The sequence below is a fragment of the Pseudomonas sp. MOIL14HWK12:I2 genome (assembly GCF_000510745.1).
In the GTDB taxonomy this organism is placed as follows: Bacteria; Pseudomonadota; Gammaproteobacteria; order Pseudomonadales; family Pseudomonadaceae; genus Chryseomonas; species Chryseomonas oryzihabitans.
Map to the genome: position 1 here is coordinate 53407 of NZ_AZOA01000007.1, position 55688 is coordinate 109094.

Here is a 55688-nt window from a genome sequence, read left to right on the forward strand (position 1 = left end):
CCGCTACTGCCTGTTGCGCTAGACCACCGTCGCCCAGGCCGAGGCGAGCAGCAGCGCCGCCATCCCCAGGTTGAAGCCGCGCCAGGCGCGGGTCGATTTCAGACCATGTGCCGCGACCCGGCCGAGCAGGGCCCAGAGGCCCAGGCAGGGTACGGACACCAGCAGGAACACCAGGGCCAGCACCAGCACCTGGTGCCAGAGATCGGCACCGGGTTCGGCATAGACGGTCACCACCGCCAGCGCCATGCTCCAGCTCTTGGGGTTGAGCACCTGCAATCCGGCGGTGCCGCCGAAACCGAGGCGGGCGCTATCGTCCGCCACCGCGGGCGCCCCGGCGCGGGCCAGTTGCCAGGCCAGCCAACTCAGCCAGAGCACCCCGGCCCAGGCCAGGGCGCGCTGCCAGTCGGGGTGTTGCGCCAGGGTCTGGCCGAGTCCGAAACCCACCACCAGCACCAGGGCCACCGCGCCCAGGCTGCCGCCCAGCACCAGCGGCAGGCTGGCTCGGGCGCCATGGCGCGCGCTGTGGCCGAGGATGAGCACATTGGTCGGCCCCGGGGTGATGGAGGCGACCAGGGCGAACAGCAGAAAGGGCAGCAGGGACATGGGAGACTCCCGAGTGGACTGAGCCACCAGGGTCGCAAGCCTTGCCGCTAGCGGTCTGGAAGATTCGAGCAGCGCGCGCGATAGGCCGCCGGGGTCAGGCCATAGGCGCGGCGGAACCAGCGCCCCAGGTGACTCTGGTCGGCGAAGCCCAGGGCGGCCGCGGTCTCCGCCGGCGACAGGCCGTCGGCCAACAGGCGGCGTGCTCGCGACAGCCGCAGCTGTACCAGATAGGCATGGGGCGCCAGGCCGAAGGCAGCCTTGAAGGCGCGAGTCAGGCGGAATCTGTCCACCCCGGCGGCCCGGGCCAGCTCCTCAAGGCCGATGTCTTCATGGTGATGGGCATGCAGGAAGTCGCGAGCGCGCAGGGCCACCTGGGGCAGCCGCGGATCGCCGGCCTGGGGCGCGCGCCATTGCAGTTGCGGCAGGAGGCGCAGCAGCAGGGCATCCAGCGCGCTCTGGCGGACGATGCGCAATTCCGGACGACTCAGGACCTCATGGGCCCAGGCTACGGCGCGATGCAGCTCGGCCTGCTCCACCAGGGTTCGGGCGAAGCCGGGTTCGCCCAGGGGCCGGCCGTCGCCATGCAAGCCCTGCAGCTCGCGCGCCAGCCACTGCGGATCGAGATAGAGCATGGAATAGGTGAAGCCCTCGGCCTCCGGCGCCTGGCCGTCGTGCAGTTCGCCGGGCTCCAGCAGAAAGACCTGGCCGGGGGTGCTCAGGTGGCGCTGGCCGCGACAGTGGAATTGCTGCAGGCCCTGCTCGGTGTAGCCCACCAGATAGGCGTCGTGCCAGTGCGGGTCATAGGCATGGCCCTCGAAATGGGCGCGCAGGGTCTCGATGCCGGTCTCGGCGTCCTGCTGCAGCTGGATCCAGTGATCGTCGGCCATGGCGAGAGAAGGGGGCTTTCGGGCCTTTCAGTCTAGTTACTGACCTGATGTCGGTCTGGAAGATTCGTGCAGCCCTAGCGTCCCAACCGCGCGGGCAGCTCCCGTGCCAGGTGGCGGATCAGTTCCGACAGTCGGCGCGGCACGTGGCGCTGCTGGCGGTGCACCGCATAGATGGCCGCCGCCGATGCCTCGTGATCGGTCAGCAGCGGCACCAGGGCGCCGCTGGCGATCAGCTCGGCCACGTCCCATTCCGATCTCAGGATCAGCCCGTGGCCCTCCAGCGCCAGGCGCACCACCACCTCGCCATCGTTGCTGCTCAGGCTGCCGCGGACCTTCTGGGCGAAATGCTGGCCGCCCTTGGTGAAGCGCCAGACGGCGTAGTCGCCGGCGTCCTGGCGCAGCACCAGGCAGTTGTGGTGCGCCAGGTCGGCCACGCTTTCCGGCACGCCGGCCCGGGCCAGGTAGCTGGGGGCGGCGCAGAGCAGGCGGCGGTTGTCCAGCAGGCGATGGGCGATGACCCGGGCGTCCGGCGGCTCGCCGACGCGGATGTCCAGGTCGAAGGGGCCGTCCAGCAGATTCACCGGATGACTGGAAAGGTGCAGGTTGAGCTCCAGCTCGGGATGACGGCGGGCGAAGTCCGACAGCAACGGCGCCAGGTGGCGGCGGCCAAAGCCAAAGGTGGCGTTGAGATTGAGCGCGCCACCCAGGGGCGCATCGGGTCGGCCAACCGCGGCCTCGAGATCCTCCAGCTGAGTCAGCAGCGGACGGGCGCCTTCCAGATAGCGCAGGCCTTCCGGGGTCAGGTCCAGGCGTCGCGTGGTGCGGCGGATCAGCTGCACGCCCAGCCGGCGCTCCAGGGCGGTGAGTCTCTTGCTGACGGCCGCCAGCGACAGGCCCAGTTCCCGGGCGGCGGCGGTCAGGCTGGGGTGGCCAGCCAGGCGGACAAAGAAGGCGAGGTCATCGGCGGACAAGATTCTTGATCCCAGGTTAAGAATGGCTTTCCCTGTGGCGGGATTGTACGCCCCTGGCGCAGGACTACACTGGGTCCCTCTCACCAAGACTGCCGGAGAACGTCCATGCAAGCGTCCAAGCCCCACAAGATCGCGGTCATCGCCGGAGACGGCATCGGCAAGGAAGTCATGCCCGAAGGCATCCGCGTGCTGGACGCCGCCGCCCGCCGCTTCGGACTCTCGCTGCAGTGGGACCACTTCGACTTCGCCAGCGCCGAGTACTACCAGGCCCATGGCAAGATGCTGCCGGACGACTGGTTCGAGACCCTCAAGGACTACGACGCCCTCTATTTCGGCGCCGTCGGTTGGCCGGACGTGGTACCCGACCACATTTCCCTCTGGGGCTCGCTGCTGCAATTTCGCCGCCGCTTCGACCAGTACGTCAACCTGCGGCCCTGCCGGCTGATGCCCGGGGTCAAGGCGCCCCTGGCCAACCGCCAGCCGGGCGACATCGACTTCTATGTGGTGCGCGAGAACACCGAAGGTGAGTATTCCAGCGTCGGCGGCATCATGTTCGAGGGCACCGAACGCGAGGTGGTGATCCAGGAAACGGTGATGACCCGTCACGGCACCGACCGCATCCTCAAGTTCGCCTTCGACCTGGCCCAGCAGCGGCCGCGCAAGAAGCTGACCTCGGCCACCAAATCCAACGGCATCGCCATCACCATGCCCTGGTGGGACAAGCGCGTGGAAGAGATGGGCAAGGCCTATCCGGAGGTGGCGGTGGACAAGTTCCACATCGACATCCTCACCGCCAACTTCGTCCTGCACCCGGACTGGTTCGACGTGGTGGTGGCCAGCAATCTGTTCGGCGACATCCTCTCCGACCTGGGTCCGGCCTGCACCGGCACCATCGGCATCGCGCCCTCGGCCAACATCAATCCGGAACGCACCTTCCCCAGCCTGTTCGAGCCGGTGCACGGCTCGGCGCCGGATATCGCCGGGCGGGGTATCGCCAATCCCATCGGCCAGATCTGGTGCGGCGCCATGATGCTGGAGCACCTCGGCCATGCCGAGGCCGGCGCTGCCGTGGTGGCGGCCATCGAGGCGGTGTTGCGCCAGGGTCCCGAGCAGGCGCCCCTGACCCGCGACCTGGGCGGCCAGGGCACCACCGAAAGCCTGGGGCAGGCCATCGCCGCGGCCCTGGCCTGAGATGGACGGTCTCTTCGCGGGATTCGAACAGCGGCGGCTGAGCGTCAACGGCGTCGAGCTCAATTGCCGCGTCGGCGGTCAGGGCCCGGCGCTGCTGCTGCTCCACGGTCATCCCCAGACACTGGTCATGTGGCACAAGGTAGCGCCGCGGCTGGCCGAGCGCTTCACCCTGGTGGCCGCCGATCTGCGCGGCTATGGCGATAGCGCCAAGCCGGAGGCGGGTGCCGAGGCGTACAGCAAGCGTACCCTGGCGCGGGACAACGTCGAGCTGATGCGCCGGCTGGGCCATGAGCGCTTCGCCGTGCTGGCCCACGACCGCGGCGCCCGGGTCGCCCATCGCCTGGCGCTGGATCATCCCGCGGCGGTGGAGCGGCTGCTGCTGCTGGATATCGCGCCGACCCTGGCCATGTATCGGCAGACCGACGAGGCCTTCGCCCGCGCCTACTGGCACTGGTTCTTTCTGATCCGCCCGGCGCCGCTGCCGGAGCGGTTGATCGAAGCCGATCCGGAAGGCTATCTCAAGGGCGTGATGGGTACCCGCAGCGCTGGCCTGGCGCCCTTTCCGCCGGAGGTGCTGGCCGAATACCTGCGCTGCCTGAGCCTGCCCGGCACTGCCCGTGGTATCTGCGAGGACTATCGCGCCAGCGCCGGGATCGACCTGGCGCATGACCAGGCCGATCTGGATGCCGGGCGCCGGCTGGAATTGCCGCTGCGCATACTCTGGGGCGCGGAAGGCACCGTGGGGCGCTGCTTCGATCCCCTCGCCGAATGGCGCCAGGTGGCCACCCAGGTCAGCGGCCGCGCCTTGCCGGGCGGGCATTACCTGGCCGAAGAGCTACCGGATCTGGTGGTAGAGGAGGCCCTGGCTTTCTTTGGTTGACGCGGTGACTGCAAAGGAGTGTTGCGTCATCTGGCTGTAACAAAGTGTGACGTTATCGAGGTCAAGCGGGTCTATTCGTGAAATTTTCGTGAAAAGAGACCTCGATGAACGCTCCACTCTTCGCTTCCACCTGGCAGTGGCGCCGCCTGGCGCTGTGCCAGGGACTGGCTCTGGGCCTGTTGCTGCTCTGGCTGATTCCGGGTGTGCGCAGCCAACTGCTGGCTTTCGATGCCGGGTTGTTCCATGCCCTCAACGCGCCCCTGGCCCAGTCCACCGCCTGGCTCTATCTCTGGACCTTCTTCAGCCTGAGACCGGTGGATGCCCTCGTTGGCCTGGTGCTGCTGGCGCTCCTGGTCCGTGGCGGCTGGGCCTATCCGGCCCGGCAGGTACGGCCGGCGCTGGCGGCCTTCATCGGCCTGCTGGTGATCCTGCTGATCGTGCGAACGCTGTTGACCAAGGGCATCGAAGCCTGGGGCCTGCAGCATTCCAGTCCGTCCGACGTGCTCTCGGGCGCCTATCTGCTCAGCGATCGCTTTCCCGGACTGGAGCACGGCTGGGAGTTGAAGGACAGATCCGGCGCCAGCTTTCCCGGCGACCATGCCTCGGTGCTGCTGCTCTGGGCGCTGTTCATGGCGCATTTCACCCGCGGCGGACGCCGGTTGATGGTGGCCGCGCTGGCCGTGCTGTTCATGCTGCCGCGCCTGGTGGCCGGCGCCCACTGGGGCTCGGATGACTATATCGGCGGCCTGGCGCTGGCCCTGGCCGTCATCAGCCTGGGCCTGCATACGCCGCTGGCGGCCATCTTCGCCCGCCAGGGTGAGCGCCTGCTGACGCCGCCGTTGCGGAGTCTGGGCCGGTTGCCGCTGCTGGGTCGGCTGAGTCTGCTGCGGCCCTAGCGCCTGCTAGCCGCGCGGCTGGGCCAGGGCTGGCAGCAATTGCTGGTCGATGGCCTGGCGCACCGCCGGCAGCAGCGCCGCGCTGCCGGACAGCAATTCCTGGATCAGTTGCCGCAAGGCCTGGGCGCGCTCCTGGTTGAGTCCCGTCACCGCCTGGCGGCAGGCCTCGTCCGCAGTGGCCGCGGGCGTTACGTTGAAACCCAGCGCACGCAGGCGGTCGCGGAAGTCGTCCTGGTCGATCAAATCGGCGATCATCATGGTGCTGCCCTCTCCGGTGGAATGCCTGGATTCTCCCATCGGCGTCGCAGACGGCAAGCCGGGCTGGCGTCGCCGCATAGCCGGATGTCGTTTTTGGAAAGCGCCGCGCCCGCCAGCCAGGCAATGTAGGTTTATTACGACGTCATGCCCGGACAATCTGCCGCAGGGTCAATAGCGACGTTCGCGGTTAGAATGGCGCCTATCAACGACATTTTCCGGTTGTTCGCCACCAGAGCCGAGCAACCCCCGGTTACACACTGAGGCCCATCAGGGCGTTTGAACCTCTTCCGTCTCCAGCGGTTGAGGTTTTTTTTTGTCTTTTGCCAGGTCAGCAGGGGGCAGGGCGCCCAGTTCGCCCGCGAGAAAGCGCTCCAGGGCCTCGCGCAGCGCCTCGGCCCGCCGACCCCGGGCGCGCAGGGCGCCGTGCAGCAGACCGGCGCCTTGCCACAGGCGACCGGGCGTCCCGCCGGCACGCAGGGCGGCGATATAGGCGCGGCCATGGTCGGCCAGGGGATCGCGCCGGGCCACGGCGACAAAGGCCGGCGCCAGTCCACTGCAATCGCTAGCCTCCAGGGGCAGGGCGAGAGACTCCCGGCGCTGCGCCTGGCGAGGCAGATAGACCTCCATACACGCCCGCCAGTCGGCCGCGCTCAGCAACGGCGCCGCGGCCTGCCGGCGTTCGCTGGGCAGCACCCGCGCGGTCAGCGCCGGATAGATCAGCGCCTGGGCCCGGGGCTGGGCACGCCCTTGCTGCCGCAACGCCAGGCACAGGGCGGCGGCGAGATTGCCGCCGGCACTGTCGCCGGCCACCGCCAGCCGGGTCGGGTCCAGCCCCTGGGTCGGGGCGTGCTGCTGCAGCCAGTCCCAGGCCTGGCGGGCATCGTTCAGAGCGGCGGGATAGGGATGCTCCGGCGCCAGGCGATAGTCCACCAGCAGCACCGCCAGCCCCAGTCGCCGCGCCAGCCGCGCCGCGAGAAAGCCGTGGGAATCCAGATCGCCGAGCATCCAGCCGCCGCCATGCAGATAGAGCAGGGCGGGGCGGTCAGCGGTGGGCTCCCGCGGCGCCACCAACCGCAATGGCACGTCGCCGGCGCGGTGATCGCTGACCGCCAGGCCCTGATAGTCCGCCGGTGCCAGGGCGGCGCAGAGGCGCGTATAGGCCTGGCGTTGGGCCTGGATATCCGGGTCGGCCGTGGCGAAGGCCTGGCTGGCCGCGACGAAGGCGGCCATGTCCGCCGACAGCGGTGGCTGGCTCATCGTTGCAGCACGCGAATCCGGGAATGCAATTCGTCTCTGTCGACATAGCAGCCCTGGAAGTGACGCGCGCCGCTGGCAGGGTCGAATTCATCCCTGGCATGCAGGGCGCGTCTGTTGTCGAAACACCACAGCTGACCCGCTTCGAGTCGGTGTCGATAGCGGAAGCGAACGTCGCGCGTCAGGGTGATGAAGCGACGGTAGGCGCGGTAGAGCAGCGGCATGGTGGCGGGCAGGGTGCTGAAGGGGCCACGCAGGAAATTCGCCATGCGGATTTCCGTCACCTCCTGGTTTTCGCCCAGGGCAATGATGGGCGCCTGGTAGCGATAGTCAGAAGACCTGCCCCGATTGCGGAATTCGATGGGCAGGGTGGTGAGGATCTCGAAGGACTGCGGGTCTTCTTCCCTGAGCACTTCCGCCAGTTTGAATCCATCAACGAAGGTGCTGCTGCCGCCGCGTGCGTCGTTGACCAGGCAGTGCAGGAATTGCAGACCGGGTTGCAACTCGCGGGTCGGCAGATCGGTATGCAGCGGGAGGTTGAAGGCGGTATAGGCGTTGCTGTCCGCATCGACCTTGGACTGGACATCGAAGAGCGTGCCGAAATTGCTTTCCCGGATGAAGGAGATGCGTTTCGCCACGGGGACGAGCGCGCCGCTTTCGGTAGGCACGCCGTGGATCAGGGACAGGCCGGTATCTCTCACTGCCAGCAGCCAGGCCAGCAGCGCGGCGTCGTCGGCCATTACGTCGGTGTAATGGAAGGCTGGAACAGCCAGGCTGCTGCCCCAGAGCCTTTTCTTCGGCTTCAGCCGTTCCCGTTCAGCGAGGGATTCCTCGTCATAGGCGTGGGCGCGCAACCAACCCGCGTCGTAGGTACTGGCATGCCCGTCTTGCCAGAGGATGTCCAGATTGCCGTCATCCGTGAGGGTCACCCGGGCGGCCTGAATGTCTTCGGGAATATCCAGGATCTCGACGACCTGCTCGCGGGTAACGGAATAGACACAGCGCGAGCAGGGACAGTTGTCCCTGAGCCAGAGCAGATGGTAAGGACTGGTTCGGCCATCCAGCCAGTGAACGGTGACATGAGTATCGTCGCCTCGGGCACTGCCTATCGGGCTGATGACTTTATAGGTACTGAAGTCGGCGATGGCGCTCATGTCAGGGTGACTCCGCTGGATCCTTGGGGTCGTTGGTCATTTTCTCGCGGGCGGCAGGCCGATGACCCGCCCAACGTGCTCTGGCCAGGGCGCGTCCCGCTGCGCCGCCAGCTGGGTCGCCAGCCAGTCGTGTACCCGCGGCGCGAAGGGCGCGGAGCGGGGGCCGTCCAGATGGACGTGCAGGAGCAGTTGTTCGGAGGCGGCCAGCAGCTCGGTCTGCCCCTGGTGATGGAGCCCGAAGTGCAGGTGCAGCCGCTTGGCGTCCAGCGCCAGGAATCTCACCCGCACCTCCAGCTGGGCGTCCGCCTTCACCTCATGGAGGAAGTTGAGATGGCACTCCAGGGTGAACAGCGAGTGCCCATTGGCGGCGCGGCCGGCGGCGTCCAGGCCCATGGCGTCCATCAGGGCGTCGGTGGCGTGGCTGAAGATCAGCAGGTAGTAGGCGTCGCGCAGATGGCCGTTGTAGTCGACCCACTCGGGGGCGACGGTGGTGCTGTGGATCAGCATGACCCTTCTCCTAGTCCCGAATCCCGTGGCGTGTCTTGCAGTCGGCGATGGCCGCCTGCACCGCCAGCAGGCAGTCGTCGCGATAGCGCTCCAGCGCCGCCAGTTCCAGGTCGCCCTGCTGGGCCTGGGTGCCCTCGACCACGGCGTCGATCAGGCCGTCGGTCAGCTCCGGGGCTTCCAGGTAGGTCCAGGGCAGTTTCAGTGCCGGGCCGAATTGCTGCATGAAGTGGCGCATGCCCGCCGGGCCGCCAGCCAGGGTGTAGGTGAGGAAGGTGCCCATGAACGACCAGCGCAGGCCGGCGCCATAGCGGATGGCGTCGTCGATCTCGCCGGTGGTGGCGACGCCGTCGTTGACCAGGTGCAGCGCCTCGCGCCACAGGGCTTCGAGCAGGCGGTCGGCAATGAAGCCGGGCACCTCCTTGCGCACCCGCAGCGGCCGCATGCCCAGCTCGCGATAGAAGGCCTCGGCGCGCTCCAGGTTGGCCGTCGAGGTCTGGCTGCCACCCACCACCTCCACCAGCGGCAGCAGGTAGACGGGGTTGAAGGGATGGCCCACCAGGCAGCGCTCGGGGTGCTGGGCGTCGGCATAGAAGTCACTGGGCAGCAGACCCGAGGTGCTGGAGCAGATCAGGGCGTCGGGCCTCGCTGCCCGGCTGACCCGGGCATGGAGGTCGCGCTTGAGCTCCAGACGCTCGGGCGCGCTTTCCTGGATGACGTCGGCAGTGGCCACCGCGGCTTCCAGGTCGGTATGGAAGCTCAGGCGCTCCAGGCTGGCGCCGGGCGCCAGGCCCTGGGCTTCCAGGGCCGGCCAGGCATTGGCCAGGCGCGTGCGCAGGGCGGCCTCGGCGCCGGGCGCCGGGTCCCAGGCGCGGACGTCCAGGCCGCGGGCCAGGGCCCGGGCGATCCAGCCGGCGCCGATCACGCCGGTGCCCAGGGCGGCGAAGACGGCGCTCATCGGGCACCTCCCAGCTGTATCCGGTCCCGCCCTTCGGCCGGGCTCAGGGCGCGTCCGCCCAGCCGCTCGATGATCTGGATGACCCGCTCCACCAGGCTGCCGTTGGTGGCGTGGACGCCCCGGTCCAGCCAGAGATTGTCCTCCAGACCGACGCGGACGTTGCCGCCCAGCAGCATGGCCTGGGCGGCCATGGGCATCTGCATCCGGCCGATGCCGAAGCCGGCCCAGCAGGCACCCGCCGGCAGGTTGTCGACCATGGCCTTCATGGTGGTGGTGTCGGCCGGGGCGCCCCAGGGAATGCCCAGGCACAGCTGGAACAGCGGATCCTTCAGCAGGCCCTCCTTGAGCAACTGCTTGGCGAACCAGAGGTGACCGGTGTCGAAGATCTCCAGCTCGGCCTTCACCCCCAGTTCGGTGATGCGCCTGGCCCCGGCGCGCAGTTGCGCGGGGGTGGAGACATAGATGAAGTCGCCGTCGCCGAAGTTGAGGGTGCCGCAATCCAGGGTGCAGATGTCCGGACGCAATTCCTCGACATGCAGCAGGCGGGTGAGGGGGCCGACCAGGTCCGAGCCGGGGCCGAAGTCGGTGGGCGTCTCGCCCGGGCCGATCTCCAGGTCGCCGCCCATGCCGGCGGTGAGGTTGATGACGATCTCGGTGTCCGCCTCGCGGATGCGCTCGACCACCTCGCGATAGAGCGCCACGTCGCGACTCGGCTTGCCGGTGGCGGGATCGCGCACATGGGCGTGCACCACGGTGGCGCCGGCGCGGGCCGCCTCCAGGGCTGCGGCGGCGATCTGCGCCGGGGTAACGGGGACATGGGGATTGCGGCCTACGGTATCACCGGCGCCGGTCAGGGCGCAGGTGACGATGACATCGGTGTTCATGGGGTCTGTCCTTGGGCGATCAGAGCTTGAGAGCGGCGGGCTGGCCGGTACGGGTGGTCACGCCCTGGAGAAAGGCGTCGAGGCGTTGCGGGTTGTCCTTGAGCCAGGCGCGGGCGGCGTCCTTGGGCGCGGTGCGCTCCAGGATGGGCGCCATCACGGCACTGACCTCGGCACTGTCCATGTGCAGATTGCTGAGCAGGCGCTGGACGTTGGCGCAGCGCTGCGGATAGTCGGCGGTGGTCACCACCGAGACCGTGGCCTGGCCTTCGTTGGGGCCGAAGACGTCTTCGCTGCCGGTCAGGTAGCGCATCTTGATCTGCAGGTTCATCGGATGCGGCTTCCAGCCAAAGAAGACGATCCACTCCTTGCGCTTCTCGGCGCGGCGCACGGCGGTGAGCATGCCCGCCTCGCTGGACTCCACCAGCTGGAAGTCCTTAAGGCCGAAACGGTCGGTCTTGATCATCTCGGCGGTGCCGCGGTTGGCGCCGCTGCCCGGCTCGATGCCGTAGATCTTGCCGCCGAGCTTGTCCTTGAAACGGGCGATGTCGGCAAAGGTCTTCAGGCCCCCCTCGTAGACGTACTCGGGCACCGCATAGGTGGACTGGGCATCGGCCAGCAGCGGCGGAGTGATTACCTTGACCTGCCCCTTGTCGACGAAGGGCTGCACCACCGGCTGCATGGTCGGCTGCCAGTAGCCGAGGAATACATCCAGATTCTTGTCCCCCATGGCCGCCATGATGATCTGCTGGGAGGCGGTGGTCGGCTTCACGCCATAGCCGAGGCCTTCGAGCATGACCTCGGCCAGGGCGCTGGTGGCGACCACGTCGGTCCAGCCGACAATGCCCATCCGTACCGTCTGGCAGCTGTCGGGATCGGCGGCGCGGGCGCTGCCAAGGGTGGCGGCCAGCAGGCCGCAGGCGAGGAGAGTGGCACTGAGGGTCTTGTTGGGCATGACGAACTCCCTGGGGCGGCGGGCGGGGATGACTGCCGGTTGCCTTCTACCCTAGGCGCCTCGCCCCGCCGCCATGTGCAGCCCGACGACCGGAATTTGCACCCTGGCGACCTTCTTGCTTGCCCAAGCCAACCGTTACCGAGGACGCCCCACCCATGCCGCAGTCCTTTGCCTTTCTCCTGCTGCCCGGCTTTTCCGCCCTGGGCTTCATCGCCACCCTGGAACCCCTGCGGGTGGCCAACCGCTTTCGCCCGGGCAGCTACCGCTGGCGCATCCTCGGTCGCGAGGGCGCGGCGGTGACCGCCAGCAACGGCATGTCGGTCAATGTCGACGGCGGCCTCGATGCCCTGGAAGCGGGCACCACCCTGTTCGTGGTGGCCGGTTTCGAGCCCCTGGCCCATTACGACGACGGCCTCGCCAGCTGGCTGCGCCAGGTCGCCCGCCACGGCCATCCCCTGGGCGGGATCGACACCGGTGCCCTGGTGCTGGCGCGTGCCGGACTGCTGGACGGCCATAGGATCACCCTGCACTGGGAGGCGGTGGCGGCCTTTCGCGAAGCCTGGCCGCAGCTCGAGGTGACCGGCGAGCTGTTCGAGATCGACCGCGGCCGCATCACCTGCGCCGGCGGCACGGCCAGCCTCGACCTGCTGCTGGAACTGATCGGCCGCAGCCACGGCAGCGAACTGGCGGTGCAGGTCTCCGAGCAATTCGTGCTCGGGCGCATTCGCCCGCCGCGCGAGCACCAGCGGCTGCAGGTGGCGCAGCGCTACGGTATCGCCAATCGCAAGCTGATCCGCGTGGTGGAGCGCATGGAGCGCCACACCGAGACGCCCCTGGGCACCCTGGAACTGGCCGCCGGCATCCAGGTGACCCGCCGCCAGCTGGAGCGGCTGTTCCGCCTCCACCTGCAGACGACCCCCTCCACCTTCTATCTGCAGTTGCGCCTGGACCGGGCCCGCCAGCTGCTGCAGCAGGGGGAGGCCAGCGTGCTGGACGTCGCCCTGGCCTGCGGCTTCGAGTCCGCGTCCTATTTCTCCCGCTGCTACCGCCAGCGCTTCGGCCTGAGTCCGCGGGAAGACCGACCGCACCGGTCGTCGGCGCCGGAGCTTGCGGCGGCGGCTGCCGGCCTGCCGCCGGGGTAGGCCGACCCGCTCACTGACGCTTCTGGTGATACCCCTGTCGTTTTTGCATCCGGTCGGCCAGGACCCCGGGGCTATGCTGGCCTCGAATCGCCGGCACCCGTTCCGGCGCGAGACCAACGCCGGAGCCCGTCATGAATGCCACCGAACTCCACGCCGACAGCATCGTCATCGACGGGCTGATCATCGCCAAGTGGAACCGCGAACTCTTCGAAGACATGCGCAAGGGTGGCCTGACCGCCGCCAACTGCACCGTCTCGGTATGGGAGGGCTTCCAGGCCACGGTCAACAACATCGCCGCGAGCCAGAAGCTGATCCGCGAGTGCAGCGACCTGGTGGTCCAGGTGCGCACCACCGCCGAGATCCGCCAGGCCAAGGCCCAGGGCAAGACCGGCATCCTGTTCGGCTTCCAGAACGCCCATGCCTTCGAAGACCAGATCGGCTACGTCGAGATCTTCAAGCAGCTCGGCGTGGGCATCGTGCAGATGTGCTACAACACCCAGAACCTGGTGGGCACCGGCTGCTACGAGCGTGACGGCGGCCTGTCCGGCTTCGGTCGCGAGATCGTCGCCGAGATGAACCGCGTCGGCATCATGTGCGACCTCTCCCACGTCGGCTCCAAGACCAGCGAGGAAGTCATCCTCGAATCCAAGAAGCCGGTCTGCTACTCCCACTGCCTGCCGTCCGGCCTGAAGGAGCATCCGCGCAACAAGTCGGACGCGGAACTCAAGTTCATCGCCGACCACGGCGGCTTCGTCGGCGTGACCATGTTCGCCCCCTTCCTGGCCAAGGGCATCGACTCAACCATCGACGACTACGCCGAGGCCATCGAGTACGTGATGAACCTGGTGGGTGAAGACTCCATCGGCATCGGTACCGACTTCACCCAGGGCCACGGCCATGACTTCTTCGAGTGGCTGACCCATGACAAGGGCTACGCCCGTCGCCTGACCAACTTCGGCAAGATCGTCAACCCGCTGGGCATCCGCACCGTGGGCGAATTCCCCAACCTGACCGAGACCCTGCTCAAGCGCGGCATGCCCGAGCGCACCGTGCGCAAGGTCATGGGCGAGAACTGGATGCGCATCCTCGGCGAAGTCTGGGGCGAGTAGTGAATACCTCTGGAGCCTACTGCGCACACCGCTAGCGGCGTCGCGTCCTCGCGCCAGGTTCGCCGTACCTCGGTACCGCTCTCACCTGGCGCTGCGGGGCTCCTTGCCAGCGGCGCGCTCGCTACGGCTCCAAAGGCATTCACCCACACCTTTTTTAGATACGTATTAGCGAATCGGAGCTCCACACATGGCCAGCCACGCCCCCGAAATGCCCATCCAGGTCGACGACGAAACCGGCGTCTGGACCACCGACGCCCTGCCGATGCTGTACGTACCCCGGCACTTCTTCGTCAACAACCACATGGGCATCGAAGAAGTCCTGGGCGCCGACAAGTACGCCGAGATCCTCTACAAGGCCGGCTACAAGTCCGCCTGGCACTGGTGCGAGAAGGAAGCCGAGTGCCATGGCATCCACGGCGCCGCGGTGTTCGAGCACTACATGAAGCGCCTGTCGCAGCGCGGCTGGGGCCTGTTCGAGACCCAGAAGCTCGACCTGGACACCGGCCATGCCGAGGTCAAGCTCAAGCATTCCGCCTTCGTCTACGTCTACGGCAAGGTCAATCGCAAGGTCGACTACATGTTCACCGGCTGGTTCTCCGGCGCCATCGACCAGATCCTGGCCGCCAAGGGCAGTGCCATCCGCACCGTCACCGTCCAGGAATACAGCGGTTCCGAAGAAGGCCATGACGACGGCCTGTTCGTCACCCGGCCGAAGTAACGTCCCGCCCCCGGGTGGCCGCCGACCCGCTCGCCGCCACCCAGCGACACCCCAGAGCAAGAGCGCGGCTCAAGACCGCGCACCAGCCGATCGAGGAGAAGGTCATGGCCTTCGAAGCAATGTTCCAGCCGATCCAGATCGGCAAGCTCACCATCCGCAACCGCGTACTCTCCACGGCCCACGCCGAGGTCTATGCCACCGACGGCGGCATGACCACCGAGCGTTACGTCAAGTATTACGAAGAGAAGGCCAAGGGCGGCATCGGCCTGGCCATCTGCGGGGGTTCCTCGGTGGTCGCCATCGACAGCCCGCAGCACTGGTGGAGTTCGGTCAACCTGTCCACCGACCGCATCATTCCGCACTTCCAGAATCTGGCCGACGCCATGCACAAGCACGGCGCCAAGATCATGATCCAGATCACCCACATGGGGCGCCGTTCGCGCTGGGACGGCGGCCACTGGCCGACCCTGATGTCGCCGTCGGGCATCCGCGAGCCCGTGCACCGCGCCACCTGCAAGACCATCGAGCCGGAAGAGATCTGGCGGGTGATCGGCAACTTCGCCCAGGCCGCCCGCCGGGCCAAGGCCGGCGGCCTGGACGGCGTCGAGCTGTCCGCCGTGCACCAGCACATGATCGACCAGTTCTGGTCGCCGCGGGTCAACAAGCGTACCGACGAATGGGGCGGCAGCTTCGAGAACCGCATGAGATTCGGCATGGAGGTGCTCAAGGCCGTGCGTGCCGAGGTCGGTGACGACTTCTGCGTCGGCATGCGCATCACCGGCGACGAATTCCACCCGGACGGTCTGTCCCACGACGACATGAAGCAGATCGCCAAGTACTACAGCGACACCGGCATGCTCGACTTCATCGGCGTGGTCGGCTCGGGGTGCGACACCCACAACACCCTGGCCAACGTCATCCCCAACATGACCTATCCGCCGGAGCCCTTCCTGCACCTGGCCGCGGGCATCAAGGAAGTGGTCAACGTACCGGTGCTGCACGCCCAGAACATCAAGGACCCGAACCAGGCCACCCGTATCCTGGAAGGCGGCTACGTCGACATGGTCGGCATGACCCGCGCCCATATTGCCGATCCGCACCTGATCACCAAGATCAAGATGGGGCAGATCGACCAGATCCGTCAGTGCGTCGGCGCCAACTACTGCATCGACCGCCAGTACAACGGCCTCGACGTGCTGTGCATCCAGAACGCCGCCACCAGCCGCGAATACATGGGCCTGCCGCACATCATCGAGAAGTCCACCGGGCCCAAGCGCAAGGTGGTCATCGTCGGCGGCGGCCCGGCCGGCATGGAGGCCGCGCGCGTCTCGGCCGAGCGCGGCCATGACGTCACCCTGTTCGAGAAGCAGGAGCAACTCGGCGGCCAGATCACCCTGGCCTCCCGTGCCCCGCAGCGCGACCAGATCGCCGGCATCACCCGCTGGTACCAGCTGGAACTGGCGCGCCTGGGCATCGACCTGCGCCTGGGCACCGCCGCCGATCCGGCGACCATCCTCGACCTGCGCCCGGACATCGTCATCCTGGCCAACGGCGGCCATCCCTTCCTGGAACAGGTCGATCACTGGCACGCCGCCGACGGCCTGGTCGTCAGCAGCTGGGACATCCTCTCGGGCAAGGTCGAGCCGGGCAAGAACGTGCTGGTGTACGACACCATCTGTGAATTCACCGGCATGTCGGTGGCCGACTACCTGGCCGACAAGGGCGCCCAGGTCGAGATCGTCACCGACGACATCAAGCCGGGCGTGGCCATCGGCGGAACCACCTTCCCGACCTACTACCGCAGCCTCTATCCCAAGGAAGTGATCATGACCGGCGACCTGATGCTGGAAAAGGTCTACGCCGAGGGCGACAAGAAGGTCGCGGTGCTGGAGAACGAATACACCGGCGCCCGCGAAGAGCGCGTGGTCGACCAGATCGTCATCGAGAACGGCGTGCGCCCGGACGAGGGACTCTACTACGCCCTCAAGGAAGACTCGCGCAACAAGGGCCAGATGGACATCGAGGCGCTGTTCGCCATCGAGCCGCAGCCGGCGCTGGGCGAGACCGGCAACGGTTACCTGCTCTACCGGATCGGCGACTGCGTGGCCCAGCGCAACACCCACGCCGCCATCTACGACGCCCTGCGCCTGTGCAAGGACTTCTAAGACACGCCCCGTGAGGGTTCGCAACGTCCGGTCGGCACGGACAGCCCCCTCTCCCTGAGGGAGAGGGCGGGGGTGAGGGGCCCAGCTGACGCCTTGGCGTCAAAGCGGGCTCTCCATCTCGGCTTTCTCCCCAGGGAGAGGAGGTGATCCGCCGCCACCCGAGGTCCCGTAGGGAGACCCGCAATGCTCAGTACCATCCTCCCCATCCTGCTCTTCGCCGCCCTGGCCCTCACCGTGATCGGTGCCGTGCGCCGCTTCAGCCTCTGGCGACAGGGGCGTCCGGCCGAGGTCGACTGGCTGGGCGGGCTGCTGAAGATGCCGCGGCGCTACCTGGTGGATCTGCACCACGTGGTCGACCGCGACAAGTACATCTCCAAGACCCACGTGGCCACCGCCGGTGGCTTCGTCCTGGCGGCGCTCTTGGCCATCCTGGTGCATGGCTTCGGCCTGCACAGCCGCATCCTCGGCTGGGCGCTGCTGGCGGCCACCGCCTGCATGTTCACCGGCGCCCTGTTCGTCGCCAGGCGCCGCCGCAATCCGCCGGCGCGGCTGTCCAAGGGCCCCTGGATGCGCCTGCCGAAGAGTCTGCTGGCCTTTGCCGCGAGCTTCTTCATCGCCACCCTGCCGGTCGCCGGCATCCTGCCGCCGGACTTCGGGGGCTGGCTGTTGGCCGCGGTGCTGGCGGTGGGCGTGGCCTGGGGCGTGTCCGAACTGTTCCTCGGCATGACCTGGGGCGGTCCCATCAAGCACGCCTTCGCCGGTGCCCTGCACCTGGCCTGGCACCGTCGCGCCGAGCGCTTCAGCACCCCGCACAACGCCAGCGCCGCCCGCTCCAGCGGTCTCAAGGCGCTGGACCTGCACGATCCCAAGGCGCCGCTGGGCGTGGAAAAACCCGCCGACTTCACCTGGAACCAGCTGCTCGGCTTCGACGCCTGCGTCCAGTGCGGTCGCTGCGAAGCCATGTGCCCGGCCTTCGCCGCCGGCCAGCCGCTCAACCCCAAGAAGCTGATCCAGGACATGGTGGTCGGCCTCAAGGGCGGCAGCGATGCCCGCTACTTCGGCTCGCCCTATCCCGGCAAGCCGGTCGGCGAGCACGCCGGCGGTCCGCACCTGCCGATCGTGGCGCGCCAGGGCAAGGCCCTGGTGGATGCCGAGACCCTCTGGTCCTGCACCACCTGCCGCGCCTGCGTCGAGGAATGCCCGATGATGATCGAGCACGTCGATGCCATCGTCGACATGCGCCGGCACCTGACCCTGGAACGCGGCGAGACGCCGAACAAGGGCGCCGAGGTGCTGGAAAATCTCATCGCCACCGACAACCCCGGCGGCTTCGCCCCCGGTGGCCGCCTGAACTGGGCCGCCGACCTGGACCTGCCGCTGATGAAGGACAAGGGCCAGGCCGAGGTGCTGTTCTGGGTCGGCGACGGCGCCTTCGACATGCGCAACCAGCGCACCCTGCGCGCCTTCGTCAAGGTGCTCAAGGCAGCCAAGGTGGACTTCGCCGTGCTCGGCCTGGAAGAGCGCGACAGCGGTGACGTGGCCCGTCGCCTGGGCGACGAGGCGACCTTCCAGCAGCTGGCCAGACGCAACATCGAAACCCTGGGCAAGTATCGCTTCCAGACCATCGTCTCCTGCGATCCGCACAGCTTCCACGTGCTCAAGAACGAATACGGCGCCCTGGGCGGCAACTACCAGGTGCAGCACCACAGCACCTTCATCGAGACCCTGCTCAGCCGCGGCACCCTGCACCTCGGGCAGCACGCCCTGGCCGAGCAGGGCGCCACCATCACCTATCACGATCCCTGCTATCTGGGCCGCTACAACGGCGAGTACGAGGCGCCGCGCGCGGTGCTCAAGGCGCTGGGCATCGCTGTCAAGGAGATGGAGCGTTCCGGCTTCCGTTCGCGCTGCTGCGGCGGTGGCGGCGGAGCCCCCATCACCGACATCCCCGGCAAGCAGCGGATCCCCGACATGCGCATGGCCGACATCAAGGAAACCGGCGCCGAGCTGGTGGCCGTGGGCTGCCCCCAGTGCACCCTGATGCTGGAAGGCGTGGTCGCCCCGCGTCCGGAGATCAAGGACATCGCCGAACTGGTGGCCGAGGCCATCGTCGAGGCGCCGGTGGACAGCAAGCCTGCGGCTGCGCGGCGGCCGGTCGCGGAGGCGCTGTCGTGAGTGGGTTTGGTAGCCCCCTCACCCTAGCCCTCTCCCCGAGGGGAGAGGGGATGGCTACCGGTGTCCGGCCAGTTCTGGCGTTCGCCTGTAGCACCGGGAAAAGCCATCTGGCAGGCCTGCCGCTTTTTTCTTTTACCCCCGGTCCCCTCAGGGGAGAGGGATGGGGTGAGGGGCCCACCGCGCACCTCACCGGCCATTTCCAAACGGAGCGCCCAGCATGAGCATCATCCGTCGCGATCCGCGCCGCGAGTGGATCGCGCGCAACCGTCTGCATCCGCTGCACGCCAGTATCGCCAGCAGCGCCGAGGCCGAAGTCCGCTGGATGGGCCCCAATGGCCTGGTCCGCAAGAATCCCCATGCCGCGGCGGCCGGTTTCGTCGGCCCCCAGGGCGTCAAGCGGATCGATCGCAGCGGCGCCCAGCAGGGCGGCGGCCGCCGTGGCGCCGCCCAGGCGGTGGAAGAACAGCTGCCGCTGCACCGCATCGCCGAGCCGGCCTTCCACATCGCCGTGGTTCCGGACCTGGTCAGCGGTCGCCTGACCGCCCACGACCGTGACCTGCTGGGCCTGGCCCGGCAACTGGCCGGCGCCGAGGGTGCCGTGCTGGCGGTGGTCTTCGGCGAGGTCAAGGAAACCGCCTTCGATACCGCCGGCGTGGATCGCCTGCTGCATCTGGACGGCGAGCAATTCCAGGGCTATGCCCCCGAACAGCGGGTGCTGGCGCTGCGTGCGGTAGACAACGAACTGCAGCCGCGTCACTGGCTGCTGCCCGACAGCCGCAGCGGTGGCGGCGAACTGGGTCGGCGCCTGGGCGCGGCCCTGCACGAGCGTCCCGCCACCCGCGTCTGGCAGGTCAAGGACGGTCTGGCCACCGGCCGCGCCGGTGCCGGTCGCCAGGATCTGCAGCAGCCGCTGCCGCGCCTGGTGCTGGCCCTGCCGGAGTGCGCGGAGCCGGTCGGCGAGACCCGTCACGAGGTCCTGCCGGTCACCCTCGGCGGCAACATCGCCCGCCACCTGCCGCGCATCGAGGACCTCGGCCCGGTCGCCGTGGATCCCATGCAGATTCCACTCGGCGAGGCCGAATTCATCCTTTCCGGTGGCAACGGCATCAGCGACTGGAGCCTGTTCCACAGCACTGCCGCCATCCTCGGTGCTACCGAAGGTGCCTCGCGGGTGGCAGTGGACGACGGCCATATGCCGCGCAATCGTCAGGTCGGTGCGACCGGTACCTGGGTCACCGCGCGGGTCTATCTGGCCGTGGGCATCTCCGGCGCCGTGCAGCATCTGCAGGGCATCGCCAGTTGCGACAAGGTCATCGCCATCAACACCAATCCGGGCTGCGACATGGTCAAGCGCGCCGATCTTTCGGTGATCGGCAATGGTGACGCCATCCTGGCCGCCCTGGCGCGGCTGGTCGAACAACAGCGGGCAGGGGAGTTGCAGGATGTCGCCTGAGCAGAAGCTGCCGTCGCTGGACGGCGTCAAGGTCGTGGCCCTGGTCTCCGTCGGCGCCCACCCCACCTCCGGGCGGGCCCGGCGGGCGGAGCAGGATGCCCGCGCCGTCGAACTGGGCCTGCGCCTGGTGGGCGACAAGCTGCGCGTGCTGCACGCCGGTGATCCCGCCGAAGAGGCCCTGCGCGGCTATCTGGGCATGGGCGTGCCGGCCCTGCACGTACTGGAACAACCGCCAGGCGCCGATGCCCTGCCAGCCCTCGGCGATACCCTGCGCGACGTTGGCGCCGGCTTGGTGCTGACCGGCAGCCAGGCGGAAACCGGCGAGGGTTCGGGCCTGCTGCCCTATCTGCTGGCCGAGACCCTTGGCTGGCCGCTGGTGGTCGGCCTCGCCGCGGTGGAAGCCGTGGAAGGTGGCCAGGCGACCGTACTCCAGGCCCTGCCGCGTGGTCAGCGCCGTCGGCTGCGGGTACGGCTGCCCTTCGTCGCCAGCGTCGACAGCGCCGCCCCGGCGCCACGACAAAGCGCCTTCGGCCCGGCCCGGCGGGGCGAGCTGCAGGTGGAGACCACCGAGATCGTGCAGGACAGCCTGTTCGACAGCGGCGAATTGCAGCCCGCCAAGGCCCGCCCCAAGCGCCTCAAGGTGATCAAGGCCAAGACCGCCGCCGACCGCTTCAAGGCCGCCACGGCCAAGGCCTCCGGCGACGGCGGCCAGGTCCTCAAAGACCTGACCCCGGAAGCGGCCGCGGCCGCCATCTTCAAGGTATTGCGCGAGGAAGGCGTGGTGCGCTGAGGCTTTACCCCCTCTCCCCCTGGGAGAGGGCCGGGGTGAGGGCCCCCTTGGCACCCGAGTTTCAAGTGGAAAAGGCTGCGCCGTTTTCCACGCTACGGTGCCACGGTGTCGAAGCCACGCTCCAAACCGCCCCCTCTCCCCCTGGGAGAGGGCTGGGGTGAGGGCACCCTTGGCACCTGAGTTTCAGGTGGAAAAGGCTGCGCCGTTTTCCACGCTACAGAGCCACGGTGTCGAAGCCACGCTCCAAACCATCCCCTCTCCCTCCGGGAGAGGGCTGGGGTGAGGGAAGCCCCGGCACCCAAGCCTCAAGTGGAAAAGGCTACGCCGTTTTCCACGCTACGGTGCCACGGTGTCGAAGCCACGCTCCAAACCGCCCCCTCTCCCTCAGGGAGAGGGCCGGGGTGAGGGCACCCTTGGCACCTGAGTCTCAGGTGGAAAAGGCTGCGCCGCTTTCCACGCTACGGTGCCACGGTGTCGAAGCCATACTCCAAACCGCCCCCTCTCCCTCTGGGAGAGGGCTGGGGTGAGGGGAGGCGCGGCACCCAAGCCTCAGATGGAAATGGCTGTTCCGTTTCCAAGCTACGGTGTCTGAATCGCGGCCATGGGCCGCTCCTACAGTGAGATCTAAACCTGTAGGAGCGGCCGCATCGGCGGACCGCCATGGCCGCGATCAAACCCAGGCAGGCGCATCTATCAGTGCGCCTCGTCCCAGTTGCCACCCACCCCCGACTCCACCAGCAGCGGCACGTCCAGCTCGCCGGCACCGCTCATCAGCGGCAGCAGGCCTTCGCGCAGCAGCTCCACCTGGTCCTCGCGGACCTCCAGCACCAGTTCGTCGTGTACCTGCAGGATCACCCGGGCATCCAGCTCGGGGGTCGATTGCAGCCAGCCGTCCACGGCGATCATGGCGCGCTTGATGATGTCAGCCGCGGTGCCCTGCATGGGCGCGTTGATCGCCGCCCGTTCGGCCGCGCGACGCAGGCCCTGGTTCTTGGAGTGGATGTCCGGCAGGTACAGCCGGCGGCCATAGAGGGTCTCCACGTAGCCCTGGTCCACCACCTGGGCGCGGGTGCGCTCCATGTAGGCCAGCACGCCCGGATAGCGCTGGAAATAGCGATCGATATAGGCCTGGGCCTCGGCGCGGCCGACGCCGATCTGCTTGGCCAGGCCGAAGGCGCTCATGCCGTAGATCAGGCCGAAGTTGATGGCCTTGGCGCGGCGACGGTCCTCGTTGCTGACCTCTTCCAGGGGCACGCCCATCACCTCGGCGGCGGTGGCGCGGTGCACGTCCAGATCGTTCTGGAAGGCGTGCAGCAGGCCTTCGTCCTGGGCCAGGTGGGCCATGATGCGCAATTCGATCTGCGAATAGTCCGCCGCCAGCAGGCGATAGCCCTGGGGCGCGATGAAGGCCTGGCGGATGCGCCGGCCCTCGGCGGTGCGGATCGGAATGTTCTGCAGATTCGGGTCGCTGGACGACAGCCGCCCGGTCGCCGTCACCGCCTGGTGGTAGCTGGTGTGGATGCGCCCGGTGCGCGGATTGATCTGCTGTGGCAGCTTGTCGGTGTAGGTGCTCTTGAGCTTGCTCATCTGCCGGTACTGCATCAGCACCTTGGGCAGCGGGAAGTCCTGGTCGGCCAGTTCCTGCAGCACCGCCTCGGCGGTGGAGGGCTGGCCGGAAGCGGTCTTGCTGACCACCGGCAGACCCAGCTTGACGAAGAGGATCTCGCCCAGCTGCTTGGGCGAACCCAGGTTGAATTCCTGGCCGGCCAGCTCATAGGCCTCCTTTTCCAGGGCGATCATCTTCTCGCCCAGCTCGCGGCTCTGCACCCCGAGCAGCGCCGAATCCACCAGGGCGCCGTTGCGCTCGATGCGCGCCAGCGCCGGCACCAGCGGCATCTCGATGTCGCGCAGCACCGCGGCCAGGCCCGGCACGGCCTCCAGCCTGGGCCAGAGGGTCTCGTGCAGGCGCAGGGTGACGTCGGCATCCTCGGCGGCATAGGGCCCGGCCTGCTCGATGGCGATCCGGTCGAAAGTCAGCTGCTTGGCGCCCTTGCCGGCGATGTCCTCGAAACGGATGGTACTGTGGCCCAGGTACTTGAGCGCCAGGCTGTCCATGTCGTGACGGGTGCCGGTGGCGTCCAGCACATAGGATTCGAGCATGGTGTCGAAGGCGATGCCCTGGATCGTGATGCCGTAGCGGGTCAGCACATTGAGGTCGTACTTGCCGTGCTGCATGACCTTGAGCTTGGCCGGGTCTTCCAGCAGCGGCTTGAGCGCCGCCAGCACCGGCTCCAGACCGAGCTGGGTGGGCGCGCCCATGTAGCTGTGGGCCAGGGGCACATAGGCGGCCTGGCCCGGCGCCACGGCGAAGGACAGGCCCACCAGCTCGGCGCGCTGGGCATCGATGCTGGTGGTCTCGGTGTCGAAGGCGAAGCAGTCGGCGGCCTGCAGCCGCGCCAGCCAGGCGTCGAAGTCGGCCTGCTCCAGCACGGTGTCGTAATGGGTTTCCACCTGGGTGGTGGCGGCATCCTCGGCCAGCGGCAGGGGCGCGCCCTGGCGCTTGGTGTCGCGGATCAGGTCATCCAGCCAGGACTTGAATTCCAGCTCCTGGTAGAGCGCCATCAGGGCTTCCACATGGGGCTCGCCGACCTTGAGCTCCTCGAAGGTGAGGTCCAGCGGCACGTCCAGCTTGATGGTCGCCAGCTGGTAGGACAGATAGGCCTGCTCGCGATGCTGGTCCAGCTTGGCGGCCAGCGACTTGGCGCCGCGCAGGGGCAGGGCGGCCACGGCGTCGAGGTTGGCGTAGAGGGTATCCAGGCCACCGCCGATGCCATTGAGCAGGCCGGCGGCGGTCTTCTCGCCCACCCCGGGCACCCCGGGGATGTTGTCGATCTTGTCGCCCATCAGCGCCAGGTAGTCGATGATCAGCTCCGGACCCACGCCGAACTTGGTCCTGACCCCTTCCACGTCCAGCACGCTGCCGCTCATGGTGTTGACCAGGGTGACATAGGGGCAGACCAGCTGGGCCATGTCCTTGTCCCCGGTGGAGATCACCACCGGGCGCTCGGCGCTGGCGCAGTGGCGGGCGAGGGTGCCGATGACGTCGTCGGCTTCCACCCCTTCGACGGCCAGCAGCGGCAGGCCCAGTGCGCGGATGCAGGCGTGCAGCGGCTCGACCTGGCCGCGCAGGTCGTCGGGCATGGCCGGTCGCTGGGCCTTGTAGTCGGCGAAGAGTTCGTCGCGGAAGGTCGGGCCCTTGGCGTCGAAGACCACCGCGAAGAGGCTGTCCGGATACTGGCGGCGCAGCGAGAGCAGCATGTTGAGCACGCCCTTCACCGCGCCGGTCGGCTTGCCGGTGGAGGTCATCAGCGGCGGCAGGGCGTGGAAGGCGCGATAGAGATAGGAGGAACCGTCCACCAGGACGAGAGGGGCGTGGCTCATGGTCTAAACCTTTGTCGTGGCGTGTGCGGCGTCTGTCCGGCCAGTCTCGACGACGACTGGGCCGGGTTCTAGAATCGACCACTCGCTCCGTTCAAAAGGTCAAAGGTTACCATGGGTGCTCGTCGCTTCCTCTTCGCCGCGTTGCTGCTGGCGCCGCTGGTCCAGGCCGCGGAACCGCTGCCACCGGGCGAAAAGCCCCTGCCTGACGAGATCAAGGTGATCCGCTATCAGGCCGGCGACCAGACCATCGAGGAGACGCGCATCCGCGGCGTGCTGCAGTCCACCCGGGTCATCCCCAAGCATGGCGCGCCCTACGAACTGGTGCCCGCCGATGGCAGCAGCACCGCCGCCAACGACAAGCCGACCCTGCACGTCCCCAGCTGGCGCCTGTTCAGCTGGTAGGCGCAAGGCGCCTGGACCGGTAAACTGCGCGCCGCTCGCACATTCCTCCGCCAGGCCCCGTCATGTCCGTTTTCACGCCCCTCGATCGTCCCACCCTCGAAGCCTTTCTCGCGCCCTATGGCCTGGGCCGGCTGCGGGATTTCCGGGGCATCGCCGAGGGCTCGGAAAACACCAACTACTTCATCAGCCTGGAAGGCGGCGAATTCGTCCTGACCCTGGTGGAGCGCGGCCCGGTGGCGGAGATGCCGTTCTTCATCGAACTGCTCGACGTCCTCCACGACGCCGACCTGCCGGTGCCCTATGCGGTGCGCACCCAGGATGGCCAGGCCCTGCGCGAACTGGCCGGCAAGCCGGCGCTGCTGCAACCGCGCCTGGCCGGTCGCCACGAGCGTGCACCCAATCCCCATCACTGCAGCGAAGTCGGCCACCTGCTGGGCCATCTGCACCGGGCTACTGCGGGTGAAAAACGCATCGAACGCGCCAGTGATCGCGGCCTGGCCTGGATGCTGGCCGAAGGCGAGCGCCTGGCGCCGACCCTGGACGCGACCGCCCGGCCATTGCTGGAGCGCACCCTGGCGGAGATCCGCGAGTTGCTGAGCGAGCAGCCGCCGCTGCCCGAGGCCAATCTGCACGGCGACCTGTTCCGCGACAACGTGATGTTCGACGGCCCCCGGCTGTCGGGCGTCATCGACTTCTACAACGCCAGTTCCGGCTGGATGCTCTATGACCTCGCCATCACGGTGAACGACTGGTGCTCCACCGAGAGCGGCGCGCTGGACCTGCCACGCGCCCGGGCGCTGCTGGCGGCTTATGCCGCCGACCGCCACTTCACGCCGCGCGAAGCCGAATTGTGGCCGGTGCTGCTGCGGGTCGCCTGCGTACGCTTCTGGCTGTCACGCCTGATCGCCGCTCAGGCCTTTGCCGGTCAGGACGTGCTGATCCATGATCCGGCCGAATTCCAGCAGCGCCTGGCGGCGCGGCAGCAGACCCCGCTGGAATTGCCGCTGACCCTGTAGCCCGGGGTTCCACGTGAAACCTCTGTGCCGAGCTACAGCTGCAGGCGTCGCTCGATGGCGGGCTGCGCCTGGCCCTGCCGCTGCCAACTCAGCCTGGCCTTGATCAGGCTGCCTGGCGCCGCGCCCAGGCGCGTGATCACCGGGCAGCCGTCACACCTGGCCTCGCCGGCCTGGCGGGTGCGGGCGACGCCCCCCGGGCCGTGCAATTCGACGATGAGTTCGTAGCGCAGGGGCGTGTCTTCGCCGGTAAAGCACAGCTCCACCTGAGCGCCCGCCGGTTGCGGCTGCAGCTCCAGGCGGGCGCTGGCCGCGGCGCCGCCCGCCAGGGGCAGGAGGGCCGCGATTAGCCAGGCGACGGGTTTCACCGCTGGTTGATGGTGGCGCTGTTGCCGAAGCCGCTCTGCGAGATCTGCGCGCTGTCGTTGAAGCCGTTGAAGTTGGCCGAGGTCTGCAGGATGCTCGCGCGGTTGCTGTCGCCGACCTGGCTGACGCTGGCCGTGCTGATGGCACTGGTGACGTCGAGACGCGCTTCGTTGGCGTTGCCGGTCTGGACGATGCTGGTCTGGTTGCTGTCGCCCTGGACGGTGACGCTGGCCAGGTTGTCGTCGCCGGTGGAGCTGCCGCTGAAGCGATTGCCGCGACCGGCCTGGTTGACGTTCAGGGTGTTGCGATTGCCGTCCTGGGTAAAGCTCAGTTCGTTGAACTTGCCGGAGGAGAGCACCGTGGCGGCATTGGCCTGGCCGCGCTGGGTCAGCTCCACGGTGTCGACCGAGTAGCCCTGCTGGGTCAGGTCGATGCGATTGTCGGTACCGGTCTGACTGAGGGTGGCCGTCACGGCATCGCCGCTCTGGTCGACGCGGACCTGGTTGTTGTCGCCATTCTGCTCCAGGGTCAGCTGGGCGCTGGAGGCCGACTGGACCAGGGCGCCGCTGTTGCTGCCTACGGAGGTGATGCTGGCCTGGTTGCCGAAGCCGTCCTGGGCCAGGGTATGGACGTTGCTGCCGCCTTCCTGGCGCAGGTTCGCCACGTTGCCCTGGGCGTAGCCGTAGACATCGCCGCCCTGGGTGATGGTGGCGCTGCTGGCGCCGGTCTGGACCACGCTGATCGCATTGCCTTCGCCCTGCAGCTGATAGAGCGACGCGCTGTTGCCGGGGCCGCTCTGGTCCAGGGTGATGGTGCCGCTGTTGCCATCCTGCTGGACGGTGGCGGTGCTGTTCTGGGCGAAGGCGTTGGCCGCCACGAGGGCCAGCGTCAGGGCGGCCAGGGGCCTGAGTAGAAACATCTGTCTGATCTCCATGAGTGCCATCAGCGGTACTGACGTACCACCGTGTTCTGGTTGCTTCCGTACTGGACGATGCGGCTGGACAGGCCCGAGCCGTGCTGTTCGATGCGGGCGTTGCCCTGGACGCCGAGTTGCAGGATGTCGGCCTGGTTGCCGCTGCCGACCTGCTCGATGCGCGCCACGTTGCCGTAGCCGCCCTGGAGGATGACCGCGCTCAGTTCCGTGCCATCCTGCAGGATGCGGGCTTCCTGGGCAGCGCCGCTCTGGGCGACCTGAGCGCGCAGCGCGGTGCCACGCTGGTCGATGAGCGCCTGGTTGCCTACGCCGAGCTGGCGGATGGCGGCTTCGCGCCTTGCTGCGGGCGCCTGCCCCAGGTCGCCGGTCTCCATGAGATCGGCGGCCGACGCCAGGGCGTCCAGGCCGAGTACCAGGGCAAGGACCACGATCAGGCCGCGGGTTGGGCTGCGCATCTCTGTCACCATCATTCCCTTGGATTCTCCGCCTGGCATTGTCCGGAGCCGCCTGGCCCATCGCTATCGCTCCAGGGAGCGAATCCCGCGAGGCTGGCGGCTTAATCCCTAGCGCCGGGTCGGCTCCAGGTATTTGGTCAGCGCCGGATCCCGCGGATCGCGACCGTCGGCCACCAGCCACAGCCGCCGCTCCACGCCCTGGGCGACCAGATGGGCGACCGCCGCCTCGATGGCCGAGAGCACGCACAGCTGCGCCGGCTCGTTGGTGGTGTAGCCGGACTCGGCTTCGAGCAGCTTCTTGAATTCGATGAACTTGAAGACCCCGGCCTGGCGGCCGATGGAATAGATGGTCTTGGAGGTCATGACATTGGCCAGCACCCGACCGCTGCGGGTGTCGATGGCGCGCAGATTGACCGTCACCTGATCCACCCGGTACTCCTCGGACAGGCCGATGCCCAGATAGCGCGCCCCTTCGCCGCCGCTGCGCACGTTGGTGTCGTAGGCCACCACGCCGCCTTCGAGCAGCAGGTTGGCCGCCTGCAGCGAGGGCAGCGCCTGCTGCAGATTTTCCGGCAGGTCCGGCTTGTTCTGGGTGGCGCGGATGATCTTGCGCTCGGTCAGCAGGTTCTGCAGGCCCTCGCGTTCGAGCACCACGAACCAGCCGCTGGCCTGCAGGGCGTCCACCAGCATGCTGCCGGCGCCCTGGGTGACGGCGGTGGAAAAGGAACTGGCCGGATTGGGCTTGTATTGCCCGGTCTGGTCGCGGAAGCCATAGACGGCGGCCACCAGCGGGCCCTTGGGCGGCGGCAGCGCCAGCAGGTCGTAGTAGGTGGAGGCACGCGGCGTCAGGGTCGGCGCGGCGTTCTGTTCGGCGGGCATGGGATCGCGCACGCAGCCGGTCAGGACGAGGGCGGCGGTCAGGGCCGCCGCCAGGGAAAAGGCGTTCATGGCAGGCATCCGTGCTCAGGGTTGGTTGAAGCCGTTGACGGAGATTTCCGAAATCTCCCCGGTACCGCGATCGGTGATCTGCACGGTCAGGTTGCCGGAGTCGTCGACGATGTTGACGATGAACTGGTCGGTGGAGAGGGTGCCCGAGTTGCCGTCCTTGATGTCGGTCAGCACCTGGGACAGCAGCCGCGATTCCAGCTGGCTGGTGAAACGCTCGAGGGGCGACTGGCTGCTGGCGCTGCTGCGCAGGTCGGGATCCTTGTGGCGATCCTGGGCGGTGGCGTTGTTCAGCAGGTAGGTGCCGTTGAGCGGATTGCCGCCAAAGGACGGATTCACCGGCGTATAGACCAGTTCGGTCGCCATGGCCGGGGCGACGCCCAGGGTGCAGAGCAGGGGCAGGGCCTTCCAGGCGTGCGCGTTCATAACTCGTCCTTTTCCATGTCGAAAGTGTCCTGCAGCAGATTTTCCAGGCGGCGTCGGGTGATGCCCTCGTGGACCTGGTCCGCCGCGGCGTAGGCGGCATCCTTGAGTTCGCTGTTGTTGGGCGGAATGAACTGGCGATAGAGCAGCCGCTGCTCGTACTCGACCCAGACCAGGCTGCCCCAGCGCGCCGACGGCCGTTCGCGCACCACCAGGTTGAAATCCAGGTCGGTGGTGTCGGTGAGGCGGTCGGCGAAATGGCGATAGAAGTCGTGGCCGAAGCGGGAGATGGTGTTGTCCACCAGCAGTCCCTGGATCAGCTCGCCCTCGGCCCGCAGCGGTCCGGCCAGCAGCAGGCCGAACAGCAGCCAGACCGCCTTCATCCCGGCAGGTCCTGCCCGGCATGGAAGCGCAGCGCCGCCTCGGCGCGATTGGCCGCGCCGGTCTTGCGCAGCAGGTTGTGCATGTGGCTCTTGACCGTGTGGGTGCTCAGGCACAGCGTCTCGCCGATGGCGGCATTGGAGAGCCCGCGACCGACCAGCCGGAGGATCTCCCGCTCGCGGCGGGTGAGGCCGTCGGCGGCGATGCTGGGGCGCTCGCGGGAGCGGCGCAGCAGGTGGGCCAGGATGGCGCGGGGCAGCCAGTCCTCGCCGGCCAGCAGGGCGCCCAGTCCCTGCAGCAGCTGGTCGCGACTGGCCTGGGGGGCGAACACGCCCTGGATGGCGGGAAAGCGTTCGACCCAGGGCAGCGCCTGTTCGACGCTGGCATTGAGAAAGGCCACCGTGACCGCCGGCGTCAGGCCTTCCAGCCAGCGCTCCAGCGCCGGCTCGGGCACGCTGCCGAGATCGACCAGCACCAGGCCGGCGTCGCCGGCTGCGTCCAGCTCGCGGGCGCAACTCAGCTCGATGCCGTGGCGTTCTTCCAGAAAGGGTTTGAGCAGTTCTGCCAGGAGGACGTTTCCTGTCGTCAGGCAGACCTTGCTCGCAGGTATCGCGCGCATGTCCATATGGGCTGTCTCATCATCCGTTGCGCGAACGCTGAGACAAATCGCCGGGAGCGACAAGAAAAAATTGACCGATTTCCAGCGACTTAACGGCTCTGTGGACCGCTTGGCAGATTACCCGTCGACCAGCCGGGCTCAGCTAGCTCCAAAGACTTAGCTCTCCGGATTGAGGCGCGAAAACAGGCGCGCCGGATGCCGGAGCGCCTGGGCCGAGGATCGTCGCCTCAGCGGGTAAGGGTGACCTTGCGCAGGTGGCGCGGCTGGTCCGGGTCCTGGCCCCGGGCCTCGGCCAGCAGGGCGGCCATGCGATAGAAGCTCTGGATCGCCAGCAGGCCGTCCAGGTCCGGATGGCCGGCGACGGTGAGGGGCAGGTCACGCTCGGCCACCTCGTCCGGCGCGGCCAGCAGCACCCGGGCGCCGCGTCCGCGCAGGTCCCGCGCCAGGTGCAGCAGACCGGCCTGCTCGGGCCCGCGCAGGGCGAAGATCAGCAGCGGATAGCCGCGCTCCACCAGCGCCAGGGGGCCGTGCTGCAATTCGGCGCCGCTGAAGGCCTCGCCCTGCAGCGCCGAGGTCTCCTTGAGCTTGAGCGCGGCCTCCTGGGCGATGGCGAATCCCGGCCCGCGGCCGACCACCATGCAGCGCTCGGCGTCGCGCAATACCGGCAGCGCCGGCGCCCAGCTCAGCTCAGCTGCGCGATCCAGCGCTTCGGGCAAGGCCGCGCCGGCGGCCAGCAGGGTCTCGTCCTGCTGCCAGTGGGCGATCAGACGAGCCGCGGCGGCCAGGGTGGCGATAAAACTCTTGGTGGCGGCGACGCTCTGTTCGGGTCCGGCCTGCACGCCGATGGCGTGGCGGCAGGCCAGGGCCAAGGGCGAATCGATCTCGTTGACCAGGGCGGCGGTGCGGGCGCCGTAGCGATCCAGGGCGGACAGCGTCTCGATCAGATCGGGACTGCGCCCGGACTGGGAAAAGCCCAGGGCGAGCTGGCCTTCGACGCGCAGCGGCGCCTGGCGCAGGGTCACCAGCGAAGGCGGCAGCGACAGCACCGGCAGTCCCAGGTGGGCCATGGCCAGGTAGGCGAAATAGCTGGCCGCATGGTCCGAACTGCCGCGCGCCACGGTCAGCGCCAACTGCGGCGGGTGGGCTCTGAGGTCGTCGGCCAGCGCCGCCAGGGCCTGGTCGATGGTCGCCAGTTGGCGAGCGACCGCCGCGCCGCTGGCGGCGGCTTCTGCGAGCATGAGCGAGGTCAAGAGGGTCTCCTTGCGCGAACGCCTAGGGTCGCACTCTGCCACTCCTGGCCGGGCGCGACCAGCCGACCTTGGTCAGTCCCCGTCGTCCGCCGCGCCACCGGTGAACTGCAGGTCGTGCTTGCGCAGCTTGTCGGACAGCGTCTTGCGCGGCAGGCCCAGGGCTTCGGCCAGGCTGCGCAGGGAGGCGTGGGGGCGGGCCAGTTCGCGCTGGATGAGTTCGCGCTCGAAGGCCTCGACCTGCTCGCCCAGCCCGGCGGCGAGGGCGGCCGCCGCGGGTGCTGCCGCCGTGGAGGCGGCCACGGGCGTCGCCGTCATGGGCGCCAGGGGCGCATAGGCGCTGTTGTCCAGCGCCAGCTCCAGCCCCAGGGCGAAGCGCTCGGCGGCGTTCTGCAATTCGCGCACGTTGCCTGGCCAGCTGTGGGCGATCAGGGCGGCGCGCTGCTCGGCATCGGGCTCGCGCAGCGGGGTACCGTGGCGCTGGGCGGCGGCCAGGACGAAGTGACGGAACAGCGGCAGGATGTCTTCGCTGCGTTCGCGCAGGGCGGGGATGCGCAGGGTGGCGACATTGAGCCGGTAGTAGAGGTCGGCGCGGAAGCGGCCCTGGTCGGCGGCCTGGCGCAGGTCTTCCTTGGTGGCGGCGACCACCCGGATATCCAGCGGGATCTGCTGGTTGGAGCCGAGGCGCTCGACCTTGCGCTCCTGCAGCAGGCGCAGCAGTTTGACCTGGACATCCAGGCTCATGCTCTCGATCTCGTCGAGAAAGAGGGTGCCGCCGCTGGCGTATTCGAATTTGCCGATACGGCGCTTCTGGGCCCCGGTGAAGGCGCCCTGTTCGTGGCCGAAGAGTTCGCTCTCCACCACGGATTCGGCGAGGGCGCCGGCGTTGATGGCGACGAAGGGGCCGTCGCGGCGATTCGATAGGTCGTGCAGGGCACGGGCCACCACCTCCTTGCCGGCGCCGGTTTCGCCATGGATGAGCACATCGGCCTGGGTCGCGGCGAGGGCGCCGATCTGGTCGCGCAGCCGGGCCATGCCCGGGGTCTGGCCGATCAGCCGGGTCTGGAGTTCATGGCGTTCGGCCAGGGCCAGGCGCAGGCTGCGGTTCTCCAGCACCAGGTGGCGGGCGCCCAGGGCGCGGCGCACGCTGTCGATCAGGGCGTCGTTGGCGAAGGGCTTTTCCAGGAAGTCATAGGCGCCGGCGCGCATGGCCTGGACCGCCAGGGGCACGTCGCCGTGGCCAGTGATCAACACCACCGGCAATTCGGCGTCGCGCTGGTGCAACTGGGCGAGCAACTCCAGGCCATCGATGCCGGGCATGCGGATGTCGCTCACCACCACGCCGGGCCAGTCGCGCACGGTGGCCATTTCCAGGTCGCGGGCATCGGCCAGGGTGGTCACCTTGAAGCCGGCCAGGTCCAGGGTCTGGCTCAAGGCCAGGCGCAGGTGGGCGTCATCGTCGATCAACAGGATCTGGCTGGCAGGGTCGAAGGGGGGCAGGGCGCTCATGGCAAGGAACCTAAGGTAAGGGGCTGCACGGTCAACCGCGGACTTCTTCCTGGGGTACCGACGCGACCCCGGGTTTGCCGTGCAGCAGATAGAGGCGCACCTCGGCGCCACCGTCGAGATGGTTGGACAGGTGCAGGTGGCCACCCAGGGTCCGCAACAGGTTATCGCAGATCGCCAGACCCAGGCCGAGCCCCTGGGCGGTGGCCTTGGTGGTGAAAAAGGGTTCATGGGCGCGGGCCAGGGCCTCGCTGGAGAAACCCGGACCGTTGTCTCTCAGGATCAGGGTCACGCCGCGCTCGTCGATGCTGGTGGTCAGCCACAGCCGGCGGGTGCTGGTCTTTTCCGCCAGGGCGTCGAGGGCATTGCTCAGCAGGTTGCTGATGATCTGCCGCAGGCGGGTCTCGCCGGCCTGCACCCACAGCGGCGCATCGGGCAGGTCGCGGATCAGCTCCACCTGCATGGCCCGGCGCCGCGCGGCGACCAGCGCCAGGGCGTCTTCCAGGGCGCCCTGCAGCACCACGCTCTCCGGCGCGCGGCGGGCGCCGCGGGCATAGGCCTTGAGGTGGGCGATGATGTTGGCCATCCGCGTGGTCAGCTCGCCGATCAGCTTGAGATTGCCGCGGGCATCGTCCAGTCGATCGTGGTCGAGCAGCACCACGGCGTTTTCCGTGTAGCTGCGGATGGCCGCCAGCGGCTGGTTGAGTTCGTGACTGATGCTGGCGGACATGGTCCCCAGCGCCGACAGCTTGCCGGCCTGCACGGCTTCGTCCTGGGCGCGCATGAGTTCGCGCTGGGCCTGCTCGCGATCGTGCACCTCCTGCTGCAGCCGAGCGTTGAGCGTCTGCAGGTCGCGGGTGCGCTCCTCCACGTTCAGCTCCAGGTCACGCTTGGCCCGGGCATCCAGCGCCAGACGCTCGATGAAGTGGCGCCGTCTCAGGGTCATGACCACCAGCAGCAGGAGCAGCGCCAGCAGGGTGGCCGCGCCGACATAGAGGGCGCTACGCACCTGGCGCTCGACCATCTCCCGCGGCGCCAGGATCTGCGCGTTCCAGCCCACTTCGTCGAGATTGCGGGTCTGGGTCAGCCAGTCGCCGGGCACCAGGGTCAGGGGCGCCGGATTGGTGGTGGGGTAGGGCCGGTTGGCGTTGACCTGCTCGCGCTGGCGCTCGTCCAGCGGATGGGTGGCGCGAAAGCGCCAGGCGTCATGGGAGGTGAGGATGACCACGCCCAGGTCATCGGTCACCAGCAACTGCTCGGGCGCGTTGCCCCAGAGCCTTTCCGCACTGTCCAGATCGACCTTGACCACCACCACGCCGATGGCGCGCGCGCCGTCACGTACGGCGGCGGCGAAATAGTAGCCGCGCTTGCTGGAGGTGGTGCCAAGGCCGAAGAAGCGCCCCGGCTGGCCCTGCATGGCCGCCTTGTAATAGGGCCGGAAGGAGAAGTCGCGACCGACGAAGCTGTCCGCCTGGCGATAGTTGGAGCTGGCCAGGCAGGTGCCGTCGTCCTGCATCAGGTAGATGACATCCGCCCCGGTGCGCTGGCGGATGTCTTCCAGCATCTGGCTGGCGGCGTCCTGGGCGCTGCCGTCGCGCTGGCCTTCCAGGGCATGGCGCAGCACCGGCAGATCGCCCAGCAGATCCGGCAGCACCTCGTAGCGTCTCAGGGTGCCCAGCAGGTTGGCGACATAGAGGTCCAGGGTCTGGCCGTTCTGCTCGGCCAGTTGCGCCTCGTAATAGTGCTGGGCCGCATAGCGCAGCGGAATCAGCAGCAGCGTCAGACCCAGGGCCAGCAGCAGCAGGCTGCTCCAGCGGGGGCGCTTGGGGAGATGAGGACTCTTGGGCATACGCGGCTACGGTAAGGGGGCGTCTCGGCATTATGCCCAAGCCGGGGCCCCGACGAAGGGGTTGCCAGACTGTTAACGCCTTGGCAGTCGATTGAAATATCTTGTTACCAATGGCCTTGGCTGTGGAAGGGGACACGGTTTTGCCGGGCGAAAGGCGGCTAACTGGGGCTGCAATCAGCCACCGAAGGAGTGACTTCCATGAAAAGCACCACCCTCTGCCTGACCCTCGCCGGCCTGCTGGCCACCTCCGCCGCCTTCGCCCAGACGGCGCCCGCCGATCCTGCGGCACCGCCTGCCGCGACGAGCAGCAGCCCGGCCAAGACCGGCAAGCAGACCACCACCCACCACAAGAAGGTGGCGCACAAGAAGGTCCACAAGGCCAGCACCAGCGGCAGCTGATCCGCGGCGCGGCACCTCCCCGCGGGGGAGGTGCCTAAAGGGAGTGCATCCGTCCAGAGGAGTCCTCCCATGCGTACCTCTTCCCTGCTCTCTGCCCTGATCCTGGGCCTCAGCCTGTCCGGCGCCGCCCTGGCCCAGACCAGCCCGACCAATCCCCCGGCCACCCCCGCGCGACCCGATCCCACCAGCACCCATGGCATGGAAAAGGCGCCCAGCACCGGCGTCGGCGCGGCCGACAACGGTTCCAGCAGCGGCTCGGGCAGCGATACCGGCACCGATCACGTGAAGAAGCCCAAGAGCCAGCGCAAGGATCACTGAGGCATCCGCCCATTCCCTCGGGGAATGATCCAATGAGCAAAGATCGCTTGAGCAGCCCGTGCGGGCATGTCGAAATCGGCTTCTAGCCTGAGCCAGGAGCCGCTCCCATGACCGCCGCGTCGCTGCTTTCCCCGGATCTGATCCGCACCCGCTTTTCCCAGGCCATGTCGGCGATGTACCGCCAGGAGGTGCCCCAGTACGGCACCCTGCTGGAACTGGTCGCCGAGGTGAACGCCGGACAACCGGGCTTCGCCGGAGATTCCGCGGAGCGCCTGGATCTGGAGCGCCATGGCGCCATTCGCGTCGGCACCGCCGCCGAGCTGGCCACCCTGCGCCGCCTGTTCGCCGTGATGGGCATGCAGCCGGTCGGCTACTACGACCTGAGCGTGGCCGGGGTGCCGGTGCATTCCACCGCCTTCCGTCCGGTGGAGCCGGCCGCCCTGCAGGTCAATCCGTTTCGCGTCTTCACCTCGCTGCTGCGCCTGGAGCTGATCGAGGACACCGAGCTGCGCCAGCTGGCCGAAGGGGTACTGAACGCGCGGCGCATCTTCACCCCGGGCGCACTGGAGCTGATCGAGCGCGCCGAAGCCCAGGGCGGGCTGACGGATGCCGAGGCCGATGCCTTCGTCCAGGAAGCCCTGGAGACCTTTCGCTGGCACCGCGAGGCCAATGTCGACGCCAGTCTCTACCACCGCCTGCACGATGCCCACCGACTGATCGCCGACGTGGTCTGCTTCAAGGGGCCGCACATCAACCACCTGACCCCGCGCACCCTCGACATCGATGCCGTCCAGGCGCAGATGCCCGCCCGCGGCATCGCGCCCAAGGAAACCATCGAAGGCCCGCCCCGCCGCCAGTGCCCCATCCTGCTGCGCCAGACCAGCTTCAAGGCCCTGGAAGAGCCCATCCTGTTCCAGGGCGAGGTCCAGGGCTCGCACACGGCGCGCTTCGGCGAGATCGAACAGCGCGGCATCGCCCTCACGCCGGCCGGTCGCCAGCGTTACGACGAGCTGCTGCAGGAGGTCCGCCAGCGCAGCAAGGCGGCGGGAAGCGACTACGCAACGGTATTGGCCGAGGTGTTCCAGGCGCTGCCCGACAACTGGGACGAGCTGCGCCGTCAGGGTCTGGCCTGGTTCCACTATCGCGCTGCGCCCGGCAGCCAGGCGGCTAGCGATAGCCGCGATCCCGAGGCCCTGATCGCCGCCGGCCAACTCCTGGCCGATCCCATCACCTACGAAGACTTCCTGCCGGTCAGCGCCGCGGGCATCTTCCAGTCCAACCTGGGCGCCGGCAGCCAGCAGGAATACCAGAGCGGCGGCAATCGCGCCGCCTTCGAAGCCGCCCTGGGCGCGCCGGTGCTCGACGAGATGGCGCTGTACGAACGTCAGCAGCAGGACTCCCTGGACGCCGCCCTGGCTGCCCTCGGCCGCCCCGCCTAGAATGGCGGCTCCCGCGTCGGCGGCCCCCGGCCCCGACGCCCGCTCCCGGCAGGCAGCCACGATGTTCACCAAACTCGATCCGACCGACTGGCAGCTCATCCACCTGCTGCAACAGAACGCCCGCGCCTCCAACGCCACCCTGGCCCGCCAGCTGGGCCTGGCGCGCACCACGGTGGTCACCCGCCTGGCGCGCCTGGAGCGCGACGGCATCATCCAGGGCTACGGCCTGCGCCTGGGCTCCGAACTGGAACAGGCCGCCGTGCGCGCCTACTGCGCCATCAGCGTCCTGCCGCGCAGTACCGCCGGCGTCATCCGCGCCCTGGAAAAGATGGTCGAGGTCGAGGAAGTCTCCTCGGTCAGCGGCCAGTTCGACTACCTGGCCTTCCTGCGCTGCACCACCCACGAAAAGCTCGACGAACTGCTCGACCGCATCGGCAACCTCGACGGGGTCAAGCAGACCCAGACGTCGATCATCCTGAATCGGAAGATCGATCGGCGGGGTGGGGCTGGGACTTCTCGATAGCGCTCAGCCGTTACGTTTCCGATATTCGCTGCTCTGCTGAATGGCATAGGCCACGTCCGCTACGGTCATTGCCCCACTGGTCACCTGTGAGGTCCATGCCTGCAGGCCTTCGCTATCGGCCTCTCGCCCTAAATAGGAGTGATAGAGCTGGCGGATCTGTAGCTGAACCCGGGTACGATATTCACCACTCTGGAGCAGAGCTGTCTTCACGTCGGAGAGACTCAGGCCGCCATCCACGATCTGTTGGGTCCAGTAGTTCATGCCGCCCGCATCTGCACCACGACCCAACTGAGCAGAATAAAGCTGATCAATGGAGGTCCGCACCTTGCTCTGATACTCCTCGCTCTTCTTGAGTGCATTCACCAGCGCGGCGGTGGACATGCCTCCGTTGCTGAGTTGGGCCGACCAGTAGTTCAGCCCTCCCGCATCGGCACTGCGACCAAGATAACTTTGGTACAACCGGTCTACGGTGGCTCGTGCCTGATACTCCGGGCTGGCCATCAGCGCATTGATGACCCCTGCGAGGGACATCCGTCCGCTGGCTATTTCGCCTGACCAGTAGTTCAGGCCAGCTTGGTCGGGGGCTCGCCCAAGATAGTCCTGATAGGCACTGGCAACGAGGTTGGCAGCCATCGGGTCACTGTTAGGTAGATTGGGAGTGGTTTGAGGTCCAATCGCCGTGCAGCTTCGATCATCCAGATAGGCCTTGAGCGTGGGCCATTGAGGACGCTCGATACCATTGATTGGCTCAACCGATAGGTTGTAATTGCCCCAGCCAGGGCCTGCAGCCCAGTAAGTGGCGGGGATACAGTTCTGCTTGAGGTAGGCCAGCATCCGCCCCATGATGGTATTCCAGCGTGGATCGCTGTCTGGCACACCGAATTCACCGATCATGCCTCGCTTGCCATTTTTCTTCAGCCACTGGATGAACGGTTTGACCCGCTCAACGCCATAGTCCTCGCTGGTCGTGCCGGAAGATGCGTTGGCATAGTTGCCACCGCCTCCTTCGCCGTCGAAGTAGACGTGAGCTTGAAAGATAAGGTTGTTCGCAGGGTCTTTCAGTGCCAGCAGCGAGTCATTCCATAGCGGCCAGCGGGCAGCCTCTGCCCAACCATTGCCCTCCACCATGATCGGTCTGACCCGGTCGATCGTCCTGATGCCGTCAATGCCGCGTTGTGCGGCAACGGGCCATTGCTCCACGGCATCGTGGGGCTCATTCATCAGATCGTAGGCGTACAGGGATGATTGACCACTCCATCGCTGTGCGATGCGCGTCATGACGTCCTGATAATGGGCATATGAGACGCCACCTGTACCTATCACGGTGCCGCGATATTTCATGTAGTTGTGCAAATCCAAGATGATCTGCATGCCGTATTTCTGGGCGTAGCCAAACGTGCGATCGATCAAGCTCGCGTAGGTAGGATCCAGGGCACCACCCAGGGTTGGCTGTAAACGCTCCCAAAGGATTGGGAAGCGTACGAGCTTGACGCCACGGGCGCTCCATTGGCTGAAGTAGCCTTCTACCGGGAAGATGTAATGAGTGCCGTTGATGCCCGGTAGCACCTGGGGAGCGAAGCCTGCGCCCGACAGATTCAGGCCGACGAGATGAACCTGCTCTGCCACAGCCAGGGGCGCAGCGGCGCCACAGGCCAGTGTAAGAGCCAGGGATCGAATGAGGTTCCTGAGACTGCTATTCAGAAAGGTCATACGGCGCCACAAAATGATAGTCCCCTATCTTTTCTAGGGGACTGATGATCGGAGGATGGCTTAGCGCGGTTCACATCCCAAAGGGATTGGATTCGCAACTAGTACAGGTATCTGTCACCGATCGATTTTCTTGAGCGGGAAGGTGATGAATGGCGAAGCCGGAAAGCCTTGATCGAAACCTTCTGCCTGAGGCCCTGTCACAGCGGGCCGTTTCAAAAAACCGGCAGGTCAACCGGCGCTACGACGCACGATGCGTTACCGATGCGTTACCATCGACCGCCGTCGAACGCTGGAGTGATGGCGTTAGGCTAGTAGCTTCCGTTAGTCAGGAAGTCTGAGGATGGAGCGGCGTATCGTTTTTGGGTCTGACAATCACTGGATAGCCAAGATTGATGAGAGTTTTTCTAGCAAGTCTTTGGAGTTATCGGGGGTTCATTTTTTCCTCCGTTCGCAATGAGCTGAGGTCCCGCTTCATCAGGAGTCGGCTGGGTGGTCTGTGGATGATTCTGCATCCACTGACGCAAGTGGCCATCTACGCCTTGATCCTTTCTGAGATTCTGTCTTCGCGCCTGCCAGGTATCGATAATAAGTATGGTTATGCCATCTATCTCATGGCGGGTACGCTGGGCTGGAGCCTTTTCAGTGAGCTTATCGGACGCTGTCTGACCCTCTTTATCGATCAGGGCAATTTGATCAAGAAAATGCTGTTTCCCAAGATCACGCTCCCGGCGATCGTATTGGGCTCGGCGATCAGCAACAATGTCTTGCTGCTGATCGCCATGCTGGCTGTCTTCGCTCTGCTCGGTCATATGCCCGGAGTCGCCATTGTCTGGTTGCCATTGGTGATGCTGATTACCTGTGCCTTTGCCATGTCTCTTGGACTGTTTCTTGGCGTACTCAACGTATTCATGCGTGATATAGGTCAGATCGTTCCCATTCTGTTGCAGATTCTCTTCTGGTTCACTCCTATCGTTTATCCGATCACCATCATCCCTGCCTATTTAAGAGACTATGTGTCCCTGAATCCGCTCTACGGACTGGTTGATGGATTTCATAGAATTCTGGTTTACAACCAGGCGCCTGATTTGAAGAGTCTGGCTATTCTCGGCTGCATTAGCGTGGTCATGCTGGCTGCAAGCCTGTTCGTGTTCCGCAAAGCTACGCCAGAAATGGTCGACGTCCTATGAGTCTGTTGAAAGCGGTAAATATCGGCAAAAGTTACAAGACCTATCGATCCGAGTGGCATCGCATAGCCGGCTGGTTCGGGCGGCGAGTGGATCCCAAGGAAGAAAAGTGGGTTCTCAAAAATATCAACTTCGAGTTGCAGGCTGGCGAGGCGGTAGGGATCGTCGGTCAGAACGGTGCCGGCAAGAGCACGCTGCTGAAGATCATCACAGGCACCCTAGCTCCAACTGAGGGTCAGCTTCAGTGCCGTGGCCGAATTTCCGCGATACTTGAGCTGGGTATGGGCTTCAATGGAGAGCTGACCGGCCGGCAAAACGCGGCTCATACGGCGGGATTGATGGGATTTTCCCAAGCGCAGATCGCCACCGTCATCGACGAGATCGCCGAGTTCGCCGAGATTGGTGATTACTTCGACAAGCCTGTGCGAATGTATTCCAGCGGCATGCAGATGCGCGTCGCCTTTGCCGTCGCTACAGCCTATCGCCCCGAGATCCTCATTGTCGATGAAGCCCTGTCCGTAGGCGACGCCTACTTCCAGCACAAGAGTTTCAACCGGATCAAGGAATTTCAGGAGCAGGGCACGACCTTGCTCATCGTTTCCCATGATCGGAGCTCGATCCAGGCATTGTGCGATCGCGCACTGCTGCTCGATGGCGGCTCCATAGTCAGGGAAGGCAACCCCGAAGAGATTCTAGACTATTACAACGCGCTGATTGCGGATAAGGAAAATTCCAAGATCGAAACGCGAGTTCTGCCCTCTGGGCAGGTACAGACGATTTCAGGGACCGGCGAAGTCAAGATCAGTGACATCACCCTGACCAATGAAAAGGGAGAAGCGGTAGAAATCGTCTCTGTCGGGCAACGTGTTTCATTGAAGATCAATTGCCGTGCCTACCAGGACATACCAGAACTGGTCTGTGGCTACATGATCAAGGATCGGCTGGGACAGACCATCTACGGCACCAATACCTATCACCAGAAACAGATCATTCGCAATGTCAAGGCTGGTGGCTCGGTGGAATTCGCGATCGAATTTGTCGCGGCACTGGGACCAGGCAGTTACTCCTTCTGTATCGCGCTGCATTCTGCCGATTCGCATTTGATCAATAACTACGAATGGCGGGACCTGGCACTGGTGTTCTCGGTGGTTAATACCGGGCAGCCCGAATTCATTGGAATGGCCTGGTTGCCTTCCACCATTACCTGTCGAGTTTGAGCATGAGCCAGGATTTTTACTGGGAATTCGAGCAGATCTATCGCGGACCAGAGTTCCTTATCAAGGGACGTTTGCAAGCCTATCAGCCCGTGCTGGATCACTTGCGCGAAGCACTTCCTGACTGCGTGGCCGTGGACGTGGGATGCGGTCGCGGAGAATGGCTGACGTTGTTAGCCGAAAACGGCTTTCGCGGGATCGGGGTCGATACCAACGAGAGCATGGTGCAGCGGTGCCACGAGCAAGGCCTGGAAGCACACCTTGCAGACGCTTTGGCTTACCTCCAGAGCTGTAGCAGTGACTCTTTGGGAATGGTGACGGGATTCCATATTGTCGAGCATGTTCCCGGCGACAAGCTGCAAGCGCTGTTTGCCGAGGTGTTTCGGGTGTTACGTCCGGGTGGCGTAGTGATTTTCGAAACGCCAAACCCAGAGAATCTGTTGGTCAGTACGGCAAGTTTCTATCTTGACCCGACCCATTTACATCCTCTGCCTCGCCAGTTGCTGCAGTTCTATGCGCAATGGGCCGGCTTTTCTCGAAGCTTTATCCTGCGCCTGCAAGAGCAGAGAGAGCTCTATGAGCAAGCGCCTGAAACGCTGAAAAGCGTACTGGGTGCGGTGAGTCCGGACCATGCCCTTGTCGCGTTCAAGTCGGATCAGCCGTGGGCCGTGTATGAAAGGTTGGTCCAGCATGAGCAAGATGGTGGGCTATCCCAGCAGGCTGTGATCGAGCGCTTCGATGCCGGGTTGCAACGTGAGCGGATGCAACTCGCGCAACTGCAACAGCAGGTAGCGGATCTGCATGACAGCGTATCTTCCTTAGCTGCTGAAGCTTCCCACTTGCAGGGACTGTTGACCGAGGTCGAAACACGTCAGCATTCCGCTCGGGATGAGCAGGAAGCGCATCGTGCACATGATCGGCAGCAAGATGAACGGCTCTCCAATATCGAGCAGGCGCTGGGCAAGACCTTTGGCACTCGCGTGAGACGCAAGCTCAAGGCGCTCATAGGGCGATGAATCAGGTAGCAGATTGATGAATGTTCTGTTGTTGGCCACCTATCCGGCCGAACCCGCCCTACATGGCGGACAGCTGCGTCTACGGGCGCTGCAAAAGGCCTACATTGATGCGGGGTGCCAGGTTCAGGTGGCGGGCGTATTGGGAGGCGACCACTACGCCAGCGCGCCAGGGTTTTGCCCGTATCCAGGCAGTGATGCTTTCAAAGCTCTGATCGAAAACTCTTTCCTGATGGAAGATTGGTGTCTCGGCGAGTTGTTTGCCAACTCCCCAGCTCACTATGAAGGTTTGAAGTCGCGCATCTCCTTCCGTCCAGACGTTGTCCATGTCGAACAACCCTGGCTGTTGAGATTCGCTGAGCGTTATCTGGCTGATACCAATAACCAAGCACCGCTGATCTATGGCTCTCAGAATATCGAGTACCAATTAAAGGGCAGTATCCTCGGAAACTATTTCGACCAAGCCCACGTGGCGCGATGCGTGGCGCTCATTCGACAGACCGAGATCTACGCTCTGCAACGTGGCCATCTGTGCTGTTGCGTCTCTCGTGAAGATATTGCGCACAGCCAGACCCTGGTGGCGCGAGACTACATTCTGGCTGCCAACGGCGTGGAAGGCTGGAACGCCAGCCTGGCTGACATAGAAGCGGCCAATCGCTTCTCATCTCATGCTCCCTTCGCCCTTTTCTGTGCAAGTGCGCATCCGCCGAATGTGAAAGGATTCGAAGACATGCTCAGTGGCGGCTTTGGAGCCCTGGCACCCAATGAGCGGATAGTGCTGGCGGGTAGTGCGACCGAGTCCATCATGAACAGTCCTGCCGTCAGTCAATCGCTCAGCTTGAGACGCAAATTGATACCTGCCGGCATTCTCCCGAGAAGTACGCTTGAAGGTCTGCTGACAACCGCCAGAGCTATCGTTCTGCCCATCACTCAAGGCGGCGGAACCAATCTCAAGACTGCGGAAGCCTTGTGGGCCAACAAGCCGGTCGTGGCGACCCGAGTTGCCATGCGAGGTTTCGAGTCTTTCCTCGAATCGAGCGGTGTAGTGGTGGGCGATGACGCAGCGGCTTTCAAGCGGGGTTTGCGCAAGGCCATGAGTGGCGAGCTTGTACCTAATCACTCCGATCGCCGCGACTCGGTGCTATGGGCGTCCTGCCTCGCCGAAATCGTCTCTAGCGCCACCTTACGGAATGCCTGCAGTGAATAAGATCCTTTGGTTCAACGTCACCACTTCGCTGAATTGGACGCGGCCTCCCGTTGGCGTGGTTAGGGTCGAGCAATCGATCTTCGAACAACTCAGCAATATGGCGGGTTTCGGATTTGACGTTCGACCCTGCCACTGGAACGGGCATGCTTTTGTCGAAGCTAGGGCGCTGATACAACCACAGCAAACCAATCTGTCTTCTGTCCCGGCCGTAAAGGGTGAGAATGCCGTATCGCGGCGTGACTATCTGTTCAAGCCAATTCCCAAACGCGAAGCGGCCAAGCAACTGGCCCAAGGTCTGTTTTCACTGGTACCTGCCGGGGCAAAGCCGCATGCCGACAGATTACTGCGTCAGTCCAAGAAGCTTGCCGTACGCTACGTGATCTGGCGCAGCCGTCAGCGTCAACTCAGCTACTCACAACCGCCAGTGTCAACGGTTGATTCTGGTGTCAGTGTGAACAATTGTCCGTTTCGGCCGGGCGATATCTTCGTTTCCATGGGGCTGGACTGGGACAGCGGTTGGTATCCGCATTTGTATGACATCAAGCGCAAATACGGTATCAACGTCATAACCTGCTGCTACGACCTCATCCCGGTTTTATTTCCGCAATATTGTGTAGGCAATGTAGCTGAAAAATTCACGGCTTACTTTGTGGATCTGGCGCATGCGTCGGATTTGATTCTATGTATCTCCCAGCAAACGCAACGTGATCTGGTCAATTTGCTCGATGAAACCGGTGCGCCTCCTACCAAGACCGCGGTATTTCCCTTGGGGGATAATGTTCCGGAAGGTAATGAGCCGCCCTCGGAAGAATTGCGCAAGCTGACAGAGCAGCCTTTTATTCTGTTCGTTTCCACCATAGAGCGCCGCAAGAATCATCAGCTGCTCTATAAGGCCTATCACCTGCTGTGTGCAGAAGGGCATGCCGACAGCATTCCCAACCTCGTTTTTGTCGGCATGAGCGGCTGGGGTGTCAATGACCTCTTGATGGACATAGAGCTCGATCCGCTGACCAAGGGCAAGATTTTTCAATTCACCCATATCACGGATTCGGCACTGCGTTACCTCTATGAGCGCTGTGAGTATTTCGTCTACCCGTCACTGTACGAAGGCTGGGGTTTGCCGGTAGGCGAAGCCCTGTCACTGGGCAAGGTGGTTCTGGCGTCTGATCAGGGCTCCTTGCCAGAGGTCGGTGGAGATTTGGTTACCTATCTGGATGCCTGGAATCCCCGTCCCTGGGCGACGGAAATTCTGCAGCTGGCGCAGCAGCCTGCTGTCTTGGCTGAACGTGCGGCGCGAGTGAGAGAGGGGTATCGCTCTCGTACGTGGCATGACGGCGCGCGAGTGGTAGCCGACCTTGTCGGTCAGTTCGAGCACCTGCCAGTGGAGACCTTGCAATGGCTCCCTGGCTACGATCTGTCTACCGAGGTAGGGGTACACGTGGGGCCGGAAATCCACTCGGCCGATCGTCCCGGCTGGCTGGCCTATGGCCCATATCGGTCGGTGAGCGCAGGTCGTCAACGCGTTCAGGTGACTCTCACCGCTCTGAGCGCTTCCGAGATAGTGCTGGACGCCACCTCTGCCCAGGGATCTCAAGTCCATGGCAAGCAAGTCCAGAACTTGGAGCCCGGTGCGCACACACTCGAGCTGACAATCGATCTGGAGCAGTCGGTTACTGACTTCGAAATCCGCTGCAAACTGGTCAGGGGCGATCTGCGTCTATCGAATGTCCAGGTTGCGCGTCTGCAGGAGCGTTGAAAGGTCATCTATGAATAGCGTTCTTGATTTCCTGAACCAGGACCGTCCAGCCTGGTTCAGGTATGGCTTCGCCTTGCTTCTGGGAATTGCCTTCGGCTATTGGCTGTTTGGACCGGAATTCATTATTGGCCATTCCGCCTTCTTTCAATCTGGCGATACCGCTCAAAGTCTTTCCGGCTGGTATGCCTTCCGCAACTCCCCATGGACTTGGCCGTTACTGCAGACAGCGGTACTGAATCACCCTTCCGGCGCAAATATCGCGTTCACCGATAGCATTCCACTGGCAGCGCTACCTTTCAAACTGCTGCGGACAGTCTTGAGTCCCGATTTTCATTATTTTGGCTGGTGGTACCTTGCGGTTTACGGGCTTCAGGCAATAAGCGCGGTCTACCTGCTGGAAAAGCTACGCATCAAGTCGCTTTTCGCTACCGTGACAGCCTGTGCCTTTGCGTTGACCTTTCCCGTACTGGGATGGCGATTGGGGCATACGGCGCTGATGACTCAGGGTCTATTGATCCTGGGACTGGCTTTGTACATTGCCATCGTGGATAGGCAGTTGGTATCTCGCCGCGCTCATCTGCTCGGATTCATCGTGCTGATTCAGGCGGGCCTACTGATTCATCCCTATTTTTTTGCGATGCTGCTACCGCTGTATTTCTGCTCGTTGTTCGAAGCCTGGCGTCGCGGATTGATGTCGCTAGCCCGTGGCTTTGCCTGGCTGCTGGGCGCCGTGCTGCTGAGCCTGGCAATTTTGAAAGGCTTTGGCTATCTATCCAACGGCTCGACGGATGCCGGGGGGTACGATTTCTTCTCCTTCAATCTGGCTGCGCCCTTTTGCGGTGGCAATCTTTGTACCTTCGTGGATGGCACGGGTGGCCAATACGAAGGCTATGCCTATCTCGGGCTTGGTCTACTGCTGGTCTTATCGGTCGCGGTGATGACTAGACCAGGAGAAGCCTGGCGTTTGATTCGCAGTCATGGATGGCTGGTGCTGTTGATGGCCGGTTTCACCGTTTATGCCATGTCCAACAAGATTGTCTGGCAGCACCATATCCTGATCCACCTGCCTCCTGTGGCTGCTCTGGATCATTTGACCGGGACCTTTCGAACAGCGGGCAGATTCATCTGGCCCGCCATCTATGGGCTGTTGTTCGCCGGTCTCTATCTGTTGCTCAAGCGGCGAGATGCGCTGGCAGTGCTCGTGGTGACCGCAGGCGTCGTCATTCAGCTCTACGACGTGCGCGCTGTCCAGGCGACGGTATGGGAAAAGGCACACTTGCCGGGACACTCCTTGGAAAAGCCCTGGCTGGCTGCCTTCCAGCAGGCGAAGGGCCTCTATCTCTTCCCAGCCTACGGCTGCGGAAAGGTCAAAGACGACTCTATCCTCAAGTACCAGTATCGCGCCGCTTACACTGGAACCCCGATCAATACGGGATACATGGCGCGCGCGAACATGGACTGCGCGGCAAAGCTTCAAGAGCTCGAACAGGCAATAACGGGTGACAACCTGCTGGTAATGCCCGCTTTTACTGGTGAGATCTTCGCCATACCGCCTGTCTTCTTGGCTGCCATGGAGCAGGATCAATGTGTGGTCTTCGAACAAGACCTGATCTGCAGCCGTTCCAGGGCATTGCTTGATTCGCTACCAGGCGCGGTCTCGCCACCCGCTTTGCGCTATTCCCACACCTGGGCTGGCGCGTCATTCAGCAGCCTGGTCGGTGTTCCAGATGGCAATGCTCTTCGCACGCGTACGCCGGACGCCCAAGGCTTTCTAGCCTTCGGTCCCTATATCGAACTCTATCCTGGCAACTACCGGCTCAGGATTGACGTTTCCACGACGCAGCCCTATCCAGCCGCGGACGTTGGCAGTTGGGATGTTGCCGGTATCGCGCCCGATGGACAGCGCATCGCTCTGGCCGCCGGTAACATCGTGGCAGGCCAGAACGTGATCACGACGTTCGAAGTAACCAAGCCTCTGCAGCGAGTCGAGTTTCGAGTGATTGCCAACGGCGTACAAGAGCTTCGAGTGCAGCAAGTTACGCTCGAAAAAGATCGGTAATAGGGAAGGGATGGAGTGTGGTCGCGGTGAAAGAACTCATATCGGTTGTCATTCCGGCCTACAACGAAGAAAGGATCATTGGCGCTAACCTGCCTATCATCCTGGAGACGTTGTTTTGCGAAAGTTACGACTTGGAGTTGATAGTCGTCGATGATGGTTCAAAGGATACGACTGCGGCAATTCTCGAGGATTTGGCTGCGCTCGATGCTCGGATAAAGCCTGTCATCTTTACGCGAAACTTTGGCAAGGAGGCAGCGGTTCTTGCTGGCCTGGCAGAGGCCCGTGGCGCCGCCGCAATCGTTATGGATGCGGATCTTCAGCACCCGCCCCAAATTGCTCGCGAAATGATCGCCTTGTGGCGGAAGGGCATCCCGCTCGTAGAGGCCGTCAAGGCGGAGCGAGGCGATGCCAACGTGGCCGATGGCCTGTTTGCCAAGGGATTCTATTGGGCTTTTCGCAAATTGTCGGGCATGGACCTCAATGGGCACAGCGATTACAAACTGCTGGACCGGCAAGTCATCGACGTCTATCTAGCGTTACCTGAGCGCAATCGGTTTTTTCGCGGGTTGATCCACTGGACCGGCTATACGAGCGCTCAGATTCCCTTCAGTGTCGCGGAGCGAAGCGGCGGGGCATCGCAATGGAACAAGCTGAAGCTGCTGCGCTATGCCATCGACAATATCACCAGCTTCACCAGCTTTCCGCTCAAGGTCATTTCGGCGCTGGGATTCGCCACGCTGATTGTTGGCGTACTGCTTGCCGCTCTGAGCGTTCTGCAGAAATTTCAGGGTGAAGCACAGGATGGGTTCACTACTGTCATCTTTCTCATCGCCATGATCGGTGGCGTGATTTTGCTGAGCATAGGTGTAGTAGGTCATTACCTGGCCAGAATCTATGACGAGGTCAAGCGCAGGCCCGAGTATCTCGTGAGAAAATCCCTGTCGCGTTCGTCAGTCGCGCAGTCCGAGCAGGAGCAGTCATGATCGCTGTACCCCATCTCGTTTTGCTGGCGATCATTCTGAACGTGGTTGCGCAGATCTTTCTCAAGTTTGCCGGCAGCAAGGGGGGACTCTTGAACCTCTGGCTGATCTCGGCGGTGCTGGCCTACGGCGTCAGCTTCTTGCTTACCGCAAAGATCTTCGCTTTCAACGAAATCTCTCGGGTTGGCCCCCTTATGGCCAGTACTACCTTCCTGCTGGTCTTCGCCAGCGGTGTCGTGCTGTTCGGTGAGCAAATCAGCCTGCAGAAGATCGCTGGTATTCTGGCTGTTATCGTTGGGATAACGCTGCTCTCACTTCCCCCCCTATCGAATGCATCTTAAGTCTGGAGTCCAAATGAAAGCTATTATCACCGGCATCACCGGCCAGGACGGCGCCTACCTGGCCCAACTGCTGCTGGAGAAAGGCTATACCGTCTACGGTACCTATCGCCGTACCAGTTCGGTCAACTTCTGGCGCATTGAGGAAGTGGGTGTCGCTGGTCATCCCAACCTGCACCTGGTCGAGTACGACCTGACCGATCTGTCCGCCAGCATTCGCCTGCTGCAGACCACCGAAGCGACCGAGGTGTACAACCTTGCTGCTCAGAGCTTCGTGGGCGTGTCCTTCGATCAGCCGGTAACCACTGCTGAAATCACCGGCGTCGGTCCGGTGAACCTGCTCGAAGCCATCCGCATCGTCAATCCGAAGATCCGCTTCTATCAGGCATCCACTTCGGAGATGTTCGGTAAGGTCCAGGCGATTCCGCAGATCGAGAGCACGCCTTTCTATCCGCGCAGCCCCTACGGCGTGGCCAAGCTCTATGCCCACTGGATGACCATCAACTACCGCGAGTCCTACGGCATCTTCGGCACCAGCGGCATTCTCTTCAACCACGAATCCCCGCTGCGCGGCCGCGAGTTCGTGACCCGCAAGATCACCGACAGCATCGCCAAGATCAAGCTGGGCAAGCTGGACGTACTGGAGCTGGGCAACCTCGACGCCAAGCGCGACTGGGGCTTCGCCAAGGAATACGTCGAGGGCATGTGGCGCATGCTGCAGGCCGACAAGCCGGACACCTATGTACTGGCCACCAACCGCACCGAGACCGTGCGTGACTTCGTCAGCCTGGCGGCCAAGGCCGTGGATATCCAGCTTGAGTGGAAGGGCGAAGGCGACAAGGAAGAAGGTTATTGCACCCGTAGCGGCAAGAAGGTCGTGGCCGTGAATCCGAAATTCCACCGTCCCGCTGAAGTGGATCTGCTGATCGGCAATCCCGAGAAAGCCAAGCGCGAGCTGGGTTGGGAGCCCAAGACCACCCTGGAGCAGCTCTGCCAGATGATGGTCGAGGCTGACCTGCGTCGCAACGAACAAGGCTTTTCGTTCTAACTAAGGGGATAGGCATGCCAACCGCTCTGGTCACAGGCGCATCGGGTTTTACGGGACGCTATCTGATCCAGGCGCTCAATGCGCGGGGATTCAAGGTAGTCGGATTCGGTAGTGGCACTACCGATGCGGATGTCACCCTGGCATGCGATCTCACCGACAAGGCAGCGGTCATCGCTGCCGTAGGTCAGGCGCAACCGGACTGGGTCGTCCATCTGGCGGCGCTGGCCTTTGTCGGGCATGCCGATCAGGAAGCCTTTTACCGGGTGAACCTGTTCGGCACCTTGAATTTGCTTGAGGCGCTGGGCGCCCTGGAGCGTCAACCTCAGCGGGTGCTGATTGCCAGTAGCGCCAACATCTATGGGACTCCGGGCATCGAAGTGATCGACGAGTCCGTCTGTCCGGCGCCGGTCAATCACTACGCCTGCAGCAAACTGGCCATGGAACATATGGTCGCTACCTGGTACGACCGTCTGCCCATCGTCGTCGCTCGGCCATTCAACTACACCGGGCCTGGCCAGGACGAGCGCTTTCTCATCCCCAAGATCGTGGGCCATTTTGCCCGCGGCGAACGCGTGATCGAGCTGGGTAATCTGGACGTGAGTCGGGACTTCTCCGATGTTCGTGACCTTGCGCAGGCTTACCTAGGGCTGCTCGACAGCGACCATCGCTCCAGTCCCGTCAATGTCTGCTCGGGCAGGGCAACGGCGCTACGCACCATCATCGAGATGATGGAGCGTATTGCCGGTTACTCGATAGAGGTCCGGGTCAATCCGGCTTTCGTTCGGGCTAACGAGATTCCAACGCTCCGTGGCAGCGATGTACGCCTGCGCGAGATCGTAGGAGATAGAGCGCTGATTTCGCTGGAGCAGACCCTCGAGGATCTGTACGTATCCTTGGGAGGTAGTCGTTGACGACGTTGAAGGTTGGGCTGGGGACGACGGTATGGTCTTCCGGGACGACCAAGGGACATCTCGATGGGATCGGTATCTATACTCAGTCGCTGTCCCAAGCACTTGAGGCGTGCCCGGACGTTCAGGTCAGGCCCTACACCTTCGGCGTGGATACGCCGACCCTGAGTTGTGGTGTAGCTGCGAGTCTGACGCCGCACTTTCCCAAGTTCGCCCTGAAGAACGCGCTGCTTGGCGCTGATCACAAGGTTGACCAGCGACTGGCGAGCGAAGTCGACATCTTCCATGCGCCTGATCATCACATCCCTCGGCTCAAGAATGTGGCGATGGTGGCTAGCGTGATGGATCTGATTCCGCAGATCCATCCCGAGTGGGTCACGCTCAAGCTGCGCAGATTGAAGAACTGGCTGTTCAACCAGAGCGTAGGTTGGGCAGATCAGGTCATCACCATCTCGGAGTACAGCAAGAGAGATATCGTCAGGCTGCTGGGCATTAGCGAAGACCGGGTCCATGTCACGCCACTCGGCGTGGACGGGCACTACTTCAGCCGGCAATCCGACGCCGCGCGCCAGGAGGCACTGCACAAGCATGGCCTGGAGCCAGGCTTCTTCCTCTTTGTCGGCACCCTGCAGCCGCGCAAGAACCTTGCGGCTGTCCTTGCGGCTCATGCCCAGCTACCCGAGGAGCTGCGCAAGCGGCATCCCCTGGTCGTCGTCGGACGCAATGGCTGGCGTGCCGAGACTCTGGTCGAAGAACTGCGTGCGCTGGAGGCCAGGGGCGAAGGCAAATGGCTGGAGTATCTGCCCCAGGATGAAGTCATCGCCTTGCTGCAGAGTGCGGCGGCCCTGGTGTTCATGTCGTTGTTCGAAGGCTTCGGACTACCGGCTATCGAAGCCTTCGCCGCGCGTTGCCCCGTGATCTGTTCCAACACCACTTCCTTGCCGGAAGTGGTCGGCGAGGCAGCGCTGCAGGCTGATCCACGCGACTCCAAGGCCATAACCCAGGCCATGCTAGAAGTCCTCGACGATCCCTTGGCTGTTAGCCAGCGAGTGGAAGAGGGCGAGCGTCGCGCTCGCGACTACACCTGGGATGCCTGCGCTGCTCGGACGCTAGAGGTATATCGCCTCGCCCTGCAAGGTCGCTAGGCTGCCACTCAGGCCAGGGCCTCGCGATAGACCTCGATAAGCTTGCTGGCCATGACCTCGCTGCGAAAATGCGTCTCGAAGCGTGCCCGGGCTGCTTGACCGTACCGGGATCGTAGCTCGGCATCCTCCCACAGTGTCATCAGTCCCTCGCGCAAAGCCGCAGGCTCCGGTGGCACGCCGATCCCTGTCTGCCCGTTGAGGTTGATCTCGCTCATGCCCGAGCCGATCTCGCAACTGAGCATGGGTTTGCCGTACATGGCTGCTTCCAGCAGCGCCATGCCAAAGGCTTCGGAGCGCAGATGCGAAGGGAAAACGAAGCTCTCGCAACCTGCGTAGAGCGCTGCCAGATCTTCTTCGCTCTGGCGTCCCAGGAAATGGCAATTTCTGAGGCCCAGCCGCTCGCATTGCGCTCGTAGCGCGTCACCTTCCGGCCCGGCACCCACGATCGCCAGGGGGTAATCCAGCCCCTGAAGCGCTTCGAGCAGCAGATGCAGACCTTTGTAATAGCGCAACACCCCTACAAACAGCAGATAGCGCGGTCCGAGGCGCTGGCGCCAGCTCGCGAGCCGCTGCGGATCAGCCTCCGGATAGCTGGCAGGATCGAGGCCATAGGGAATCACCCGGACCTTCGTACCTAGACGCTGCAGGGTCGGACTGGACTGGCGATAGGGTTCGGTGGCCGCGATGACGCAGGTCGCTTTGCTAAGGAAGCGTTGCATCAGGGGCGTATACAGCTTGAGCAGATGGCGTTGCTTGACGATGTCCGAGTGATAGCTCACCACATAGGGTTTGCCGGGTCGCGTCAACAGCTGCAAGACGTCCATGAACGGCCAGGGAAAATGAAAATGCACCAGGTCGGCAGCGCGGGCCTCCTCGGAGAAGGCTCGAAAAGCGGTCAAGGAGAGACCCGTAGAAGCCAGGTCGACATCCTGTTTGACGCGACGGACAGGAATGCCATCCACCTCCAGGCACTCCGGGGCAGGATGCTTGCTGAGCGTCAGAATTCGGTGATCGATTCCAAAGCCCCTCGTAGCCAGGCACATCTGGCGAATGACGTGTTCGATTCCGCCATGGGTGTCAGGTAGATAGGTCTTGAAGACATGCAGAATGCGCACGATCGATCTGAGCTCAAAAGAAACGCACCCTAGCACAGGTGTCTAGTATGCAGTTTCGCGTTCTGGTGCTAGGGCTTCCAGACTTGTGGGCCGGTGCACCCTTTTTTATGGCTTTTTGCTATCAAAGCCATTGAACTTTTCTACCGAACGGTAGTGCTCGTCTGCGATTTGACGTTGAGATTTAATGAAATTCTTCTATTCTGACCTCGTCAAGAAGCTGGCGCCGTCACATAAGAAGTGTGATAGGGTTAGCACTTGACCAAGGCTCGGATGCATCTGTCCGGGGCTGTTAAGGAAATCGGTCACGGGCATTATGGATCAAATGGACGATTCACCCTTCACCTTCAAGACTCGGCTGCTCACCCTCGAGCCCGGTATGTATATCGTTCGATACGCATCCCAGGAGATCGCCGAGGAGCCTTGCCTTATCAGTCTCCAGCCTGCCCCCATCGGCAAGAGCTCGGTCGACTTCTTTCCTGGCGAAACGGTCGTCCGCAATACCCTTTCCCGTCTTGGCGACACGCTGATCGTGCGCGTCAAGAACGGCGCCGGAACCCTGCTTATCACCGAATACCAGCGTGCCGACCTCCCGGTGCGCCAAGTCGATCTGCGTGTCGATCGGATCGATACCTCCGCTGACATCATTCGCTCCGAACAGCAGCGCAATGCTCCGGTCGTGGCCAGCAAGGCTCTGGCGACCGCCGCACGGGTCGAGCGTAACGGCAATCCTATAGTGCTCAAGCTGATCGGCCATGTTCAGGCCCAAGGCGATGTCACGGCCAGCGAATGGGTCGGTAATGTCGAACAAGAAGCCCGTCTGGAGGGTTTCGCCATCGTCTGGCCAAACAAGCCTCAGGGCGTGGACGTTGCCTACAGCTGCAAGGTCGCAGATGTCCTGCAGCCCGCCGTTCTAAGCGGCAATTTTTCGGGTTCGCGCGGCAAGCGCGCGCCCATCACCGCGGTGGCCATGGCTCTGGTCGGGCCGCGCCGCGCCGAATACGTTCTGGACGCCCAGGCGGTCTTTGCCGGATGCCCTCCGCAGGACCTCGTGGACGGCCAGGAAGTTACTGCCCAACAAGGGCAGGCCAAGCTAGTTGCTCTACATGTATCGATCACCCCCCGCATCGAGATGAACGCTGCCCGCTACCAGTCTCCCAGGGAAGATCTCACCCAAGCCCCGCTTCATTCCGCGCAAGTCACGAACTGACGCGCGACCTAGGAGATTCTTTTCATGCAATACGATGCCGCCATTACCGCTTCTGCTCTGAACACCACCCTGACCTCCAACACCGCTCTGAGCAGCAGCACCGTCGATGCCATTTCGACCATTCTGAAGCTGGATACCGCTACCACCCTGCCGGTTGCCACCTCGACTGGTACCAATCTGTCGGTGAACTTCGACCCCACCACCGGCCAGGTCGTTGCTCCTGAAGTCGTGTTCTTCAGCGATCTGGGTGCTGCCGGTTCCAACGTGACCGTCACCATTCCTTCGGTTGTCGCCAACAGTTCGGCCATTCTCTTCAATACCTCGGCCAACGTCACCGCGACCATCGGCAACTCCGCTGCCGTGACTCCGACTGCCGCCGTTGAAGGCACTGCTGCCACTCGCGTCGTCGTAAGCGGCTCGGGCAACGACACCATCACCATCACCGACAACGTCAACACCCACGTTGATGCTGGCGCAGGCAACGACACCATCACCACCGCTGGTGGCAATGACACCGTAGTCCTGAACGGCGGTACCAACACCGTCAACACTGGTGCCGGCAACGATGTGATCTACGCTGGCAACGGCATCGACACCATCAACGGCGGCTCCGGCTATGACGTCGTCAACGTCAGCAACCTGGCCAACTACACCGTTTCCGTCTCCAACGGCAGCGTTGTGCTGAACAGTGCTACCAGCGGTCAAGCAACTCTGACCAACGTTCAGTTCGTCGCCAGCGTCACCGGCAACGACACCCTGGCCATCGTTAGCAACCAGAGCGAAGCTACCGCCATCCGTCTGTACGAAGCTGTTCTCGGCCGCGATGCAGACGCTTCGGGTACTCAGTTCTGGGTCGGTCAGGCTCAGGCTGGTGTAAGCACCACCAGCATCGCCAATCAGTTCCTGAACTCGGTTGAGTACAACACTGCTCACACCACTCCGCTGAGCGACGGTGCCTTCATCCAGAGCCTCTACCAAGGCGCCCTGGGTCGTGCTGCGGACACCGATGGTCTGGTGTACTGGGCTCAGCAGCTGGCTACCGGCCACACCCGTGCAGACGTTGCCGTAGGCATCGTGGGTTCCGTGGAAGCTCAGAACCACGACACCGGCGTCATCGTGGTCACCGGTCAGGTCTAACAGCGCTTCGCTGACCTGAGACAAGACTTCCGGCCTTAGGGCCGGAAGTCTTTTTTAAAACGGTAGTACTCTGATCCACCTGGCTTTTCGCGGAGACCGATGCCCATGAGCCAATCGACACTCATGGAGCACTATCAGGCTCTGCTCCAGGCCGGACAGCCAGAAGAGGCTCAACGTCGTCTCGAACTGGCACTTCAGATTCCCGACCAGCGCCCAGTAGCACTGGTCTCCGCCGGTCTTGCGGCGCTCAATAGAGGCGCGCTGGATCAGGCTTTCCTGGCCTTGGCCGAAGCCAATACCAGTCTGGCCCGGCAGGGCGAAACGGCTGCGTTGCTCGCTCATGTGCTTCTGCAAAAGGGCGAGCCCCAAGCCGCCTACGATTTTCTCGCCGACCCGGCCAATCCTGCCCGTAATACTCCCGCGGTTCGGCTATTGCGTTTGCGTGCGCTCATCGCGCTACCGG

Annotated in this window: 54 protein-coding genes (2 of these 54 only partly in view); 31 read left to right on the top strand and 23 right to left on the bottom strand. The window is 64.6% G+C overall.

Annotated features, from left to right (window positions below; translation table 11 throughout):
• Positions 1–22, top strand: the final stretch of a protein-coding gene (locus tag PSK12I2_RS0103365) for a type II toxin-antitoxin system RelE/ParE family toxin (protein ID WP_027597297.1). Its footprint begins 314 nt before the window's first position; the window shows 22 of its 336 coding nt (coding positions 315–336); its start codon lies beyond the left edge, outside the window; the stop codon is at positions 20–22.
• Here the strand turns inward: PSK12I2_RS0103365 and PSK12I2_RS0103370 are convergent.
• The 3 genes from PSK12I2_RS0103370 to PSK12I2_RS0103380 all read right to left on the bottom strand — a co-directional run bounded on the left by PSK12I2_RS0103370 (position 19) and on the right by PSK12I2_RS0103380 (position 2461).
• Positions 19–603, bottom strand: a complete 585-nt coding sequence (locus PSK12I2_RS0103370; RefSeq protein WP_027597298.1) for a LysE family translocator — start codon at positions 601–603, stop codon at positions 19–21. The two genes, PSK12I2_RS0103365 and PSK12I2_RS0103370, sit on opposite strands and share 4 nt — an antisense overlap.
• Before the next feature lie 47 nt (positions 604–650).
• On the bottom strand, positions 651–1490 hold the full coding sequence (locus tag PSK12I2_RS0103375) for an AraC family transcriptional regulator (RefSeq protein ID WP_027597299.1): 840 nt from the start codon (positions 1488–1490) through the stop codon (positions 651–653).
• Between the two features lie 74 nt (positions 1491–1564).
• Positions 1565–2461: a LysR family transcriptional regulator gene (locus PSK12I2_RS0103380; protein WP_037007496.1), complete on the bottom strand. Its 897-nt coding sequence runs from the start codon at positions 2459–2461 to the stop codon at positions 1565–1567.
• A gap of 105 nt (positions 2462–2566) precedes the next feature.
• Between PSK12I2_RS0103380 and PSK12I2_RS0103385 the strand changes: the two genes are divergently transcribed.
• The 3 genes from PSK12I2_RS0103385 to PSK12I2_RS0103395 all read left to right on the top strand — a co-directional run bounded on the left by PSK12I2_RS0103385 (position 2567) and on the right by PSK12I2_RS0103395 (position 5428).
• Positions 2567–3652, top strand: a complete 1086-nt coding sequence (locus PSK12I2_RS0103385; protein ID WP_027597301.1) for a tartrate dehydrogenase — start codon at positions 2567–2569, stop codon at positions 3650–3652.
• 1 nt (position 3653) lies between these two features.
• A complete protein-coding gene (locus PSK12I2_RS0103390) occupies positions 3654–4532 on the top strand; it encodes an alpha/beta fold hydrolase (RefSeq protein WP_027597302.1) in 879 nt (292 codons plus the stop codon).
• 104 nt (positions 4533–4636) lie between these two features.
• Positions 4637–5428 carry a phosphatase PAP2 family protein gene (locus tag PSK12I2_RS0103395; protein WP_027597303.1) on the top strand — a complete coding sequence of 264 codons (792 nt, stop codon included), beginning with the start codon at positions 4637–4639 and terminating at the stop codon, positions 5426–5428.
• 6 nt (positions 5429–5434) lie between these two features.
• Here the strand turns inward: PSK12I2_RS0103395 and PSK12I2_RS0103400 are convergent, their stop codons facing one another.
• The 7 genes from PSK12I2_RS0103400 to choX form a co-directional block, all read right to left on the bottom strand.
• Positions 5435–5686: a hypothetical protein gene (locus PSK12I2_RS0103400; RefSeq protein ID WP_007160239.1), complete on the bottom strand. Its 252-nt coding sequence runs from the start codon at positions 5684–5686 to the stop codon at positions 5435–5437.
• Between the two features lie 267 nt (positions 5687–5953).
• Positions 5954–6943 carry an alpha/beta hydrolase gene (locus tag PSK12I2_RS0103405; protein WP_256203939.1) on the bottom strand — a complete coding sequence of 330 codons (990 nt, stop codon included), beginning with the start codon at positions 6941–6943 and terminating at the stop codon, positions 5954–5956.
• A complete protein-coding gene (locus PSK12I2_RS0103410; RefSeq protein WP_027597305.1) occupies positions 6940–8094 on the bottom strand; it encodes a gamma-butyrobetaine dioxygenase in 1155 nt (384 codons plus the stop codon). Before PSK12I2_RS0103410 ends, PSK12I2_RS0103405 begins: the two co-directional genes overlap by 4 nt.
• A gap of 36 nt (positions 8095–8130) precedes the next feature.
• A complete protein-coding gene (locus tag PSK12I2_RS0103415) occupies positions 8131–8601 on the bottom strand; it encodes a thioesterase family protein (RefSeq protein ID WP_027597306.1) in 471 nt (156 codons plus the stop codon).
• A gap of 10 nt (positions 8602–8611) precedes the next feature.
• Positions 8612–9556 carry an L-carnitine dehydrogenase gene (locus PSK12I2_RS0103420; protein ID WP_027597307.1) on the bottom strand — a complete coding sequence of 315 codons (945 nt, stop codon included), beginning with the start codon at positions 9554–9556 and terminating at the stop codon, positions 8612–8614.
• The gene (locus tag PSK12I2_RS0103425; protein WP_027597308.1) at positions 9553–10440 is read right to left on the bottom strand and encodes a 3-keto-5-aminohexanoate cleavage protein; all 888 of its coding nucleotides are present in this window, start codon (positions 10438–10440) and stop codon (positions 9553–9555) included. Before PSK12I2_RS0103425 ends, PSK12I2_RS0103420 begins: the two co-directional genes overlap by 4 nt.
• A gap of 19 nt (positions 10441–10459) precedes the next feature.
• A complete protein-coding gene (gene choX / locus PSK12I2_RS0103430) occupies positions 10460–11392 on the bottom strand; it encodes a choline ABC transporter substrate-binding protein (RefSeq protein ID WP_027597309.1) in 933 nt (310 codons plus the stop codon).
• Between the two features lie 155 nt (positions 11393–11547).
• Between choX and PSK12I2_RS23585 the strand changes: the two genes are divergently transcribed.
• The 7 genes from PSK12I2_RS23585 to PSK12I2_RS0103465 all read left to right on the top strand — a co-directional run bounded on the left by PSK12I2_RS23585 (position 11548) and on the right by PSK12I2_RS0103465 (position 20944).
• Positions 11548–12534: a GlxA family transcriptional regulator gene (locus PSK12I2_RS23585; protein WP_037007497.1), complete on the top strand. Its 987-nt coding sequence runs from the start codon at positions 11548–11550 to the stop codon at positions 12532–12534.
• Between the two features lie 131 nt (positions 12535–12665).
• A complete protein-coding gene (locus PSK12I2_RS0103440; protein ID WP_027597310.1) occupies positions 12666–13643 on the top strand; it encodes a dipeptidase in 978 nt (325 codons plus the stop codon).
• A 187-nt stretch (positions 13644–13830) separates the two neighbouring features.
• Positions 13831–14361, top strand: coding sequence for a DUF5943 domain-containing protein (locus PSK12I2_RS0103445; RefSeq protein ID WP_027597311.1), 531 nt, complete (start codon positions 13831–13833; stop codon positions 14359–14361).
• A 104-nt stretch (positions 14362–14465) separates the two neighbouring features.
• A complete protein-coding gene (gene dgcA / locus PSK12I2_RS0103450; RefSeq protein WP_027597312.1) occupies positions 14466–16526 on the top strand; it encodes a dimethylglycine demethylation protein DgcA in 2061 nt (686 codons plus the stop codon).
• A 183-nt stretch (positions 16527–16709) separates the two neighbouring features.
• Complete coding sequence (gene dgcB / locus PSK12I2_RS0103455; RefSeq protein WP_027597313.1) at positions 16710–18701, top strand: dimethylglycine demethylation protein DgcB; 1992 nt, start codon at positions 16710–16712, stop codon at positions 18699–18701.
• A gap of 217 nt (positions 18702–18918) precedes the next feature.
• Entirely contained in the window at positions 18919–20154 is a 1236-nt protein-coding gene (locus tag PSK12I2_RS0103460; RefSeq protein WP_027597314.1) for an electron transfer flavoprotein subunit alpha/FixB family protein, read from the top strand.
• Positions 20144–20944: an electron transfer flavoprotein subunit beta gene (locus PSK12I2_RS0103465; protein WP_037007498.1), complete on the top strand. Its 801-nt coding sequence runs from the start codon at positions 20144–20146 to the stop codon at positions 20942–20944. The genes PSK12I2_RS0103460 and PSK12I2_RS0103465 overlap by 11 nt, the downstream gene beginning before the upstream one ends.
• A 693-nt stretch (positions 20945–21637) precedes the next feature.
• Here the strand turns inward: PSK12I2_RS0103465 and polA are convergent.
• Positions 21638–24385: a DNA polymerase I gene (polA, locus tag PSK12I2_RS0103470; protein ID WP_027597316.1), complete on the bottom strand. Its 2748-nt coding sequence runs from the start codon at positions 24383–24385 to the stop codon at positions 21638–21640.
• A gap of 111 nt (positions 24386–24496) precedes the next feature.
• Between polA and PSK12I2_RS0103475 the strand changes: the two genes are divergently transcribed.
• Positions 24497–24787, top strand: a complete 291-nt coding sequence (locus tag PSK12I2_RS0103475; RefSeq protein WP_027597317.1) for a DUF2782 domain-containing protein — start codon at positions 24497–24499, stop codon at positions 24785–24787.
• Positions 24788–24849: 62 nt separating this feature from the next.
• Positions 24850–25803: a homoserine kinase gene (locus PSK12I2_RS0103480; RefSeq protein ID WP_027597318.1), complete on the top strand. Its 954-nt coding sequence runs from the start codon at positions 24850–24852 to the stop codon at positions 25801–25803.
• 32 nt (positions 25804–25835) lie between these two features.
• Here the strand turns inward: PSK12I2_RS0103480 and PSK12I2_RS0103485 are convergent, their stop codons facing one another.
• The 10 genes from PSK12I2_RS0103485 to PSK12I2_RS0103530 all read right to left on the bottom strand — a co-directional run bounded on the left by PSK12I2_RS0103485 (position 25836) and on the right by PSK12I2_RS0103530 (position 34525).
• On the bottom strand, positions 25836–26168 hold the full coding sequence (locus tag PSK12I2_RS0103485; protein ID WP_027597319.1) for a hypothetical protein: 333 nt from the start codon (positions 26166–26168) through the stop codon (positions 25836–25838).
• On the bottom strand, positions 26165–27085 hold the full coding sequence (locus PSK12I2_RS0103490; RefSeq protein WP_256203940.1) for a hypothetical protein: 921 nt from the start codon (positions 27083–27085) through the stop codon (positions 26165–26167). The genes PSK12I2_RS0103485 and PSK12I2_RS0103490 overlap by 4 nt, the downstream gene beginning before the upstream one ends.
• 23 nt (positions 27086–27108) lie before the next feature.
• A complete protein-coding gene (locus PSK12I2_RS0103495; protein ID WP_027597321.1) occupies positions 27109–27555 on the bottom strand; it encodes a curli fiber surface-exposed nucleator CsgB in 447 nt (148 codons plus the stop codon).
• Positions 27556–27663: 108 nt separating this feature from the next.
• Positions 27664–28503 (bottom strand): CsgG/HfaB family protein, encoded by an 840-nt coding sequence (locus PSK12I2_RS0103500; protein WP_017641598.1) that lies wholly within the window; start codon positions 28501–28503, stop codon positions 27664–27666.
• A gap of 15 nt (positions 28504–28518) precedes the next feature.
• Positions 28519–28926 carry a curli assembly protein CsgF gene (locus tag PSK12I2_RS0103505; RefSeq protein WP_027597322.1) on the bottom strand — a complete coding sequence of 136 codons (408 nt, stop codon included), beginning with the start codon at positions 28924–28926 and terminating at the stop codon, positions 28519–28521.
• On the bottom strand, positions 28923–29306 hold the full coding sequence (gene csgE, locus PSK12I2_RS0103510; protein WP_027597323.1) for a curli production assembly/transport protein CsgE: 384 nt from the start codon (positions 29304–29306) through the stop codon (positions 28923–28925). The genes PSK12I2_RS0103505 and csgE overlap by 4 nt, the downstream gene beginning before the upstream one ends.
• A complete protein-coding gene (locus PSK12I2_RS0103515; RefSeq protein ID WP_223855396.1) occupies positions 29303–29923 on the bottom strand; it encodes a LuxR C-terminal-related transcriptional regulator in 621 nt (206 codons plus the stop codon). Before PSK12I2_RS0103515 ends, csgE begins: the two co-directional genes overlap by 4 nt.
• A gap of 227 nt (positions 29924–30150) precedes the next feature.
• Positions 30151–31161, bottom strand: a complete 1011-nt coding sequence (locus PSK12I2_RS0103520; RefSeq protein ID WP_037007512.1) for an SIS domain-containing protein — start codon at positions 31159–31161, stop codon at positions 30151–30153.
• Between the two features lie 84 nt (positions 31162–31245).
• Positions 31246–32679, bottom strand: a complete 1434-nt coding sequence (locus PSK12I2_RS0103525) for a sigma-54 dependent transcriptional regulator (RefSeq protein WP_027597326.1) — start codon at positions 32677–32679, stop codon at positions 31246–31248.
• Between the two features lie 31 nt (positions 32680–32710).
• Positions 32711–34525 carry an ATP-binding protein gene (locus tag PSK12I2_RS0103530; protein ID WP_027597327.1) on the bottom strand — a complete coding sequence of 605 codons (1815 nt, stop codon included), beginning with the start codon at positions 34523–34525 and terminating at the stop codon, positions 32711–32713.
• A gap of 198 nt (positions 34526–34723) precedes the next feature.
• On the opposite strand from PSK12I2_RS0103530, the gene PSK12I2_RS0103535 reads away from it, so the two are divergent.
• From PSK12I2_RS0103535 to PSK12I2_RS0103550, 4 genes are all read left to right on the top strand, one after another.
• Positions 34724–34924: a hypothetical protein gene (locus tag PSK12I2_RS0103535; protein WP_027597328.1), complete on the top strand. Its 201-nt coding sequence runs from the start codon at positions 34724–34726 to the stop codon at positions 34922–34924.
• Between the two features lie 69 nt (positions 34925–34993).
• A complete protein-coding gene (locus PSK12I2_RS0103540) occupies positions 34994–35242 on the top strand; it encodes a hypothetical protein (RefSeq protein ID WP_027597329.1) in 249 nt (82 codons plus the stop codon).
• 107 nt (positions 35243–35349) lie between these two features.
• Positions 35350–36681 (top strand): VOC family protein, encoded by a 1332-nt coding sequence (locus tag PSK12I2_RS0103545; RefSeq protein WP_027597330.1) that lies wholly within the window; start codon positions 35350–35352, stop codon positions 36679–36681.
• 61 nt (positions 36682–36742) lie between these two features.
• The gene (locus PSK12I2_RS0103550; protein ID WP_027597331.1) at positions 36743–37204 is read left to right on the top strand and encodes an Lrp/AsnC family transcriptional regulator; all 462 of its coding nucleotides are present in this window, start codon (positions 36743–36745) and stop codon (positions 37202–37204) included.
• Between the two features lie 3 nt (positions 37205–37207).
• Here PSK12I2_RS0103550 and PSK12I2_RS23590 read toward each other — a convergent pair whose 3' ends face one another.
• Positions 37208–38914, bottom strand: a complete 1707-nt coding sequence (locus PSK12I2_RS23590) for a cellulase family glycosylhydrolase (protein ID WP_082066432.1) — start codon at positions 38912–38914, stop codon at positions 37208–37210.
• 392 nt (positions 38915–39306) lie between these two features.
• Between PSK12I2_RS23590 and PSK12I2_RS0103560 the strand changes: the two genes are divergently transcribed.
• The 11 genes from PSK12I2_RS0103560 to PSK12I2_RS0103610 are packed head-to-tail and all read left to right on the top strand — an operon-like array spanning position 39307 to position 51766.
• Positions 39307–40101, top strand: a complete 795-nt coding sequence (locus PSK12I2_RS0103560; RefSeq protein WP_027597332.1) for an ABC transporter permease — start codon at positions 39307–39309, stop codon at positions 40099–40101.
• Positions 40098–41315, top strand: coding sequence for an ABC transporter ATP-binding protein (locus tag PSK12I2_RS0103565; RefSeq protein WP_027597333.1), 1218 nt, complete (start codon positions 40098–40100; stop codon positions 41313–41315). Before PSK12I2_RS0103560 ends, PSK12I2_RS0103565 begins: the two co-directional genes overlap by 4 nt.
• Positions 41316–41317: 2 nt before the next feature.
• Positions 41318–42328 carry a methyltransferase domain-containing protein gene (locus PSK12I2_RS23595; protein WP_051398666.1) on the top strand — a complete coding sequence of 337 codons (1011 nt, stop codon included), beginning with the start codon at positions 41318–41320 and terminating at the stop codon, positions 42326–42328.
• A gap of 16 nt (positions 42329–42344) precedes the next feature.
• Entirely contained in the window at positions 42345–43532 is a 1188-nt protein-coding gene (locus PSK12I2_RS23600; RefSeq protein ID WP_051398667.1) for a glycosyltransferase, read from the top strand.
• The gene (locus PSK12I2_RS23605; protein ID WP_161796605.1) at positions 43525–45288 is read left to right on the top strand and encodes a glycosyltransferase family 1 protein; all 1764 of its coding nucleotides are present in this window, start codon (positions 43525–43527) and stop codon (positions 45286–45288) included. Before PSK12I2_RS23600 ends, PSK12I2_RS23605 begins: the two co-directional genes overlap by 8 nt.
• 10 nt (positions 45289–45298) lie before the next feature.
• Positions 45299–47347: a DUF6311 domain-containing protein gene (locus PSK12I2_RS0103585; protein WP_027597334.1), complete on the top strand. Its 2049-nt coding sequence runs from the start codon at positions 45299–45301 to the stop codon at positions 47345–47347.
• A gap of 26 nt (positions 47348–47373) precedes the next feature.
• Entirely contained in the window at positions 47374–48330 is a 957-nt protein-coding gene (locus tag PSK12I2_RS0103590; RefSeq protein WP_027597335.1) for a glycosyltransferase family 2 protein, read from the top strand.
• Positions 48327–48668 carry an SMR family transporter gene (locus tag PSK12I2_RS0103595; protein ID WP_027597336.1) on the top strand — a complete coding sequence of 114 codons (342 nt, stop codon included), beginning with the start codon at positions 48327–48329 and terminating at the stop codon, positions 48666–48668. Before PSK12I2_RS0103590 ends, PSK12I2_RS0103595 begins: the two co-directional genes overlap by 4 nt.
• 13 nt (positions 48669–48681) lie before the next feature.
• Positions 48682–49713, top strand: a complete 1032-nt coding sequence (gene gmd, locus PSK12I2_RS0103600) for a GDP-mannose 4,6-dehydratase (protein ID WP_007159973.1) — start codon at positions 48682–48684, stop codon at positions 49711–49713.
• A 14-nt stretch (positions 49714–49727) separates the two neighbouring features.
• A complete protein-coding gene (locus PSK12I2_RS0103605) occupies positions 49728–50624 on the top strand; it encodes an NAD-dependent epimerase/dehydratase family protein (protein ID WP_027597337.1) in 897 nt (298 codons plus the stop codon).
• A 5-nt stretch (positions 50625–50629) separates the two neighbouring features.
• Positions 50630–51766, top strand: coding sequence for a glycosyltransferase family 1 protein (locus tag PSK12I2_RS0103610; protein WP_027597338.1), 1137 nt, complete (start codon positions 50630–50632; stop codon positions 51764–51766).
• 8 nt (positions 51767–51774) lie between these two features.
• Here PSK12I2_RS0103610 and PSK12I2_RS0103615 read toward each other — a convergent pair whose 3' ends face one another.
• On the bottom strand, positions 51775–52881 hold the full coding sequence (locus tag PSK12I2_RS0103615; RefSeq protein WP_027597339.1) for a glycosyltransferase: 1107 nt from the start codon (positions 52879–52881) through the stop codon (positions 51775–51777).
• 322 nt (positions 52882–53203) lie between these two features.
• On the opposite strand from PSK12I2_RS0103615, the gene PSK12I2_RS0103620 reads away from it, so the two are divergent.
• The 3 genes from PSK12I2_RS0103620 to PSK12I2_RS24475 all read left to right on the top strand — a co-directional run.
• Positions 53204–54088: a cell wall-binding repeat 2 family protein gene (locus PSK12I2_RS0103620; protein WP_256203942.1), complete on the top strand. Its 885-nt coding sequence runs from the start codon at positions 53204–53206 to the stop codon at positions 54086–54088.
• A gap of 24 nt (positions 54089–54112) precedes the next feature.
• Positions 54113–55225, top strand: coding sequence for a DUF4214 domain-containing protein (locus PSK12I2_RS23610; RefSeq protein ID WP_051398670.1), 1113 nt, complete (start codon positions 54113–54115; stop codon positions 55223–55225).
• A gap of 105 nt (positions 55226–55330) precedes the next feature.
• Positions 55331–55688, top strand: partial view of a glycosyltransferase family 2 protein gene (locus PSK12I2_RS24475; protein WP_177324634.1) — the 5' portion only. The gene runs 2141 nt beyond the window's last position; only the first 358 of its 2499 coding nucleotides appear in the window; the start codon lies at positions 55331–55333; its stop codon lies beyond the right edge, outside the window.

Excerpts from the sequence above, each read along its gene's own strand:
- PSK12I2_RS0103370 (WP_027597298.1), bottom strand. The coding sequence starts at position 603 with ATGTCCCTGCTGCCCTTTCTGCTGTTCGCCCTGGTCGCCTCCATCACC.
- PSK12I2_RS0103375 (WP_027597299.1), bottom strand. The coding sequence starts at position 1,490 with ATGGCCGACGATCACTGGATCCAGCTGCAGCAGGACGCCGAGACCGGC.
- PSK12I2_RS0103385 (WP_027597301.1), top strand. The coding sequence starts at position 2,567 with ATGCAAGCGTCCAAGCCCCACAAGATCGCGGTCATCGCCGGAGACGGC.
- PSK12I2_RS0103390 (WP_027597302.1), top strand. The coding sequence starts at position 3,654 with ATGGACGGTCTCTTCGCGGGATTCGAACAGCGGCGGCTGAGCGTCAAC.
- PSK12I2_RS0103395 (WP_027597303.1), top strand. The coding sequence starts at position 4,637 with ATGAACGCTCCACTCTTCGCTTCCACCTGGCAGTGGCGCCGCCTGGCG.
- PSK12I2_RS0103400 (WP_007160239.1), bottom strand. The coding sequence starts at position 5,686 with ATGATGATCGCCGATTTGATCGACCAGGACGACTTCCGCGACCGCCTG.
- PSK12I2_RS0103405 (WP_256203939.1), bottom strand. The coding sequence starts at position 6,943 with ATGAGCCAGCCACCGCTGTCGGCGGACATGGCCGCCTTCGTCGCGGCC.
- PSK12I2_RS0103410 (WP_027597305.1), bottom strand. The coding sequence starts at position 8,094 with ATGAGCGCCATCGCCGACTTCAGTACCTATAAAGTCATCAGCCCGATA.
- PSK12I2_RS0103415 (WP_027597306.1), bottom strand. The coding sequence starts at position 8,601 with ATGCTGATCCACAGCACCACCGTCGCCCCCGAGTGGGTCGACTACAAC.
- PSK12I2_RS0103420 (WP_027597307.1), bottom strand. The coding sequence starts at position 9,556 with ATGAGCGCCGTCTTCGCCGCCCTGGGCACCGGCGTGATCGGCGCCGGC.
- PSK12I2_RS0103425 (WP_027597308.1), bottom strand. The coding sequence starts at position 10,440 with ATGAACACCGATGTCATCGTCACCTGCGCCCTGACCGGCGCCGGTGAT.
- choX (WP_027597309.1), bottom strand. The coding sequence starts at position 11,392 with ATGCCCAACAAGACCCTCAGTGCCACTCTCCTCGCCTGCGGCCTGCTG.
- PSK12I2_RS23585 (WP_037007497.1), top strand. The coding sequence starts at position 11,548 with ATGCCGCAGTCCTTTGCCTTTCTCCTGCTGCCCGGCTTTTCCGCCCTG.
- PSK12I2_RS0103440 (WP_027597310.1), top strand. The coding sequence starts at position 12,666 with ATGAATGCCACCGAACTCCACGCCGACAGCATCGTCATCGACGGGCTG.
- PSK12I2_RS0103445 (WP_027597311.1), top strand. The coding sequence starts at position 13,831 with ATGGCCAGCCACGCCCCCGAAATGCCCATCCAGGTCGACGACGAAACC.
- dgcA (WP_027597312.1), top strand. The coding sequence starts at position 14,466 with ATGGCCTTCGAAGCAATGTTCCAGCCGATCCAGATCGGCAAGCTCACC.
- dgcB (WP_027597313.1), top strand. The coding sequence starts at position 16,710 with ATGCTCAGTACCATCCTCCCCATCCTGCTCTTCGCCGCCCTGGCCCTC.
- PSK12I2_RS0103460 (WP_027597314.1), top strand. The coding sequence starts at position 18,919 with ATGAGCATCATCCGTCGCGATCCGCGCCGCGAGTGGATCGCGCGCAAC.
- PSK12I2_RS0103465 (WP_037007498.1), top strand. The coding sequence starts at position 20,144 with ATGTCGCCTGAGCAGAAGCTGCCGTCGCTGGACGGCGTCAAGGTCGTG.
- polA (WP_027597316.1), bottom strand. The coding sequence starts at position 24,385 with ATGAGCCACGCCCCTCTCGTCCTGGTGGACGGTTCCTCCTATCTCTAT.
- PSK12I2_RS0103475 (WP_027597317.1), top strand. The coding sequence starts at position 24,497 with ATGGGTGCTCGTCGCTTCCTCTTCGCCGCGTTGCTGCTGGCGCCGCTG.
- PSK12I2_RS0103480 (WP_027597318.1), top strand. The coding sequence starts at position 24,850 with ATGTCCGTTTTCACGCCCCTCGATCGTCCCACCCTCGAAGCCTTTCTC.
- PSK12I2_RS0103490 (WP_256203940.1), bottom strand. The coding sequence starts at position 27,085 with ATGTTTCTACTCAGGCCCCTGGCCGCCCTGACGCTGGCCCTCGTGGCG.
- PSK12I2_RS0103495 (WP_027597321.1), bottom strand. The coding sequence starts at position 27,555 with ATGCGCAGCCCAACCCGCGGCCTGATCGTGGTCCTTGCCCTGGTACTC.
- PSK12I2_RS0103500 (WP_017641598.1), bottom strand. The coding sequence starts at position 28,503 with ATGAACGCCTTTTCCCTGGCGGCGGCCCTGACCGCCGCCCTCGTCCTG.
- PSK12I2_RS0103505 (WP_027597322.1), bottom strand. The coding sequence starts at position 28,926 with ATGAACGCGCACGCCTGGAAGGCCCTGCCCCTGCTCTGCACCCTGGGC.
- csgE (WP_027597323.1), bottom strand. The coding sequence starts at position 29,306 with ATGAAGGCGGTCTGGCTGCTGTTCGGCCTGCTGCTGGCCGGACCGCTG.
- PSK12I2_RS0103515 (WP_223855396.1), bottom strand. The coding sequence starts at position 29,923 with ATGCGCGCGATACCTGCGAGCAAGGTCTGCCTGACGACAGGAAACGTC.
- PSK12I2_RS0103520 (WP_037007512.1), bottom strand. The coding sequence starts at position 31,161 with ATGCTCGCAGAAGCCGCCGCCAGCGGCGCGGCGGTCGCTCGCCAACTG.
- PSK12I2_RS0103525 (WP_027597326.1), bottom strand. The coding sequence starts at position 32,679 with ATGAGCGCCCTGCCCCCCTTCGACCCTGCCAGCCAGATCCTGTTGATC.
- PSK12I2_RS0103530 (WP_027597327.1), bottom strand. The coding sequence starts at position 34,525 with ATGCCCAAGAGTCCTCATCTCCCCAAGCGCCCCCGCTGGAGCAGCCTG.
- PSK12I2_RS0103535 (WP_027597328.1), top strand. The coding sequence starts at position 34,724 with ATGAAAAGCACCACCCTCTGCCTGACCCTCGCCGGCCTGCTGGCCACC.
- PSK12I2_RS0103540 (WP_027597329.1), top strand. The coding sequence starts at position 34,994 with ATGCGTACCTCTTCCCTGCTCTCTGCCCTGATCCTGGGCCTCAGCCTG.
- PSK12I2_RS0103545 (WP_027597330.1), top strand. The coding sequence starts at position 35,350 with ATGACCGCCGCGTCGCTGCTTTCCCCGGATCTGATCCGCACCCGCTTT.
- PSK12I2_RS0103550 (WP_027597331.1), top strand. The coding sequence starts at position 36,743 with ATGTTCACCAAACTCGATCCGACCGACTGGCAGCTCATCCACCTGCTG.
- PSK12I2_RS23590 (WP_082066432.1), bottom strand. The coding sequence starts at position 38,914 with ATGACCTTTCTGAATAGCAGTCTCAGGAACCTCATTCGATCCCTGGCT.
- PSK12I2_RS0103560 (WP_027597332.1), top strand. The coding sequence starts at position 39,307 with ATGAGAGTTTTTCTAGCAAGTCTTTGGAGTTATCGGGGGTTCATTTTT.
- PSK12I2_RS0103565 (WP_027597333.1), top strand. The coding sequence starts at position 40,098 with ATGAGTCTGTTGAAAGCGGTAAATATCGGCAAAAGTTACAAGACCTAT.
- PSK12I2_RS23595 (WP_051398666.1), top strand. The coding sequence starts at position 41,318 with ATGAGCCAGGATTTTTACTGGGAATTCGAGCAGATCTATCGCGGACCA.
- PSK12I2_RS23600 (WP_051398667.1), top strand. The coding sequence starts at position 42,345 with ATGAATGTTCTGTTGTTGGCCACCTATCCGGCCGAACCCGCCCTACAT.
- PSK12I2_RS0103585 (WP_027597334.1), top strand. The coding sequence starts at position 45,299 with ATGAATAGCGTTCTTGATTTCCTGAACCAGGACCGTCCAGCCTGGTTC.
- PSK12I2_RS0103595 (WP_027597336.1), top strand. The coding sequence starts at position 48,327 with ATGATCGCTGTACCCCATCTCGTTTTGCTGGCGATCATTCTGAACGTG.
- gmd (WP_007159973.1), top strand. The coding sequence starts at position 48,682 with ATGAAAGCTATTATCACCGGCATCACCGGCCAGGACGGCGCCTACCTG.
- PSK12I2_RS0103605 (WP_027597337.1), top strand. The coding sequence starts at position 49,728 with ATGCCAACCGCTCTGGTCACAGGCGCATCGGGTTTTACGGGACGCTAT.
- PSK12I2_RS0103620 (WP_256203942.1), top strand. The coding sequence starts at position 53,204 with ATGGACGATTCACCCTTCACCTTCAAGACTCGGCTGCTCACCCTCGAG.
- PSK12I2_RS23610 (WP_051398670.1), top strand. The coding sequence starts at position 54,113 with ATGCAATACGATGCCGCCATTACCGCTTCTGCTCTGAACACCACCCTG.